This is a genomic window from Pontibacter brevis, from assembly GCF_054779655.1.
In genome coordinates this window covers 1-57,671 of the sequence record NZ_BAAGXV010000090.1, presented here as the reverse complement: position 1 = coordinate 57,671, position 57,671 = coordinate 1, and the positions used below count along the sequence as shown (strand labels likewise).

The following is a 57,671-nucleotide window of genomic DNA, read 5'->3' as shown; positions in this document are numbered from 1 at the left end:
AAAACTTCCTGTTTTTTTTGTGTCTGAAATTCAGTAGCTTACTCTGTAGTTAATGCCCTTTAACAGAAAAGACATGGGAAAAAAAATAGCCTGGGCGCCTGCCGCCTTTGCAGTGCTAGCCTTGGTCTCTGGCTGCCAGAAAAGCACTTCCAACGAAAACCAGACAATGGAGCCGGTGGTGAAAACCTATACCATTGAGCAGTTCATGAACACAACCTCCATTACCGGCAGCGATTTCTCTCCCGATAACACAAAGATACTTTATTCCAGCAACGAAACAGGCGTTTACAATGCTTTTGAAGTTCCCGTAGCAGGAGGTGAGCCGCGCCAGCTTACCAACTCAACGGATAACTCGGTGTTTGTAATATCATACTTCCCTAAAGATGAGCGTATTTTATACTCCAGCGACAAGGGGGGCGATGAAATTACGCACCTGTTCGTCCGTTATCCCGATGGCTCCTCGAAAGACCTGACACCAGAGGCCAGGGCCAAAGCTTCTTTTGCAGGCTGGAGCCACGATGAGAACAGCTTTTTCTTTCTCTCCAACAAGCGCGACCCCAGGTACTTCGACCTGTATGAGATGGACCTGCAGAGCCTTACCCCCAGGCTGGTGATGCAAAATGAGCAGGGTTTCAATGTTTCGGCTATATCCCGCGATAAAAAGCATGTGGCGCTCACCAAGAGCATCAACACCAACAGCAGCGACATGTACCTCTACAACACGGCTACAAAGCAGCTGAAGAAGCTGACGGACCATGCCAGCGCTATCAAATACAGCCCGCAGGCCTTTACGCCCGATAACAGCAGGCTTTATTACCTGACGGATGAGGAAGGGGAATTTATGGCGCTTAAAAGCTATGACCTGGCCAGTGGAAAAACAGAGGCTGTGGAGAATGCAAACTGGGATATTATGTACAGCTATTTCTCCCGCGATGGCAGGTACCGTGTGACTGGCATAAATAACGATGCCCGCACCGAGGTAAAGATTTACGATACTACCACCAACCAACTGGTGCAGCTGCCGGAGGTGCCCGCCGGTGATATAACAGGAGTAGATATTTCAGACAACAGTGAGCTGATGGCGTTTTACGTAAACAGCCCCACCTCACCAAGCAACCTCTACGTGCATAGCTTTGCTAATGACAAAAGCACGCAGCTTACCAACACCATGAACCCGGAGGTTAACCAGGCTGACCTGGTAAATGCGGAAGTAATCCGGTACAAATCTTATGATGGACTCGAAATTCCGGCCCTGCTCATGAAGCCCCATGACGCAGGGCCGGATAACAAGGTGCCGGCTCTGCTTTGGATACATGGTGGCCCCGGCGGCCAGACGCGCCTTAACTACAGCCCACTAATGCAGTACCTCGTTAACCATGGCTACGCCATATTGGCTGTGAATAACCGTGGCAGTTCCGGCTACGGCAAAACCTTTTATGCTGCCGACGATCTGAAGCATGGTGACGTGGACCTGAGAGACTGCATTGAGGCGAAGAAGTATCTGGCAGCCACTGGCTACGTGGCCGAAGATAAAATAGGCATTATGGGCGGTAGCTACGGGGGCTACATGGTGCTGGCAGGCCTGGCCTTTACGCCGGACGAGTTTGCCGTGGGCGTGAACCTTTTTGGTGTAGCCAACTGGCTGCGTACCCTGCAAAGCATTCCGCCCTATTGGGAGGCCATGCGAGAGTCACTTTATAAAGAGCTGGGGAACCCTGCTACGGATTCTGTTGCGCTCTACAACAAATCACCGTTGTTCTTTGCGCACCAGATAGAGAAACCGCTGATAGTGCTGCAGGGTGCAAACGATCCCCGCGTGCTGAAAGTAGAGTCTGACGAGATAGTAGCAGCGGTAAAGGCTAACAATGTGCCGGTAGAGTATGTAGTGTTTGACGATGAAGGCCACGGTTTTGTGAAAAAGGAAAACCAGATAAAAGGTTACAGCGCCATCCTGAACTTTCTGAATACTTACCTGAAGGGAAGCGGCAAGGCTACAGGTGGCGGTGCCAGCAGCAAAAAGTAAAACAGGCGGGGCGGCTGTTACTGAAAGTTGCCCTACTTGGCCTCTGCAACAACATTTTACTTATAAATACCACCGCCATGCAAGAATTAGATGAACTCACACAGACCCTGTATCAGAGCATTAGCTTTAAAAAGGGATACCGGCCAGACCTGCACAGGCTGCCAGGGTTGTTTTATGAAGGAGGCCGGTTGGTGAATAACAATGATGAACTGCCGCAGGAATTTACGGTGCAGCAGTTTATTGAGGCTGTGGAAAGACAGGTGGAGGCTGGTCGTTTAACAGCCTTTCTGGAGCAGGAAATCGTGTCGCGAACCGAGGTGTTCGGTAAAATTGCCCACCGCTTCAGCACCTATAAGGCTTTTCTGAATGAGGATGATTCGGAACCCTTCTCCATAGGTATCAACAGCATTCAGTTTATACAGGTGAAGGATAAATGGTACGTGTACTCCATCGTCTGGAATGATCAGAAACAGGACAGGCTGATACCTGCCAAGTATTTTGAGTACTAATAGTCGCTCCGGAAACTGCGGTTAGATTTTTTGTCAGCCTGCCGTTTTTTGCCCTCAAGTCGCTTTCTGACACTGGCCCGGCTGGGCTTGGTGGCTTTTCGTTTTTTCTGTTTTGTAAGGGCCTGCCGCAGCAGTTCGTAGAACCGGTTAATGCAGGTTTCCTTGTTCTTCAGCTGGGTGCGCTCAGTCTGGCACACCACCTGCAGGTAGCCTTCGTTGTTAATGCGGTTTGCCAGCTTTTCCTGCACCAGCGCTTTTTCCTCCTCCGTCAGTAGCTCGGAATGCTGCACATCAAAACGCAGCTCTACCTTAGTGGCTACTTTGTTCACGTTCTGCCCGCCGGCTCCCCCGCTTCGGGATGCCTGGAACTGCAGCTCTTTTTCAAAATCCCTTTCCTGTAAATCCATCATAATATAAGAATACCGAAAAAAGCTTTATCCTGATGCGTCTTTACGGGTACAGTTTCGTCTATAGGAAAATATCACCAAATTACATCAAATTATTACATCCCGTGACATATGAAAAAGCCTTTCCTTACCTTGCTGTTTCTGGCGCTGCTATGTTTGCCAATGGTCTCACAAGCCGTGCAAAAGTCTTTTTTCTTCACCACTTCCGATAGTGTGCAGCTCTACGTGCGCATAGCCGGAGAGGGCAAGCCCTGCCTCTTTATACATGGAGGGCCCGGCTCCTGGACCAAATACTTCTACGCCCTCGGTGGCGATGTGGTGGAGCAGGACATGACCATGATTTACGTAGACCAGCGCGGCTGCGGCCGCTCCTCCAGCCCAAAGAGCAACGATTACTCCTTGGCCCGTATGGTACAGGACTTTGAAGAGCTGCGGGAGCACTTAGGGTACAAGAAATGGCTCCTGATGCCGCACTCTTTTGGGGGCACCATGGCTACAGAGTATGCCTTCCAGCATCCGAAGCAGGTGCAGGGCGTTATTTATGTGAACAGTACACTCAACCTCAGCAGCTCGCTGGAAAGCTACATAAAAGAGGGTGCCCGCTTCCTGCAGGTGCCTGCCTCGGATCTGCGGCAGCCTGGAGCGCCCGTTGGGCAGGCGCTGGGAGGGGTGGTGCAGAAACTAAATGAGAAAGACCTGATGTACAAAATGATGTACCGCGACAAGAGCATGTTCCAGGCAATGGCTGCTGTTATGGACACCACCCTTAACTGGCACTTCGGCAGTAATGTCTGGAATTACCCGGAGTATGAACAGGACTTTACGCAAAAGACGGCTGCTATCAACGTGCCAGTGCTGGTTTTTGCCGGCAAGTACGACTATTCCATTGGCCCAGAGCACCACAAAACGTTCAAATTCCCGAAAGCCACCTATCACCACCTGAAGACCGGCCATTGCCCCTACCAGGAGCAGCCGGAACAGTTCCGGAAGCACATCAAAGGCTTTCTGGCGAAGCTGAATTAGATATATAAATACCGTATGTAAAAAAGGCCCATTAACCGCAAAGTTTCCGGGCCTTTTGCTTTTAGTATCTTTTTAAAGGTGGCCGTAGTATGAGATACATACTGAATTATGTTATGTACACGCACAATTACAACCTTACACTATGAACAACAAATCTATAGGTCACAAAGTATGGGCTATTGCAGAGGGGTATATCCCCTCCTACGGTAACGGGCCTGAGCCGGAATTCACCAGCCACGAAACCGCCTGTGTCCTGAACACAGGCGATCAGGACGCCCATGTTAAGATATGGATCTACTTCAGCGACCGTGATCCGATAGGACCCTACGAAGAAATCGTGCCCGCCCGGCGAACAAAGCATATTCGCTTCAACGACCTCAAAGACCCGGAGCCGGTACCGAGGGGCACCGACTATGCCAGCGTAATAGAGTCGGATGTGCCGGTAGTGGTACAGCATACCCGCCTCGACTCGCGACAGGCAGAGAATGCGCTGCTTAGCACGATGGCCTTTCCCGTAAACGCTTAAGGCCCTTGTCATGAGAGAGAAAGATTTATGGTATAAGGCAGGCACATGGTACGCGCTCGATGTAGAGACATTCCAGGATTCAGACGGGGATGGAATCGGGGATTTTCAGGGTCTCATCAGCCGCCTGGACTATCTGGCGACGCTGGGCATTACGTGTATCTGGCTTTTGCCCTTCTACCCGAGCCCCGGCAGAGACAATGGCTACGACGTGATGGACTACTATAATGTGGACAAGCGGCTTGGTTCTTTAGGTGATTTTACTGCTTTTGTCCGGGAGGCGAAGGAGCGCGGGATGCGGGTGGTGGTGGACCTGGTGGTGAACCACACCTCAGAGCAGCACCCCTGGTTCCAGGAGGCAAGGAGGGACAAAAGCTCCAAATACTACAACTACTACATCTGGCGAAAAGAAAAGCCCGAGAAATCGCACGCAGAGCCTATGTTTGGCGGCGAGGAGGAGGATATCTGGTCTTACGACGAAGTGGCAGGGGAATATTACCTGCACCGGTTTTATAGTCATCAGCCAGACCTGAAGATTGTGAACCCGGAGGTGCACAAAGAGATTTTTAATATCATGGGTTTCTGGCTGGCATTGGGAGTGGCCGGTTTCAGGGTAGACGCTGCCCATATCCTGGTGCAAACAGACAGTGAGGAAGACACAGAGCACTTCTATGAGTTACTGGATGATATGCGCGCTTATATCAATACGCACAGCGAGAATGCCATATTGCTTGCCGAAGCGACAGGACCACCTGAGATGATCGGCAATTTTTTTCAGGGCGATAACCGCATGCACATGGCCTTTAACTTCCTGATGAACCAGCACATCTTTCATGCCATGGCCCTGCAGCAGGCAGGGCCGCTCCTAAAGGGGCTGGATTTATTGCCTCCTAAACCTGATTCATGTACCTGGCTGAACTTTCTGAGGCACCACGACGAGCTGACACTGGTAGACCTGGAGAAGGAGGAGATACAGGAGACGCTTGCTGCTTTTGCGCCGGAAAAAGATATGCAGATTTTCGGGCACGGAATCCGCCGCAGGCTGGCCCCTATGTTCGATAACGACAGGAGGCGCATAGAGCTTTGCTATAGCCTGATGTTCAGCTTGCCCGGCACCCCGCTGATACAGTATGGTGCTGAAATAGGCATGGGCGATGACCTGTCACTGCCCGGCCGCACAAGTGTGCGCACCGCCATGCAGTGGTCTTCCACCTCTGCAAATGGGGGCTTCTCCACTGCTCCCCCCGAGAAGCTTGTACGGCCTGTCATCAGCGAAGGGGACTATGGCTATAAGCAGGTGTCAGTGCTGGAGCAGCAACGAGACTCTTTTTCATTGCTTAACTGGATGGAGCGCATCATTAGGGTCCGCAGGCAGTGCCATGCCATCGGCAAAGGGGAGTGGCGGGTGATAGAAACAGAAAATAATTCAGTTTTTGCGCATAGTTGCACCCTTGCTGCTGTTTCCTCCATTATGGTCTTCCACAACCTGAGCAGCGAGCCAACCTCAGTTCCTGTTCCGGATGTTTTCTGGCAAGCAACAGACCTGGCAGAACTTCTAAGTGACCAGGCTTATGGCTACCCCGTCCCTGACCATAAGCGACTGGAGCTGGGGTCTTACGGCTACCGCTGGTTCAGGCTATTGCCGGGCTCATAAAGTGACTAAAGTTTAAAGTGGCAGCATACAAACATGGCCCAAAGCTAAACCAGATTGCAACGTTACAGGTAATGTAAGAACCGGCCTGAAGAGGCCTCATAATTAAAAGGTAATTAACGAGAAGACCCCAAACATGATAAAGATAGGATACCAGGCATCGCACGAGCAGTTTAAGCCCAGTGCTTTGCTAAAATATGCCCGGTTGGCTGAACAGGCAGGCTTTCAGAGTTGCAACTCCTCCGACCACTTTCACCCCTGGAGCCATGAGCAAGGCGAAAGCGGCTTTGCGTGGTCGTGGCTGGGTGCTGCGCTGCAGGCTACAAACTTAACTTTCAGTGTAGTGAATGCCCCTGGGCAGCGCTACCACCCCGCTATTATTGCGCAGGCAGCAGCCACACTGGCCGAGATGTTCCCTAACCGGTTTGATATTGCGCTGGGCAGCGGGCAGTACCTGAACGAGCATATTACAGGCACCGTGTGGCCTGTAAAACAAGACCGGAATGCGCGCCTGAAAGAGTGCGTCGATATTATCCGGGCGCTCTGGGCTGGTGAAACTGTAACGCACCACGGCCATGTTGTTGTAGAGGATGCCACGCTTTTTACACGCCCTGCCACGCCTCCTAACATTTTAGGGGCAGCCATCACACCGGAAACAGCTGAGTGGGTAGGCGGCTGGGCCGATGCCCTGCTGACCACCGCCCGCCCGCCAGAAGAATTGAAGAAGATGGTGGATGCTTTTCGCAGAGGTGGTGGCGAAGGAAAACCAATGAACCTGAAAGTAGAGGTCTCCTTTGCTGACTCAGAAGAAGCGGCTTTGCAGGGGGCTTATGACCAGTGGCGGTCTAATATCTTTACCAGCAGCGTGCTAACGGAGCTGCGCACAGCTAAGCAGCTGCAGGAGGCGGCACAAGTAGTTAAGAAAGAGATAATGCGGGAGCATGTGCTCATCTCAACAGACCTTGGGCAGTACCAGGAGTGGTTCCAGCAATACATCGACCTTGGTTTTACGCAGCTTATCCTGCACAACGTAAACCTGGAGCAGGAGCGTTTTATCAGTGTGTTTGGTGAGAAGGTGCTGCCTCAGCTGGCTCGCTAGCCAACCATTCAAAAGAGGGTAAAAAACAGGATTTATGAAATGGTCGCTTAAAATTGGTCGGGTTGCAGGCATAAAGATACTGGTGCACTGGACTTTTGCGTTGCTGCTGGGTTGGGTGGCTTTTACAGAATCCCAACGCGGCAGTGACCTTCCCACCACGCTGCTGGCGCTGGGTTTTATCATTGCTGTTTTTTTCTGTGTGGTGCTGCACGAACTAGGGCACGCGCTCACAGCACAGCGTTTCGGTATCAACACCAAAATGATTACGCTACTGCCCATTGGCGGTGTGGCCAGCCTGGAACGTATGCCGGAGAGCCCAAAGAAGGAACTGCTTATTGCCGTGGCCGGCCCTGCTGTGAATGTGGTGATTGCGTTTGTCCTGTGGCTGGTGCTTCCTTCTCTGGGTAACTCTTTTTCAGAAGAATTCTTTTTGCGCATTACGCCCGCAAACTTCTTTTACCTGCTGCTCTTCGTAAATGTGGTGCTGGTGGTGTTTAATGCCATCCCCGCCTTTCCGATGGACGGGGGAAGGGTACTAAGGGCGCTGCTTGCCTTTAAACTGGGCCGGGTACGGGCTACCCAGATTGCGGCTAACTTAGGGCAGCTTCTGGCCATCGGCTTTGTATTTATTGGCTTCTTTTATAACCCTTTTCTTATCCTGATCGGTGCTTTCGTTTTCTTCGGGGCCTATTCGGAGAACATCCTGGTGCAGCACCTCGATTACCTGCGCGGCCACAGTGTGCGAGAAGGCATGATGACAAACTTTGTAACCCTGGCCCCAAGCGAGACAGTGCGGGAAGCCCTGAACAAGTTGCTGATGGGCTCTGAGCATGAGTTTGTAGTGGAGGAAGAAGGGGTCGTGGTAGGCACGCTCACCCGTTCACAGCTCATACAGGCCGTAAAAGAGGAGCAGATGCACACACCAGTTGTGGAGATAATGTCTGCTGATGTGAGAACATTTAACGTGCACGACAAACTTTCCGAAGCCTACACAGAGCTTCAGAAAACCCGTGTGCCGCTCTACCCTGTACTGGAAAATGGCCGCCTCGCCGGGGTCATCAACACCGACAACATCAACGAGTTCATCATGATAAAATCAGCATTGACACATTAGGCCGCATGTTGGTTATTTGCTGGTTGGTTATTGTGTATTTGTAATGGATATTTCGTCCCAGTACCGCGCAGGGCTTTCCGCTGCTGTTTCAGGGTCCATACCTGGTAAAAGCTGCTGTAAACACGCTACTGTTTTCATGCTTTGATTCAGGAGCAGCCAACTCACTGTCTTTCATTAGTTTCCCTTTCGCTATCCTCCCCTTCCCTATCAAATTTGGTGCTTTTACTTTTAAGTACGAAAATAATCGTATATGCTCTTTCTTTTACGAAATTATTCGTATATACTTGTAATGCAACGTTCGCGAAACTTAATCATCTGTAAGCTATGGCATTAGAGAAAACACCTAAACCCACAGAGTCTGAACTGGAGATACTGCAGGTGCTCTGGCAGCATGGACCAAGTACGGTACGCCTGGTGCATGAGGAGCTGAGTAAGTCCAAAGAAGTAGGCTATACCACCACCTTAAAGCTGATGCAGATTATGGCGGAGAAGGGAATGCTGGAAGCCGACAAAACAAGCCGTTCCCACGTCTACCGCCCCTTGCTGGAAGAAGATCAGACGCAACAGCAGCTGCTGGACCGCTTTATGGACGCGGCTTTCAGAGGGTCGGCAAGTAAGCTGGTGATGCAGGCGCTGGGCAACCGCAACACATCCAAAGAAGAACTCGACGAAATCAGAAACCTGCTAGATAAACTGGAAGGAGGCCAAAAATGAATCAGATTGCAAGCTTTTTCTCAGAAACACTTATAAGCGCCGTCGGCTGGACGCTGCTGCACTCGCTGTGGCAAGGAGCTTTTATAGCGTTATTGCTGGCCCTGCTGTTAGTGTTGCTGCACAGGCAGAGTGCCAGGGTGCGGTATGCTGTATCTGGTGGCGCCCTAATGGCACAGTCGCTGTTGGCTTCGGGTACATTTCTCTACTATTACAACCAGCCACTGGAAGCGGGTTTGTCTAACACAGCCTCACTCCGGCATGTCGCAGCGGTTTCCGCTTCGGAGCCTGCGGTTGTCGCTGTCCAATCCTCCTTCTGGATTGAGCCGTTTGCAGTGGCGCAGCTCTACTTTGAGCAGCATATGCCCCTGCTCGTCACACTGTGGCTGTTGGGCCTGATGGTGATGGCCATTCGCTTTATAGGCGGTGTTGCCTACACCCAACGCCTGTGCCATTACAGAACGATGCCGCTTGGGGCTGCCTGGCAGCAGCGGATGGGTTCAATTTGTGAGGCTATGGGTGTGAAGAGAACTGTGCGGCTAATGGAAAGTGCGATGGTTCAAGTACCTGTGGCCATTGGAGTGGTCAAGCCGGTTATACTCATGCCGCTGGGAGCTGTATCAGGCCTGACACAGGCGCAGGTAGAAGCCATACTGGCCCATGAACTGGCGCACATCCTGCGCAAAGACTACCTGGTAAACCTGTTGCAGTCGGTGGTAGACATGCTGTTCTTCTACCATCCGGCAATATGGTGGATGTCGGGGGTGGTGCGGGCAGAGCGCGAGAACTGCTGCGATGACATGGCTGTGGCCTTCTGCGGCGATACCCTGACGTATGCCCGTGCCCTGGCAGAAGTTGAAGCTATGCGCCTACCGGCTGCTCCTGCCATGGCAACTGCTTTTTCTGGTAAGCGGGGTAGGCTAGTAGGGCGCATTAAGCGCCTGGTAGGGCAGCAATCGCTGAAGCCTACTTTTTCCGAGGGTTTTGCAGCGGCGTTGGTACTGGTAATGGGGCTGACTGTACTTTCTTTTGGTGCAGTAGCTGGCCTGAAGCCGCAGGCGGAGCAGGACACCGCTGTGCTTCTAAGCGAAGCCTTCTACGATGATCTGACCGATGTGACTGATAAGGCGAATGCTGCCGAGAAAGAGGCCACAGGTGCCTTTGTGTATACAGTGCAGGACTCAGCCGGAAGAGCGCGGGACATCGTCATCATCAAAAATAAAAAAGGAAAAGTGACGGAGCTGTATGTAGATGGCAAACGCATTCCGAACAGGTATATAGATGACTACAAAGCTCTGGTAGACCAGCAGTTGCAGACCATAGAAAGTGCTCCGAGGGCTAGCCGGCAGGAGGTGACGATGCGAATGGAGCAGGCGCGAGCCGCTGCCACTGAAGCGAGCCAAAGCAGCCGAAGCAGTTACCCCTTCCATTTCAACTACTCTAACAACGACAGCCTGCAGTTGCCACCACCACCGGCTCCGCCAGTGCCACCTCATCCCGCTCCGGCGCCGCCGCCCGCTCCGGCTGCCGTGCCTCCTGTGCCGCCTGTGGCTCCCTTCAGCGAGGATGAGGAAGCCTATAAAAAGTATGAGCAAGAACTAGAGGCTTATGAAGCAAAGGTGAAGACCTATGAGGAGGGGCTAAAGGCATACGAGCAGGAAATACGAGCCTACGAAGAGGAGCTTCGTGCCAATGGCAGGCTAAACGGGCAGCACTACACCGAGCAGGTTGAAAAGCAGCGGGAGATGGCGCAGTTGCAGACAGCACGTAACCGGGAAATGGCTGCGCAACAGAGGGAGACAGCCAGGCAGCATGCAGCAATAGCCAGGCAACATCAGAAGGTGGCACAAAAGCACCAGGAACAGATGCAAAAGCTAAAGGAGGAACTGGTAAAGGATGGTATCATCCAAAAAGGAGATGATAACCTTAACATCCAGTTTAACAATGAAGGACTACACATCAACGGTAAAAAGCAGCCGCAGGAAGTTTATGAAAAGTATAAGAAACTGATGAACGTAGAAACGAAAGGCTCTTCCAGCTTCAACTTTCAGTACAAGGGCAACTAACAGGCAGCCCGATAACGTACATTATGCCCGTCAGCTTTTCTTGTTGGCGGGCATTTTTTAATTTAGCCTCTTAAGAAGTCTGTTTCTATATTGAAAACTTCATATCCCTATATGAAGTTTTTTCCGTAAGTATTAATCGCTGAACTTTTTACCGAACAAAAAAGCTGGTTTTTTGTCATATAGAATGAACTCTACCTGTTTCCATGGATAAAATTTACGGACTATCTGCTGCTGCACCACGCACCAATCTATTGCTGCTGCTCTTCGCTCTGCTCCTCCTTTCCTTCCGCACCTTGGCCTCTGACAGCCGGCATATGCTGCCGATATCGCTGGAGGAGCGTATCAAGGAAGCAGAAATGGTTGTGGAGGGAGAAGTTATATCACAGCAGTCGTTCTGGGATGCACGCCAGAAAAAGATCTATACCTCCAACATCATACGGGTATACAAAGCCTTCAAAGGGAAAGTAGAAAGTCAGCAGGTAGAGCTGATAACAGAGGGAGGCACTATTGGCCTGAAAAAGCATGTGTTGTCTTCGGCCCTGCAGCTAAGAACGGGGCAGCAAGGCGTCTTCTTTTTAAAGCGGCAACAGCAACTGCCACGTTCTCCCGGTAACCAGTACGTCAGCACCATCGCTTATGGCAGTCAGCAGGGGTATGTGAAATATGACCTGGCCAGGAAAAGGGCCGTCGGTTCATTTGAAAGCTACAACAGCGTAGAGGAACTTTACCAGAGCATCACGCAGCGGACAGGCCAAAGCTTCCGGAGCATCTTGAAAAACCAGGCCCTGGAAGAGACACCTGCCACAGAGCAGCGGCAGCAACAAGCTCAGGCAGCCAAACTGGCCCCTGTTATCACCTCTTTTCAACCCACTACACTTAGTGCAGGTACGGGAGCTATCCTGACAATAAACGGTTCCGGCTTTGGGGCTACCCGGGGCAATGGTGCTGTGGAATTCAAAAACGCAGATGATGGAGGCCAGACGTATGTGCGACCATTGGAGACGGAGTACATCTTTTGGTCCGATACTCAGATCAGGTTATACGTTCCCTCTACCTCACAGGACAGAGACACTCCCGGCTCCGGCACTATACGTGTAGTGGCCAACGACGGCAGTACCTTTACCAGTGTCACACCCCTTATTATCGAGTTTGCTTACTCTAACCTGGAGTTCGATGAAAAGTCATTCAGGCCCAAGTTGGTGAATAGAGACGGTTCAGGTGGATATACCATCCGGTTTGCACCCAGCATGCTCAACCGGCAACCTGCACAGGAGGGCTTCCGGCGCGCCATGACAACCTGGATTTGCGTGTCTGGCGTGAACTGGAAAATTGGAGAACCTACTACCATAGAAGAGGCCGAGGAAGATGATGAGGTTGTGGTTCAGTTTGCGTCATCCAGTACGGTGGGCGCAGGTGTACTGGCACGAACGTTCAGTTATTATGAAGGCTGTATTGTAGGAGGCCAGGACACGGTGTGGTATGTAACAGAGTTTGACATGGAGATAAACAGCAGCATCTCCTGGCAGTATGGTCCTGGTCCACCTGTGGGAGGGCAGTATGATTTTGAGACTGTGATGCTGCATGAGCTAGGCCACGCACATCAGCTAAGCCATGTTATCCTCCCTAGCGCTATCATGCACTATGCCATTGAGTTCCAGAGAATCATCCGGGACCTGAGTACTGCCGACATTACAGGAGCCAACCTGATAATGGCGAATAGCATTGGGACAAATGTGTGCAGGGAGCCACCTATGAGGAGAAGTACAGCAGCTGAATGTAATCTTGCCCCTGAGATTTACACCCTGCAGGCAGCCTTCACCTCCTCTAACACCGTTACGGTAAGCTGGACTACCCGGAATGAGGTGCAGGTAGCAAACTTTGTAGTGCAGCGCAGCGCCACCGGCAACGACTGGGAAGATGTCGGGGTTGTAAGTGCCAGAGGTTCCAGAGGAAACCAGGAGGACCTGAACTACACTTTTGCAGATACTAATCCCCTGCCAGGTATAGCCTACTATCGCCTGAGGGTTATGTATAACGATGGAACAGACAGCTTCTCGCCACGGGTGCGGGTGCTAAACCCTGCTTCTATCCGCAGGCTGAGTGTATTTCCTAACCCTATAAACGAAGAAACAAACACTATTACGCTTTTATACATTGTAGAGAGCACTGCAACGCTTCAGGCACAGCTCTATGACATGTCAGGCAGGCTGGTTCGTGACTTCGAAATCACTTTCAGGGATGTAAACCTGCCGGTAGAGCTGGATGTAGCCGAACTTGCCGCAGGTATTTATATTTTAAAGTGGCAGGAGCGTAACAGGGGCGGACAGGTGAAGATTCTGAAACGCTAGTTTCTGTTGCCCGGTACAGCAAGAGGCGGAGTCATACAACAGGGCTCCGCCTCTTGCTGTGTTACCAGGTGCCTGTTCCTCCTGTGGCGATCATAAAATGACGGGTGTGCCTGCCTTTGTAACATCAGCATGATAGCATAGTCGGCTGTTGGGTACTCCTTTTTTCTTAAGCGCAAGTCACAGGACTAAAACACAAAAGCAGGTAAAGAATCAACCGGGGAAGATGATTTTTTACCTGCCTATGAACAGAATTGCAAACCGGGCCTGTAACTGCACATGGAAACAGTTCAGGCTCCGCTGCAGGGGAAAGATTTTATGGAGCAGCTTGTTTTCTTTAGCTTGAAAAGGGTTAGCGTTTTGATTCAAAATTCAGTCTCTTTTGTTCGTAACACAAGGTATTGTTATGCCCTTTTGCAACATCGATTTGTGCTCCCCTGTTTAGCCCCTATAAGCGATAATTGGCTTTCTTAGTCTAATATAGTTCTTGATTTTTGCACGAAAAGCAGGATTTTGTAACACCGCATTTTTCGAATTTTATTGTTGGACCATCGGTTTTGCTCTTCTTGCGGCCATACGATATAGCTTTGGGTGGCAATGTTATCTATAAAAGCTATATTTGAGGATGTAGAACTTTCTTTTGCAAGGAGAGGCTATGGCAAAAGAAGATATAGGTTTGTATGATAAACTTAACAGAACCACCTCTTTCTTAAATCAACCTTATGCAGTATACCACCACCTGGGACAGGCTTATTTCCAAAAAGCGCTTTGAAACCACAGACCCTAAATATAGTACCGACGAATCAGTGCGGGGCGAGTTTCAACGCGACTATGATCGTATTGTGTTTTCTTCTGCCTTCAGAAGGCTGCAGAACAAGACACAGGTCATGCCGATGCCGGAAAGCGACTTCGTACATACGCGCCTGACGCATAGCCTGGAGGCTTCGGTGGTGGGGCGTTCATTGGGGCGCATCGTGGGCAAGAGCATATTAGAGCGCTATCCTGAACTGGCACAGGAAAAGCATATACAAGAGGCCGATTTTGGAGATGTGGTGGCGGCCGCATGCCTGGCCCACGATATTGGTAACCCCCCCTTCGGCCACTCCGGCGAGGATGCCATATCTGCTTTTTTTTTAAGCGAAGCCGCACAGCCTTACCTGGAAACTTTAACAGAAGAGGAGAAAGCCGACTTGCAGCGGTTTGAAGGCAACGCCGCCGGCTTCCGGATACTGACGTACACTTACCCGGCGCACTGTAACCTTCCGGGAGGCCTTAGTCTTACTTATACCACACTGGCTACTTTCACAAAATACCCGAAAGAGTCACTGCCCGTTATTTCAGGCACTAAAAACACCAGCGAGAAAAAGTATGGCTTCTTTCAGACGGAGAAAGCGTGGTTCAACACCATCGCGCAGGAGCTGGGTCTTCTGAAAAAAGGATCGGAAGGAGAAGTCTTCTTCCACCGTCACCCGCTGGCCTTTTTAGTAGAGGCCGCTGATGATATCTGCTACCGCATCATCGATTTTGAGGATGGCTTAAAGCTGGGACTCGTGCCGCAGGAACAAGGCATGGCGCTACTTCGCCAGATTCTTGGCGATGACCCAAACCGTAAATCCAGCCTCAGCTTTTACGACTGGCGGGAGGAAATAGGATACCTGCGCGCGCGCATTATCGGGAAGCTGATTGAGGAGACGACCAGAATATTTCTCGAACACGAACAGGATATTCTGCAGGGCACTTATGATACACCACTTATTAACGAACTTAGCTGCAAGCCAGTGTTGGATCAGATAAAAGACTTGTCCATCAGGCTGATTTACCAGAACCGCCCGGTACTGGAGATAGAGGCTGCTGGTTTTGAGGTGCTGGGTGGTTTGCTGGATGCCTGTGTGAAGGCTGTTTTCAGGCCAGAGTCGAAACACCACCGCAAACTGGCTGCGCTCATTCCGCCCCACTACCTCAACTTACCTGAGGGTGCCACAGCTTACCAGCGTATCATCCACATTACTGATTTCGTCGCCAGCCTCACAGACCAGGCAGCATTGGGCCTGTACCGAAAGATTAAAGGAATCGAGTTGCCCCGCATGTATTGATTCAGGTAAAGTTGTTGGTAAAACCAGGTCATCGTTTTGCAGATGTTGCGCTGCTGCTGTTGTACATAGCTGTTTGTGCGGTTATTCTGTTTCGCATAAATGTGGAGGCCACGGGTTATCTCAGCCCTGACTCTAAAGCATACCTTGTTTTGGCGCAGAACATCAACGATGGCCATGGACTTTATGTACTAGATGAAAATGGGAGTGGCAGGCACTATTTTTCTACCTGGCCTGTAGGCTACCCTATTCTCATCTCCCTCGTTTCAGGATTTACTCCACTAGGTGTTTTCTGGGCCTCCAAAGTGCTGAACTTCCTGCTGGTGGCTGTAGGCTTTCTGTTGCTGAGAAAAATGAACTGCAGGCATTCTTTTCTGCTTGCCTCTGTTTACTGCTCGTATACTTTACTGGAAATCTATAGCTTTACCTGGTCTGAGGCGCCGTTTATCTTGGGTGTATTGTACCTGTGTTACCTGTCAGACTTGATGCTGCGGCAGGAAGTCAGGAACCAGAGTATAATTTTATTATTGCTGACGTGTACTTTCCTCTTTCTGTTGCGGTACATAGGTGCCTTTTCGTTTAGCGTTCCCGCCTTACTGGCCTGTTACTTCTACCATAGGAAGAAGTGCAAAACAGCTGCGAAGCTTTTGCTTGCATCTTTTATTCCCGCGGCTGTAGCAGGTGTCTACCTTATTATGAACCAACATTTCAGTGGCTTTGCGACTGGTTTCAATCGTTTAGAGGCAGAAACAGAACCGAGGCATGATCTGGTGACCATGATAGCAGAAGGTATCTTAAATGAATTACTGATTATCCGAAAATTCCGAGTTGGGAATCAGCCTGATTACCTGCTCTTCTTTACAACGTTCCTGCAATTGGCAGCCGTGGTGTTTATCGTAATAAAGCTTAAAGGGCACTACCATCTGAGAGAGCAGTTTAAAAGGAACACCTTTACGCTTACATGCTTTGTAGTGGCGCTCCTTTACCTTGCTGTGGTTATAATTCTAAGAAGCCTATCGCACTTTGATGATTTGGATTATCGCTTACTCTCGCCTTTTAGCTTTTTGTTCTGGATTGGAATACTAAATACACTGGTGGTTCTGCCAGGTGATATAAAAGGGGCTGTGGAGGCTAAGAGTGCCGCTTTTGCATTCTTTATAATTTCTCTGTTGCTGAACCTCCCCAAGCTGTACATCCTCGAAAAAGTGATGCAACAGCTACCATAAAACGCCTGCCTCATCCGTCTATAAAAAGACCTGCTTCGTCTGCTTGCATACCACCTTAGCCGAATCTTCGGCAAGCTGGGAGGCTTAAACTGGCATCTCCCCTTTTTTAGAATTAATTTTATAAATTGTATGACAGGAGGTTTGCAATTAGCAAGCTTGTTGTATGCACCCTCACACAACCAAACAACATATGAAACACAAGTTCATTGCCTGCCTTTTGTGTTGTGCCACTGCTTTTGCTGCACTGGCCCAGTCCAAAGGCAACAAAATTGAGTTCACGGAATACGACCTCCCGAATGGTCTGCACGTGATCCTGCACCAGGACAATTCTACGCCTAACGTAGCGGTATCAGTGCTATACCATGTAGGGTCAAAAAACGAAGTGCCTGGCCGTTCAGGCTTTGCACACTTCTTTGAGCACCTGATGTTTGAAGGTACTGAAAACATTGGCCGTGGCGAGTACAGCTCTTTGGTGCAGAAAGCAGGCGGCGCCCTGAATGCCAACACCTCCTTCGACCGCACTTATTATTATGAACTGCTGCCATCCAACCAGGTGGCCCTGGGCTTGTGGCTGGAGGCGGAGCGTATGAAACACGCCAAAATAGACGAAGTGGGTGTGGAAACGCAGCGTAAGGTTGTGCAGGAAGAGAAGCGCGAGCGCATCGACAACCAACCTTATGGTTCGATAGGCGAGAATGTTTTCTCCTTGGCTTTCCAGGAGCACCCGTACAAATCGATGCCAATCGGTTCTTTTGAGGATTTGAATGCTGCCAGCATTGATGAGTTTCGCGACTTCTATAAAACCTTTTACGTGCCGAACAATGCCACCCTTTCTGTTGCGGGCGACATCAACATAGAAGAGACAAAGAAGCTGATTGAGCAGTATTTCGGTGACATTCCGAAAGGCACCAGAGAAATACCACGCCCTGACATAGTAGAGCCGAAGCAGACAGAAGAACGCCGTAAAACGGTGTACGACAACATCCAGCTTCCTGCTGTTATCCAGGCCTACCATGTTCCGGAGCAGGGCACAGAGGATTTCTATGCCCTGTCCATGCTGACAACGTTGCTTTCCGGGGGGGAGAGTGCCCGCCTGCCGAAGGCGCTGGTAGACAAACAGCAGAAAGCCGTTGCCGCTGCCTCTATTCCTTTCCCGACAGAGGATCCGGGCTTATTTCTGACATTCGCCATTGCCAATATGGGCGTGGAGGTGGACGACCTGGAGCAGGCGATGAACGCGGAGATTGAGCGCGTGAAAACTGAGCCGCTTACAGACCGCGAATTCCAGAAGCTGCGTAACCAGGTGGAAAGCAACTTTGTGCAGCAGAACAGTACGGTGGCTGGCCGTGCCGAGAGCCTCGCCAACTACGCCGTATACTTTGGCGACGCCAACCTGATCAACACCGAGTTGCAGCGTTACCTGAATGTCAAAAAAGAAGACATTCAGCGCGTGGCAAAGCAGTACCTGACCAAGAACAACCGGGTTGTGCTGCACTACCTTCCTAAATCAGCTCAACAGAACAACTAAGACTTCATCTGAATCATGATAAAAAGACTCTATAGTACCGTATTCCTGGCGCTGGCGCTGGTGTATGTAGCACCGGCACAGACTACGTCAACCCCTCCGCCTCCTGGGCCTGCGCCCAAAATAGAACTGGGCAAGTACGAGCATTTTACCCTGAAGAATGGCCTGAAAGTGTACGTGGTGGAAAACCACAGGCAACCTGTCGTGTCGATGTCGCTGGTATTAGACCGGGACCCGATTCTGGAAGGCGACAAAGCCGGCTACGTGCAGGCGGCCGGGCAAATGATGCGCACAGGCACCACTACCCGCACAAAAGACCAGTTTGATGAGCAGGTAGACTTTATAGGAGCAGACCTAGGCTTCTCCTCTACCGGCTTCAACGCTTCGGCGCTTAAAAAGCACCTGCCAGTGCTGCTCGACCTGACCACCGACGCCTTGCTGCATCCTAAGTTCACGCAGGAGGAACTGGATAAGGTGAAGAAGCAGATGAAAGCTGGCCTGGCTCAGTCTAAAGACAACCCGGATGCTATTGCCAGCAGAACCCGTAACATGGTGCTATATGGCAAAGACCACCCGTATGGTGAACTGATGACAGAGGAGACAGTAGATAACATTACCCTGCAGGACATCCAGAACTACTACAACACTTACTATAAGCCGAATATCGGCTACTTGGCTGTGGTAGGCGATGTGACACCGAAGGAGATGAAGAAACTCCTGAAGAAGTCGTTCAAGAAGTGGGAGAAAGGCAATGTGCAGCAGGCGGAGTACCCGCTGCCGCAGCAACCGGAGCAGACACAGGTGGTGATAGTGGACCGCCCGAGTGCGGTGCAGAGTTCCCTGGTGCTGACAAACCCGGCTGATTTGAAGCCCGGTGCTCCTGATGCGGTAGCGGCCACGCTGATGAACAACATCCTGGGCGGCGGCATGGACTCCCGCTTATTTCAGAACCTGCGCGAAACACACGGTTATACCTATGGGGCTTATTCGTCTATCAACAGCGATGAGATCCTGGGCCGTTTTAATGCCAATGCCAACGTGCGTAATGCTGTGACAGACAGTGCTGTAGCAGAGTTTATGAATGAGCTAAACAAAATCCGTAGCCAGCGCGTGAGCGATAAGGAACTGCGTGATGCCAAGGCTTACGTCATGGGCAGCTTCGGACGTGGGCTTGAAAACCCTGCCACGGTAGCGGTTTATGCTATCAATACCGCCCGTTATGGCCTGCCGGAAGACTATTATGCTAACTACCTGAAAAAAGTGGAGGCCGTAACAGCCGAAGAAGTGCAGCGCGTGGCGCAGAAGTATATTAATCCTGATAAAATGTACATTATAGAAGTTGGTAACGCCTCTGAGGTAGCTGAGAAACTGCAGAAGTTTGATAAGGACGACAACAGCATTGCCTACTATAGCGCCACCGGCGAAAAGGTAGACCGTGCGGCAATGGGTGTGCCTGCTGGTCTGACAGCCGAGCAGGTGCTGGCAGATTACATTAAAGCCATAGGAGGCCAGGCCGCTATCGATAAGCTGAAGGACATTACCGTTACCAGCAATGCCACCGTACAGGGTATGGCCCTTACTCTGGTGCAGCAGCAGAAGGGCAGCGATAAGTTTGCTACGCAGATTATGATGAATAATAGCCCGCTACAACGTGTAATCATTAACGGGGAGAAGGGCAAAATGGAGGTTCCGATGCAGGGTGTGAACAAAGAGTTTACAAAAGAGGAGCTTATCACGCAAAAGCTGGAAGTAAGCCAGTTCCCGGTGCTGCAGTATGCGAAGTTAGGAATAAAAACCAAACTAACGGGTGTGGAGAAGGTAGATGGGAAAGATGCTTATGCGGTAGAGGTAACGCTGCCAAATGGCCAAAAAGCTACCCACTACTTCGATAAAAACACAGGACTGCGCCTGAAAGAAGTGAATAACCTGCAGACGCCGCAAGGTGTGTTGACGCAGACCAAAAGTTACAGCAACTACAAAGAAGTAAACGGTGTGAAGTTTCCGCATGTGGTGGAGACAGTGGTAGGCCCGCAGGCCATCAAAGCAGAGGTACAAAACATTGAGGTAAACAAAAACCTGAGCGATGATACGTTTAAAATGTAAGACGCTGTAATAGCTTTCAAATTTTCAGTAGCAAAACAGGCTAACTAATAAGGTTAGCCTGTTTTTTGTGCTATCGGATATCCTTTTTTACTCGTGTGGTTTTACTCGCTGCAAGCCATCTCTATCATCAGAAGCAACTCTCTTAATGCTTCATCCTCAGGAACAAGACTCTGGCCTGATTTTTTGAACCGCAGGTTGCCTGCTGCATCAATCACAAGTTTAGTGGGTAAACTGTTGACCTGGTAGAGTTCCTTTGCCACAGCATCATCCTCATCCAGGAGCATTTGGTACGGAATCTTGTGCTTTGTTTTGTAATCGCGCACGGCCTTCTTTTTATCCTTCACTGTTTCTCTGGTGTTCACGAACAAGAATACGACATCATCGCCCTTGTGGTACTTTATGGCTTCGCCTATTGTCTGGAAGGAGCCAACACAGGAGGCGCACCAGGTTGCCCAGAAATCCACTACTACGGTTTTTCCTTTCAAGGAAGAAAGCTTTACAGGCTTGCCATTCAGGTCTTTTAGCTCAAAGTCCTTAGCCGCTTCATAAAGTAGTTCCTTTTGCAGGCGTTCCCGCGTTTTTACGTTGGCAGATGCAGCGGTGCTGGCTAACCAAAACGTTTCGAAACCGGCCGCACTTTTATTATCGTGCATATACAATGTCTTGTAAAAGTTTTTGTACTCCTCACCTTTCAAGCCTTCAGCTATCTTCTTCTCTACTAAAGCGCGTGCTGTGGCATAGTCACCTGTTTTTAACAGCACCTCCACATAAGGCTCCACTACCATGTTTTGCCGCCCCTGGGTTAGCTCATAAGCTTCTGCCAAGTAAGGCAGTGCCCGGTCATGCTCCCCTTTTTTCAGATGTAAGGTTCCATAACACGCTGCATTCAAACCCAAGGTGTTTTCCCTTTGTACAAGCCATTCCTTTTCTGAAAGAAACGCAGGCTTCTCCGAGGTAGGATTAGAAAGCTCTGCCAGGGCTTTTTGGTACGCATGGTGAATTAGCTCCTGTGCCACCTCCAAGTGTTCGTTACGCTCAATTAAAATGTTGGAGAAGCTTCTGTATACGTCGCCGTTCTTAGATTTTGGAAATGTAGAAATCATGGTTTTAAAGCCCACAATGCTGCCTGTCCTGGCATATTCTTCCGCCAGAGCAATATACTCTTCCTGCCAGTCATGCTCCGGAAAATCATTCGTAAGCTCACGCAGCAGCTCTTCTTTCCTCGTAGTGCCACGTTCTTTCCGGTAAATGGCTGTTCTTTCCTCCCGGATTACCTGCCCCTTCGGCCAGTGTTTGCGCAGCAGAAAATGATACGCGTCTGCTTTGTCAGCCTTTCCGTAGTTGCGGTAGGTCGTGTGCAGCACCAGCATTTCTTCTTCCGTCAGGTTTTGCTGTATGGCCAGCCAGTCCAGGGCAGCCAGAACCACTGTGGGTTCTTTCGCGCGTGCCTCGAGTAGTGCTTTGATATAAGGCAACATGTAGGGCCGTTTCAATGCAGGCTCTTTCTCAAACTCCTGGTTAAAAAGGATGAGCGCCAGCTCCGCATCGTACTTTATTTTCAGGTGATACTGTGTTTCCTGCAGCATGGCGGCCGTTACCAGCGTTGCGCCCGGCACCAGGTGGTTCCATTTGTTGTGCATCAGGATAGGATAACCTTTGCCGCCGTTTCTGTCAACTTTATTGTTGCTGTCCTCCCGGTGGCTGTTCTGAAACTTTAAGTATAGGCCCTGTGCTGCTCTGGATGGCTTTAGCGAGCCTCTCCAACCACCGGAGTTTTGCTTCTTGAGTAAGACATCATGCACGAATGTTTTCCCCTGCGCATACTCGTAAGCCACGGCTGTTATTTCCTGCTCGCCTTCCAGTTCTGTGCCGGCAGGCAGGTAGGTAAACATGATGGTTTCGCCTTGCCTGGGCTGGTCCCGGTCTAGGACTAAATGGCTTGTAGCCTCCTGGCTCCAAGCTACGCTAGACCACAAAAGTGCAGTAAGAAAGAGTATATGATTATGTAGCATAGCTTCACATTAACTAGCATGGCTATGGCAGGACCTGACCTGCAAGTATGCTTAACAACGGGTAAAAGCAATTCATAAATGAATAGTACGATTTCCTGGTTGTTATGGCTATGAAATCAGCTACTACTGCAATCTTCCGTTAGCCTCACCTAGAAGCAGGTTAGGCTTGAAAGCGCATGGTAAGAAACAATGGTTTATCAAAACAGCTCCCCCTGCACCGGCTGTACATACTTCTTTGGAGGCTTAAGGCTAAAGCCGCATACTTTGTTCAGTTGCTGGATGAGGTAAGTGGCCAGTTCCGGTGCCAGCACGTTGTCTGGTTCATGTACAAAAAAATAGAGTTGTCGCAGGCCACTGTCAAACCATTGCTGCAGGCGTTCCACCCAGGCGTCAATGCGGGTGTAGTCTGTCGGGTGCAGGCCGTTGCCTACAAACCGGACCATGGCCGAAGGTGTCGTGAGGCGCATGTGGAGCACATCGCGGCGGCCAGCCACATCGGTTAACACCGTGCCTGCCTTATACTTTTCCAGCACCTCAAACAGTTCCAGCGAGGCGACATTGTCTGTAAACCAGCCGGGGTGACGCAACTCCACTGTTAGCGGAATGCTTTCCGGTATAAACTGGAGGAATGCCTCTAAATCAGGTAGCTGGCGTGGACTAAAGGTAGGCGGCAGCTGCAGAAAGGCATCTCCTAATTTGTCCTCCAGGCCTGCAATAGCAGAGCAGAAAGCGGCGGTTATGTCGTGGGTGCTGCGTAAGGCGGCTTCATGGCTGATGAGTTGCGGAAACTTAGGGCAGAAAGTAAAGCCATGTGGTACTGTTTGCCGCCAGCGGTCGATGGTGTCGGGGCTCGGGATGTGGTAATGCGTGCTGTTGAGCTCGATGGTGCTGAACTGCTTTCCGTACCACAGCAAAGCGTCTTTGTCGGGCATGCTGCTGGGGTAGATAGCGCCCTTCCAGGCTTTGTTCACCCACACCGGCAGCCCAATGTGCACAACAGGCTTAACGTAGGAGCCTGAGCGCTGTAGCAGGGGCAGTGTATCGGGGTGGTTAGGGGGCAGCGTAAAGTCTACGTTGCTGATGTCTTGTAGCTTCCCAAAGTCCATAATTTCGGGTTTGTTTTTCCTGTACGTTTGCAGCTGAGTGAAGGCGGAAAGAGGAGCTTTCGCCCAACCACTTCTTTTCCTGAAACAAGTAAAATGGGCCTTTTTTTTCGGCTGGTTTAGTTTTTATTTTAAATTTTTTTTCATTATTTTTTAACACATGAAAAAATGGCCATACGTGCTGTAAACGTACATTTTGCTAAATCATGACCTATAGCATCCGCAGCAACTGAGGCTGTATCCCTCCACATCAAACCGCTCAAAGCGCCGTATAAGGCTCGGTTTAAGAAATTTTATCTACCTTTACGGCTTCACCAACTATTAAGCGATATGATTTATAATAGAAAGTGCTACATTTTAACAGTAATCATTTTTCTATTCATTGGCATCAGCCAATCCATTCTCGCCCAAAACAACGACACACAAAAGGGTGAGGCCTCATGGTACGGAAGCCAGTACCATGGCAAGCCAACCAGCAGCGGAGAACTTTACAATAAGAACAAAATGACCGCCGCGCATAAAACACTTCCCTTTGGCACGAAGGTAAAAGTGACCAACCTTGAGAACAATGAATCTGTGATTGTTCGCATCAACGACAGAGGGCCATTTGTGGGGGACCGCATCATTGATGTGTCAGAGATGGCAGCCCGCAAGCTTGAGTTCCACGCCGATGGTATCGGGAATGTGAAAGTAGAAGTGCTGGAGCTTCCAATGGACTATAATCCTGCAAACGCCGGTATCTTCACCATCCAGACAGGCACCTACACCAGCATTAAGAATGCAGAGCGCCTGAGCCAGAAACTGAAAGCGTTTGACAAGCACCTGGATGTGGAGCTGACAAACGAGCATTTCAGGGGCAAAAAAATACACCGTATCAGAGCAGGCCGTTTCGAGAGCCGCCAGCAAGCTGAAGCCTTCAACGAACTGTTAAAGGAAGAAGGGCTGTCTGGCCTTGTAAAAGAAGGATAAGTAGCATCTCTTTTCTCCTTGAAAGCAGAAAGCGCAGGAAACCAATTCCTGCGCTTTCTGCTTTTTGTTTTTATGGGGCACTTGTCTATGCCCCTCTTTTAGAGGGGCTGTGCACCGCATTAGTCCAGGAAATCTGGCTTTTTAGCTTATAACCGGTGGCACAACTTTGAAAAGCAAGGGCATTTAATTATACTTAGCTATCCAAACGAATGCACTAACCTGTAACTAACAAACATTACCTTGAAAAGACGAAACTTCCTTGAATTATCGGCACTGGGTTTTGGAGGCTTAATGCTGCCTTCTATCCCTGTGTTCGGCGATGTAATCTCGCCAGAGCGCATGCTGGAGCAGGTAGACCCTGCCCTGAAAAAGCGCCTGGCTGATGTCGCTTTGAACACTGCTAAATCAAAAGGTGCCAATTACGCTGATGTGCGCATTGGCCGTTACCTGCAGCAGTACATTTTTACCCGTGAAAAGCAGGTGCAGAACATCGTGAATGCCGAGTCATTTGGTGTGGGCGTGCGCGTGCTGGCCAATGGCACCTGGGGTTTTGCCGCCACCTCCGATGTATCCGATAAAGGCGTAGCCAAAGCTGCCGAGCAGGCCGTGGCCATTGCCAAGGCCAATGCAAAGCTGCAGAAAGAGCCGGTGCAGCTGGCTCCGGTGCCTGGCTATGGCGAAGTAAGCTGGAAAACTCCTATTGAGAAGAATGCTTTTGAAGTACCTGTAGCTGAGAAAGCTGATTTGCTGCTGGCTGCCAACGCGAAGGCAATGGAAAACGGTGCCAACTTCGTGAACTCCGCTCTGTTCCAGGTGAACGAGCAGAAGTACTTTGCCTCCACCGAAGGCTCCTACATCGACCAGGACATCCACCGCATCTGGCCAAACTTTACAGTAACGGCTGTAGACAAGGCCTCAGGCAAGTTTAAAACCCGCGAGGCACTGAGTGCGCCAATGGGCATGGGCTATGAGTACATGAACCCAAAGGCATCAGAGAAAATCAAAGGCCCGGCCGGTACTGGCCTGGTAGGCTACCGCTACGCTTACGACATGCTGGAGGACGCTGCGCTGGCTGCCAAGCAGGCACGCGAGAAGCTGACGGCTAAGTCGGTGATGGCTGGCAAGTATGACCTGGTGCTTGACCCGAACCACCTCGGCCTCACCATCCACGAATCTGTAGGGCACCCGCTGGAACTTGACCGTGTATTAGGCTATGAAGCAAACTATGCCGGTACTTCTTTTGCTACGCTGGATAAGTGGAAGGGGAAAAACTTTAAGTACGGCTCTGATAAAGTCAACATCTTTGCAGATAAATTACAGCCGGGCTCATTGGGCTATGTAGGCTGGGATGACGAAGGTGTGAAGACGAAGAAGTGGGATTTGATTAAGAATGGTACGCTGGTAAACTATCAGGCCATCCGTGACCAGGCGCACATCATCGGTGAAAAGGAATCGCACGGTTGCTGCTACGCCGATAGTTGGAGCTCTGTGCAGTTCCAGCGCATGCCAAACGTGTCACTGGCTCCGGGCAAGGAGAAGAAGAACGTAGACCAGCTGATTGCAGGTGTAGACAAAGGTATTTATATCGCAGGCCGTGGCTCTTACTCCATCGACCAGCAGCGCTACAACTTCCAGTTCGGTGGTACTACTTTCCACGAAATTAAAGGAGGTAAAATTGTAGGTCCGCTGGAGGATGTGGCGTACCAGAGCAATACCCAGGAATTCTGGAACTCCTGCGCCGACATGTGCGACGAAAGCGATTACCGCCTGTTCGGCTCATTCTTCGACGGAAAGGGGCAGCCGAGCCAAATCAGTGCAGTGTCACATGGCTCTGCTCACACCCGCTTTAATGGTGTGAACGTGATCAATACGGCGCGTAAGATTTAGTCTTTTACCTTCAAAATTAGCATTAACTACAATGGCAATATTAACACAGGAAGAAGCACAGGCCATACTGAAAAAGGCGCTGGCTTTCTCAAGGGCTGATGAGTGTGAAATAACACTCACCGGCACATCAGGCGGTAACATCCGCTATGCCAGAAATGAGGTATCTACGAGCGGCTCGGAAGAGAATATTTCGATGTCGGTAGAGTCCCGTTTTGGGAAGCGCTCTGGTGTAGCCACCATCAACGAGTTCGACGACAAATCTTTAGAAAAGGTCATCAGGCGTTCCGAGGATACAGCGAAGCTGGCCCCGGAGAGCCCGGAATATATTGAGCTGCTCGGGCCACAGAAATATGCGGTTACAAAAGAGTTTTTCGGCAGCACCCACAACGTAGACCCGGCATACCGTGCCGAGGCTGCCGCCAAAAGCATTGAAGCTGCTTCTGCCAAAGGCTTAACAGCGGCGGGTTTCCTGGAGCACTACAGCAACTTCACAGCCAAGATGAACTCGAAGGGTCTGTTTGCCTATCATCCGTCTACAGTGGTGGATTTCTCAGTAACGATGCGCACAGAAGACGGTACCGGATCCGGCTACGTGACCCAGGATTACAGCGATATCAGCAAACTGGACACAGGCAAGGCTTCCCAGATAGCCGCTGAAAAGGCAGCCAACTCCCGTAACGCCCGGGCATTGGAGCCAGGAAAGTATACTGTCATTCTGGAGCCTGCTGCCTCTATTGATCTGCTCCGCAACATGTTCAGCAACATGGACCAGCGTGCCGCAGAAGAAGGCCGAAGCTTCCTGAGCAAATCAGGTGGCAAAACAAAACTGGGAGAAAAACTGGTAGATGAGCGCATTACAGTATATTCTGACCCATCTCATCCGGAAGTGCCTTCCGCTCCGTTTGCAGGCGATGGCCGCCCACAGCAGAAAGTAACCTGGATAGACAAGGGCGTGGTAAAGAACCTGTATAACACCCGTTACTGGGCCTCTAACAAAGGCGCTGCTTCTATTCCACCTCCGGGGAACACCATCATGGAAGGTGGCAACCAGTCGCTGGAGGACATGATCAAGAGCACGCAGCGTGGCATTCTGGTAACACGCCTGTGGTACATCCGTGCCGTAGACCCGCAAACGCTGCTTTATACTGGCCTTACCCGCGACGGTACTTTCTATATCGAGAACGGCAGAATCATGTATCCGGTGAAAAACTTCCGCTTTAACGAAAGCCCTGTTATCATGCTGAACAACCTCGAAGCGCTCGGAAGGCCGCAGCGTATCAACGGCAGCCTGGTTCCACCGATGAAGATTCGTGACTTTACGTTCACCAGCTTATCAGATGCGGTATAAGCACTGCTGAAAGTTCGAATGCCGCATGCAGCATATCTGTGTGCGGCATTCTTTTTTATACTTTATTTCAACTAACTTACCACCTGTGCAACCCTTCACCTTCGTGCGCCTGCAGTACCGCTCCGGCAACTGGGATACGGACCCGCGTATGCCGAGTAACCTGCTGCACTCGCTTATCCAGTACACGACGGTAAAGGTAGAGGAGCAGGAGAAGGTGGTGTCGCTGGAAAGCGCAGAGCTGTTCAATTACCCGTTCAGTTACCTGAGCGGCCATAAGTTGGTGCAGTTTAACCAGAAGGAGCGGCAGAACTTCGAGACCTATGTGCGCAACGGCGGCTTTGTGTTTGTAGACGATTGCAACCACGACATCGACGGCCTCTTTGCACGCTCTTTTGAAGAGCAAATGCGGCAGATATTCGGGCAGAATGCCCTGAAGAAAATCCCAAACAACCATAAGCTGTATAAATCCTTCTTCACCTTTGAGGAGGGCCCACCCACGACTTCTTTCGAACTGAATGGCTGGGGCGATGACCTCGTGCACGATTACCTGAAGGCGATTGAAGTAAACGGGCGAATAGCAGTGCTCTACAGCAACAAAGACTACGGCTGCGAATGGGACTACGACTTCCGGAATAAGCGCTGGCTGGCCGAGGACAACACCAAGTTCGGCGTTAACATCATCATGTATGCACTGACGAGTTGAAGTGCGGAACAACCATGTTTGACCTCGCAGCGTGCGCAGCTCCTGCGAGTGTCTGTGCTAAGCAACATTTATAAATGACAGAACAAGACATACATCACCTGCTCAACAAGCTGCCTAAGCTAAAGCAGGAGATACAGAAAGTAATTGTGGGGCAGGAGGAGGTGCTGGACGAAGTGCTTATTACCCTGCTGGCTGGCGGGCACTGCCTGCTGGAAGGCGTGCCGGGGCTGGCCAAGACCTTACTGGTGCGCACCTTAGCCAATGCCATGGACCTTGGCTTCCGGCGTATACAGTTCACCCCGGATTTAATGCCGACCGACATACTGGGAACCGAGGTGCTGGAAGAGGACCATGTGACCGGCAAGCGCTTTTTCAAATTCAACGAGGGGCCAATTTTCTCTAACATCGTGCTGGCAGACGAAATTAACCGAACCCCGCCCAAAACCCAGGCGGCCCTGCTGGAGGCAATGCAGGAGTACGAGGTGACCTATGCCGGCAAAACATACCCGTTGCCGCGGCCGTTCTTCCTGCTGGCTACCCAAAACCCGATAGAGCAGGCGGGAACCTATCCACTGCCGGAAGCGCAGTTAGACCGCTTCCTGCTTTATATCAAAATAAAGTACCCGACAGAGCAGGAAGAACTGAACATTCTGGCGAATACCACCGGCACCAGGCAGGCGCAGGTGCAGTCCAGCCTGGCTGGGGAGGAGGTGCTGCAGTTACGGCAGCTTGTGCGTGAAGTAAGTATCAGCGAAGAGCTGCTGCAATACGTAAACCACATCGTACGTGCCACCCGCCCCGATACCACCACAGCAGACTTTGTGAAAACCTACTGCCGCTGGGGGGCCGGGCCGAGAGCCGGGCAGGCGCTCATACTCACAGCCAAGGCGCGTGCGCTGCTGCACAACCGCTTTGCTGTAACGGCTGCCGACATACAAACGATGGCATACCCTGTGCTCCGCCACCGGGTGCTCGTTAACTTTACAGCAGAGGCAGAGCGCATCACCCCTGACCGGGTAGTAGAGGAGTTGCTGCTGCACATTAAGTTACCAAAGGCCGTATTGCTATAGCATCTGAAACCTATCAAAGACAGCGCATATGCAGGAAGAAGTAGACATTGTTAAGATACCGGATGACCAGTTAAGGATTCTGAGAAACGTGCTGGGGGAAAGAATATACTTTTTCTACTCTGATAAACTACAGGTAGAGCGTGTCGCGGATAGCTATGTGTTTTGGTCAAATGGCTTCGCACTGGCACTTTCTACCATCACCCAGGCACCTGACAAACTCCGAACCTACATCAACATAAGTGCTGACTACAGAACGTGCTCGAAAGAGGCAAGTACATACTATGAGTTTGAGATAAATGTGAGTAATGCGCCTTTGTGGCAGGAAGGCTCCCTTCAGTTTGGGAAACTCTCCAGCCTAAAGATATTCTCTGACCCGGTTCTGATGATAGAGATTTACCAGAACTGTAACAAGCCCGGAGAGAAAGTCCGGCTGCATGACTGCGCCATGGTGTTCTACTCTCAGACAAACAAATATATGCTGCAGGCAAGGCAGGAACTGGTAGGAGGCGTGAACATTATGCTGCACGATGCGCTGATTGAAGCAAAAATCAAAGACTTGAAACTGCGGCATACCCTTGTCTAAAGAAAGATTCATAGATCCGAAGGTACTGGCTATCATCAAAGATTTGCCCCTGTTGGCCCGCACGGTGGTAGAAGGCTTTCTTGCGGGGCAGAACCAGAGCCTGCGGCGTGGAGCCGGATTGGAGTTCAGCCAGTACAGGAGCTACCAGCCCGGCGACGACCTACGGCAGCTCGACTGGAAAATATTTGCCCGCTCCGACCGCTACTATATCCGGGAGTCGGAGGTAGATACGAACATTACGGTGCGGTTTGTAGTAGACGGCAGCGCCTCGATGGCGCATGAAGATGAGAACGGGCTGCGGAAGATGGACTATACCCGCTTCCTGGTCGCCTCACTGGCGTACCTGGCTACCCTGCAGGGCGATGCCGTGGGCCTGTATGTGCTGCACGAGGAGCAACTAATTAACCTCACGCCCCGCTCCGACAACATGCACCTGCAGCGCTTCTGGCACCAGTTGAGCGAAGTGGAGCCGCAGGGCAAATTTCCTGATGCGCAGGCAGCGAACAACCTGCTCGCCGACAGGCGGCAGAAAGAACTGACAGTGTTCCTGACAGACCTGTACGAGCAGGAAAATGAGATATCAGATTTGCTTGATAAGGTAGGTGCCCAGCGCCACGAATTACTGCTGTTTCACCTGATGGCCCGGAACGAGCTGGACTTCAGCTTCAGTGGCACCCTTACTTTCGAGGACCTTGAAACAGGACAGACAATGCAGGTAAGTACTGCCGAACAGCGCAAGGCGTATCTTGCACGGCTGCAGGACTGGCTGCAGCAAACAGAGCATGACATGCGCAACCGCCAGATTGCTTATGACCGGTTTGTAACGGATGAGCCCCTCGATAAAGCCCTCCGCACCTTCCTGCAGAAGCGGTTAGTCTATGGGTAAGGGTTAATTGCTAAATTGTTGTTTTTCGTCATTCCCATGCATTCTCTATCTTATGCCGAGGCACTGATGTATAGCCAGTGCATTCAGCATCCGGATAAAATTGATTCAGTCATTCAAAATTCAGTTATTCAAAATTGATAATTCTCGCTCCACATTGGCTTTTTGCAGCGTTTGCCATACTTGTTCCCATCGCTATCCACCTCTGGAACAAGCGGCAGGGAAAGACGGTGAAGATGGGCAGCTTACGCTGGCTGGAAGCATCGGCCAGTAACCGCTGGAGCAGCATCAGGCTGAACAATGTCTGGCTGCTCGTGCTGCGCTGCCTTATCCTGCTTCTGCTGGCCGTAGCCCTGGCGCAGCCAGTGCTCGTGCGGCCGCCCAAAGCACCGGAAAGCCGAAAGGCAGTATATGTGGGGCAGGAGCTACTGTATGCCTCTGCCGCACGGCAACAGCTTCAGCCTTCCATCGATTCGCTGCTGCAGCGTGGCTACCGCTTGCATACCTATACACCAGACTTTGCCGGTATCTCACAGGAGCAATGGCAAAGGCTAAGCAGCAGTGCTACAGACTCAGCTATTTCAGGCAACGCCAATTATTGGGCCCTACTACCTGTTTTAGAAGAGCGACACCCGCGGCCACAGGATAGCGTCTGGATCTTTACCTCAGACCAGCAGCGATATTATGCAGGCACCCGTCCTGCTGCTGTTTCAGAAAATATCCGCTGGATTCCGGTTGCCTCCGAAGCTACTGCTACCTGGCTGCAGACGGCGGTTCAGACCCCTTCTGATTCCTTGTTGCTGTTTATCGGGAATGGCACGCGCGAAGGCATTACCTACAGCCGTCATTTTGTTCCTGCCACTGCGCAAAGCATAACAGTAAATAACAAGCAGGTGCAGCTACAAAGGCAGGACGATACACTGCAGGCTACACTTCCGGGCAAAAATATCAGCCAGGTGCGGGTACAGACGGAGCCGCTTTCTGTAGCTGTGTTTGCCGACGAAGCGCAGCAGCCGGAACTGCGTTACCTGCAGGCTGCGCTTGGTGCTATCAGTAGCTATACAGAGTTGCCCATTGCTATCACCACAGCACAGGATACCACGGCTGACTGGGTATTCTGGCTACAAGGAGGGCAGGTGCCGGCGCAACTGCAGCAGCAGGTAGCCGAACAGGGCCTGAAACTGTGGATGCAATCTCCTGCTGAGCCCAGGACCATCAAAGCAAGTTTAACTACAAACGGAGAAGAGGTAGCGGTAAATCAAGTCAGCGAGACTGCAGCGGAGGATGCCCAACAAACCATTTGGGCAACACACAGCGGTGAGGCACTGCTGACGGTGCAGCAAAGCGGCAAGGGGCTCATTTATCATTTCCGAAGCGGGTTTAGCCCGGCGTGGAGTGGCTTAGGGCAGAGTGCGCAGCTGCCGGAGTTGCTCCTGCCCTTGCTGTTCCCAACCCAGGAAGCAGGCAAATATGATGTAAGGGCACTGGACGAGCAGCAGTTAAAGCCTGTCCGGGAGCTGGCTGTAACCACGGTGGCGGAACCCGAGGCGCAGCGTGTCTCCCTGTTGCCATGGGTGGTGTTAGCTGCTTTTGTGTTATTTTTGATTGAAAGGTTTATTGCCGGAAGGCGTGCAACAGTACAGTAATGGTTTCAGACAACAGCATTCAGATTCTCCACCGTATTCGCCGGCAGTATGTGCAGGCGAAGGGGCTGCTGTATGCCCTGCAGGCGCTGGCTATCATGGCTGTGGGCGTTGCGGTTCTCTACAAGTGGCGGCTTGAAGTACCTGTGCTTGCTGCCACGTCTATCGCCATCCTGCTGGCGGGAGTAATCTATTTTTTGATGCGTTGGAGTAGCATCCGGAAAACCAATGTAGAGCAGGTGGCGCGGCACCTCAACCGGCAGTACCCGCAACTGGAAGACAGCACAGAACTGCTCCTCCGCGATTCCGGCAACCTCAACCTGCTGGAAAGGCTGCAGCAGCAGATAGTGGCTGCCACACTTGAGAAGCTTCATCCGGAGAAAGAGAAAACCTTCAGCCTGCGCAGCACCGCTACCTATGTGGCGTTAGGCCTGGCCCTTGTATTATCAGCGGGTATTCTGTACTTACCAGCGGCTCCGCTTACAGCAAGCGATGCACCAGAAGATATACAGGTGCACTTTCCGGGTGCACCTCCCACGGCTACAGACACGGCAACTGTTATAGAGGGCATCGACATTACGATTACGCCTCCGGCTTATACCGGCAAAAGCGCCTATCCAGCTGAAAGTCCGAACATACGGGTGGAAGAAGGTGCTACCGTTAGGTGGCGCGTCCGCACAAATAAACCGGCCGGAACCTTGCAACTGGTACTGAACGAGGCGGATGCGGCTGATTTAGCAGCTGGGGAAGATGCCTACGTTTTGGCGCGCAGCTTTACAGTGCCTGCCGTTTACCACCTCAACCTCAACGGGCAGAAGTCCGCTTTTTATACCATAGAGATTATCCCGGACGAGGCGCCTGCTATTCAGGTGCAGCAGCCGAAGCAGTACACCGAAATCCTGTTTGGCGAGCCGCAGCGGGTGAGCCTGCAGGCACAACTCTCCGATGACTACGGCATACGGGAGGCCAACATGATTGCGACCGTAGCCAAGGGTACAGGAGAGGCGGTGAAGTTCCGGGAGGAGAAAATCAGCCTGGGCCTGAGCGGTACCCGCCGCAGCTTTACCGTGAACAAAACGTTGGACCTGCAGCAACTGGGTATGACGTATGGCGATGAGCTATACTTCTACGTGCAGGCCTGGGACAACCACCGCGGCTACACCCGCTCCGAAACCTACTTTGTAGAGATAGAAGACACCACCATTGTAGAAGCTGCCTTCGATATGTCGATGGGAGTAAACCCGGTGCCGGAGTATTTCCGGAGCCAGCGCCAGATTATTATTGATACTGAAAAACTACTGGCGGAGCAAAAAAGTATCTTCCGCACCGCTTTTGAGGAGCGCTCCAACAACATAGGAGTAGACCAGAAACTGCTGCGCCTGCGCTATGGCAAATTTTTAGGAGAAGAATCAGAGTCGGGCATCGGGCCGGGTGGAGGTATACCGGAAGGTGCCGAAGGGCATGAGGAGGCGGAGCATTCCGCCGGCGACGGCCACGACCACCCGGAGTTCGAGAACCAAAACGACCCGCAGGCGCTGCTCGACCCCTATATGCACAAGCACGACCAGGAAGGGGAGGCTACCATTTTTGAACCTGCCGTGAAAGCCAAACTGAAAGGGGCACTGGCGCAGATGTGGGAAGCAGAGCTGCGGCTTCGCACGCACAAACCCAAAGAGGCGCTGCCCTTCGAGTATAAGGCGCTGCGCATGTTAAAGGAGGTGCAGCAGTCGCAACGGGCTTATGTGGCTAAAACGGGCTTTGAGGCGCCACCCCTGAAAGAACCGGAATTACGCCTGTCGGGGGAACTGGATAAGATTACGCCGCTATCTGAAAGGCAGTCTATAAAAGCGGAGACAAAACTGCCCCATACCCGTGCTGCTTTGGACTGGCTGGAGCGCTATAAAAGGCAAGGCAAATACAGATTACAGGATGTGCAGGTGTTAGAGCAGGCGGGGCAGGAGCTGGCACAGCAGGCATTGAACAGGCCGGGGAGTTTTCTGCGTGCCTTGCAGGACCTGCGTACGCTCATCTCCGACATGAACAGTGGGGAAACGCTCTGCCAATCCTGCCTTGCCACTGTGGAGCGGGCGTGGGTGGCCTTGTTGCCACCTGCAGAAATGACACCGCAGCAGGAAACCGTTCGCCGAAGTCCGCTTTCCCGGCAATACCTGAAACAGCTAAACGCTAACTAACTTGCTACAGAATTTTCCTCCATATATCATTTGGATAGTTGCTGCCTTGGTTACACTCCTCCTGCTGTGGCTCGCCTGGAGACGCCCCAACCGGCAGCGGCTGGTGTGGCGGCTATTGGCTAGTGTGGTGACAGGCATCAGCCTGTTGTTGCTGGTCTTCCCGCCCACCACGCAGCAGGCCATCAACCCCAGCACCGCTATTCTGTTAACCGAAGGCTATAACAGCGATACACTACAACAACTGCTCCGGCAAGCAGCCGCTGAACCCCGGCTCTATAGCTATAAAACAGCTGCAGGTGATGCGACGCCTGTAGAGAGTGTGTACCTCCTGCGGCAGGAGCAGCCCGGGCTTAATAAAGTGCACCTGCTGGGGTATGGACTGCAGGCAGAAGAACTACAGGCGCTGGAAGGGGTACAGGTGCAACCGTATCTCTCTGCCAAACCTGCTGGCATGGCTGCTGTACATTGGCCTGAGAAAGTAAAGTTAGGAGAAGCAGTAGCGGTAAGCGGGCGATACACTCCGGGAGGTGAGGCAAGTACCTGGCTTTATCTTCAGGCGGCGGGAACGGTGCGGGACTCTGTGGAAGTGACAGCGGGTACTACAGCTGGCTTTGAACTTCGCTACACTCCCAGGCAGGCAGGGCAGTTTGTGTATAGTGTGGTGGAAAAGTCAGGGGAGAAAGCCGATACGTTAGGACAAGTGCCGATAGAGGTGCAACCAGTGCAGGAACTGGGTGTGCTGTTGTTGGCATCTTCGCCGCTGTTCGAGTTCCGTTTCCTGAAGAATCACCTGGCGGAGCAGCAGCACCGGGTGGCCTTGCGTACAACTATCAGCAAGGGCATGAGCCAGAGCGAATGGCTCAATATGCCGCGAACAAACTTAAACCGCCTTACACCGAGGCTCCTGCAGCAGTTTGATGTAGTCATCACTGAAGCGCAGGCACTGCAGGACTTAAGCGCCGGAGAGCGGGCTGTTTTAGAACGTGCCGTAGCAGAAGAGGGCTTGGGCGTGCTAACAATTACGAATGCACCCGTTAACAGCCGCAACACGAGCTTTTTTACATCTTTCCAGACACGAAGGCTCTCGCAGCAGGACACCCGCAGCACCCGTGCCTCCTGGGCCGACAATACCTCGGCCACCGCTGCCGCAGCTCCTTACACCTTGGTGAACACAACGGCCGTAGCAGGTCTGGTAGCAGAGCAAAATGGCCAGCTTTTGGCAGGTGCAAAGCAGGCAGGGTGGGGAAAAGTAGCCATGAGCCTGGTGCCGCAGACCTTCCCGTGGCAATTGGAGGGGAAAGAAGGGATATACGCCAGTTATTGGTCAAACTTACTGTCGGCAGTGGCAAAGCAGGAGGTGCAGGAACGGTTCTGGCAACTTTCCTTGCCGCAGGTGCCCAGGCCAAACCAGCCACTTACGCTTACCTTCACTGATAATGCTGCTGCTGGCGCTGATGTGCCTTCCGCTACCGTGACTTATATGGCAGATTCATCCAGCGTGAACCTGCCCCTGGCGCAGGACCCTGTGCAGCCTACGCAGTTCAGCGGGACCTTCTGGCCCCGCCGCAGTGGTTGGCACCAGGTCCAAATACCTGATGCGCCGCCCTATCTTATCTATGTACAGGGGGCTGCAGACTGGTCTTTTACAACCATACAGGAAAAGCAGCAGGCAACCCAGGCCTTTGTCGCACAACAAAACGCTGCTCCTGTTACGGACGCAGCCGTTGCTTACAAAGAAGAGCCGGTGCCGCTCTTCTGGTTCTTTCTGCTGTTTGTGTTGAGCAGCGGATTCCTGTGGCTTGAGGAGAAATTTTAAAGCAGAAAACCTCCCAGGAGCTGCGCATCGCGTTTTATGGGACTATCTAAAGCAGGAGGGGCTGCAGGCAAGTTACCTGCAACCCCTCCTGCTTTTAGTGAATGCTTAAAACTACTTTAGAATCTTGAACTCGGTGCGGCGGTTTTCCTGGTGCTCTGTTTCAGAGCACGATACACCGTCTGCACAGCGGTTGATAAGCTTAGTTTCGCCGTAACCTTTTGCTTTCAGCCTGTCTCTGTTAATGCCCCTGGAGATGATATAATCCACGGCGGCCTGAGCCCTTAGCTGCGATAGCATGTCATTATAGCGGTTAGACTGGCGGCTATCGGTATGAGAGCTTAGTTCAATGCGGATGGTAGGGTTATCGTTTAGTGTACGTACCAGCTTATCCAGTTCTTTGGCAGCGTCCGGCCGGATGTCATGCTTGTCCAGGTCATAAAAGATGTTGTCGAGCACAATAGGTTTATCAGGAATGCTGCGGTTAAAAATCATCTCTACTTTTACTGAATCGGTGTTGTAGCGGCAGTCCGGTGTAATGTTCAGTGTCTGTGTCAGGTAGCCTGGTTTGGAGCCTTTGATGGTATAGTTGGTACCTGCCTTTACCGGGAACATGAAGCCCCCGTTTTTGTCGGAGTACACCTCCAGTGGTGTGGCGCTTCCTTCTTCAGTCAATTGCAGCAGCACTTGCTCTACTGGCTCTTCTGCCTTTCGGGAAGTGCCGGCAATGGCAAAGCGTTCGATTGTTTTGCCAATCAGGGTGCACGGTACTTTAAAGGACTCAAAAGTAAAAATGTCGTCGGAACCGTTCTGTGCCAGACGACCCGAGGAAAGCATGCCTTTGCTGCCGGTGCTGTCCGCTAATATACCAAAATCATCATGCGCAGTGTTGAGCGGGTATTTCAGGTTCTGAACTTTCTTCCAGGCCTTGTGCGACCCTGCTGCTTTAAAAAGATCCAGGCCACCCATGCCAAGGTGACCGTCCGAAGAGAAGTACAGGCTGCCATCTTCCCCCAGGCTTACAAAACTCTCACGGCCGCTGGTGTTGATGTTGCTGCCTGCATTTACGGGCTTCCCCCAGGAGCCATCGCCCTGGCGCTCGCTGTAATAAATGTCTGTTTCGCCGAAGCCTCCCGGCATATCTGATACAAAGTACAATACCTGCCCGTCTGGCGTTATAGCCGGGTGCCCGATAGAGAATTCATTTGTGTTGTTGAACTTGAAAGGCTTTACATTTCCCCATTTATCCCCTTTGCGCTCTGCCGTGTAAATGCCATGGCGGTTGGTGTGGGTGCGGTTGTCTGTGCCTTTAAACCAACTGGTCGGGTCGGGGTTCGTATGGCCGGCGCTGCGCTTTACCACATGTGTGCGGGTAAAGTACAGGGTGTTTTCTTTTTCCAGGAAAACAGCGGGACCATTGTGATACGCCGTGTTCACAGACGGCGGCAGCGGTACAGGTGCGGCATAGGTGCTGTCCGAGGTAGCCTTTGCCAGGTACAGCTGTATGTAACCGTTGCCTGTCCAGTTGTTGCGTTCTGTCTGCTGCTTTTTGTCTACCAGCAACCTGTCGGAGGCAAATAGCAGGCCATCTGTTATTTTTACCGGGCTGAAATCTGCTCCCTCACCGTTAACCCCTGCGTGCTTCTGTACATTAAATGACTCCGGCCTTTGCATCCATTGCAAGGCTGTGTCGCAGGAGGCGGCCATTCGCAGTGCCAAAGCCGCCTGCCCCGGCACTTTATGGCCGTAGTCCAGGAACAGCTTTTTTGCCTTGGCATAGTTTGCGTTGCGTTTCGCAGACTCGGCATAGAGGTAGATGTTCGAAGGGTCTGCCTCGGGAAAAGCAATGGCCTGCGCATACCAGAACTCGGCTTCGCGGCTGTTGTTCAGAATGCGGTAGCTGTCGGCAATGCGCTGCACCACGGTCAGGTTTGGCTCTCCTTTGTCCAGTATGGCTTTGTAAGCTTCGAGGGCAAGGCTAAACTCATAGTTGTGGAAATACTTATCTGCCTGCTTCATGTCCTGGGCTTTCATGGCCACAGGTCCTCCAATAATCAGCCACAGCAGTAGCAGCAGGGTAAACTTTGTTCTCATGTGGGTAATCTGTAAATATTATAGGTTTCGGGGCGTCAGGATGCGGCCATACTTCTTTTGCAGGAAGGTGTAGCCGAGTGATACCTCATGGCTCCCGTAATTTCTTATTGCGCTCAGGCTGATATCATAGGAGTAGCCCACCCGGAACTTTGGCGTGGCATATACCTGCGCCATCAGGGCTACAGCGTTTCGTTTGTCCAGCTGCTTCATTGCCTGCTTGGTGAACATGGGCAGAGCAGTGCGGTAAGAGGCACCCAACCAGAGGCGGCTGTAGAGGAGCAGGAAAGAGTTCAGGTCAACGCTGGTCGGGCTTCGGAAATCTTCCTTTATCAGGATGCTGGGCTTCAGGCGAATGTTGCGGTCCAAATCAAACAGGTAACCTGTCGACAGGAAGTAATGGCGGCGTGGCGTGGCAATCTCAGTACTGCTGTCTTTGAAAGGAATGAGACTGGCTGCAGACAGACCCGCATAGTAGCGCTCGGTGTTAAAGAACACTCCTACTTTCAGGTCAGGCAGCACCTGCGACACACGCCCTTGTGGTATGGCAACATCCGGTACTTCACTCATGGAGCCAGGGTCCAGCCTGGTGCCGTCCAGCACGTACTGCGAGGCGCCGGCGGCCACACCAAGGGAAAGGGTGGAGAACCTGTCCAGTTCGATGCGGGTAGAGGCGTTGGCATATACCGCTGTCTGGCGCTGTACGCCTATTTCATCGTTCAGCAGGTGCAGGCCCCAACCTAGGCTTTTGGTGTTCGTGGGACCGTCGATACTCACTGTTTGTGTAGTGGGCGCGCCTTCAAAGCCTGTCCACTGGTTACGGTAAGTGGTGTTGATGTTCAGGATCTGCTTGCTGCCCGCATAGGCCGGGTTTATCACCAACTCGTTAAAAATGTACTGGCTGTACTGCGGTGCCTGCTGCGCAAAGGCAGCCGGAGCAGCTGCCAGCAACAGAAGCCCCAGTACTATTCGGATTGTTTTAACATGCTTTGCCATCTCCTTGCTATCTTACTATCGTCACAAATCCTTTGAAAGTCTTGTCGCTGCCGTCGCACATTTTCAGGCGCGCTACATAGAAGTAAGTGCCCTCACTCAGGTTGTCGCCGGTCCAGTTGTTTTTGTATGACTTGGCCTTGTATACCTCATTGCCCCAGCGGTTCAGGATAATCAGCTCATTCTGCGGGTAGTTCTGTATGTTGCGGATAGTCCAGGTGTCGTTGTTGCCATCGTTGTTTGGCGAGAACACATTCGGGAATGACACATCCGGTTTTGCCAGCTCTATGTTGGGTGTGATGCTGATAGGGTCGCTGCTGCAAATGCCGTTACTGGCTGTCACAGTTACCAGGCCAATGCTTTCTCCTGGTGTTACCGTGATTCTTGGGGTGCCCTGGCCCGACATAATGGTCCAGCCGGTCGGTACGCTCCAGGTATAAGTGGTGGCCCCGGCAACGGCTTCTACTTCCGCTTCATATACCAGTCCTCCGCAAGGGGTGCTGCGGTCTATAATGGTAGTTGGTGCGGCCATAGGTACAGCGTTTACCTGCAGGGTCGGGCCCTCGGTGCTGCCACAGCTGCTGCTGGCGGCTACTGCTACCGTGCCTGCTCCGCTTCCGGCCACTACTGTGATTTCTCCCGTGCCCTGGCCAGCCGTGATGATCCAGCCAGCTGGTACGCTCCAGGTATAAGAAGCGGAGCTGTTGGTAGCTGGTATGCTGTACACCACCGAACGGCCTGAGCAAACATTGGCTGGGCCTTCAATAGCGCCGGGCGCGGCCGGTAGCCCGTCTGATGGCACTACTTCTGTTTCTGCCGGCTCGCTGCTGCCGCAGCTGTTTCTGGCTGTCACTTTCACCTTACCTGCAGCGCTGCTTGCCTTTACTTCGATGGTGGCTGTGCCCTGGCCTGACAGGATGGTCCAGCCGGTTGGCACGTCCCATTCATAAGTATCTATTCCTTCTGTGGCTGTAACGCTGTAGGTGGTGGCTACACCCACACATGGGTTCTGCGGGCCTGCTGTTATTTGCGGCGTAGCAGGTGTTGACTGTGGTGCTACATCTATCGTTTTCGTGCTGCCGGAGCCGCAGGCGTTTGCAGCTGTTACTTTAACCTGGCCTACCGCAGTGCCTGCTGTAACAGTAATGCTGGTAGTGCCCTGGCCTGAGATAATGGCCCAGCCTGCTGGCACCTCCCATGTATAGGACATCGCATCAGGTAAGGCGGTGACACTGTAAGTGAGGTTGGTGGTGCCCTGGCAGAAACCGTTTTGCGGCGCCTGAATGGCCGCAATGGCTGCAGGCACACCTGTGGCTGGCGTTACGGCTAGTATCGAACGGTGGCTGCTTTCCCCGCAACCGTTTACTGCCGCAACCGTGACATCGCCTGCTACAGTACCTGCCCTTACCTCGATGGCAGTGGTGCCCTGGCCGGAAATAATAGCCCAGCCGGAAGGAACAGACCAGCTATAAGAAACCGCTCCGCTAACTGCGTTGATTCTGTATTGCTGTGAGCTGTTGCCGCAAACAGCCTGGCTGCCGGTAATAGCGCCCGGCACGGCCGGGGGCTGTGTGGAAACCGTTACGTTCTTCTCCATCTTCGTCTCTCCGCAACCGTTGCCCGCAATCAGGCTGATAACACCGGCAGTGTTTCCTGCTTTCACCGTTACCTGCGCTGTTCCCTGGCCGGATACAATTGTCCAGCCAGCAGGCACTTCCCAGAAGAATGTGCCGATGTTGGCAGTGCTTATCACCTCAAAACTAACGGTAGCGCCTGCACAAACATCGTTGTTGCTTTGTGACAGCTGCACATTTAGCGGAGCAGTAGACACAGGTGCTACAGACAGAGACGACTCAGGACTCGTACCGCAGGCACTTACGGCTTTTACCGTAATGCTGCCACTGCCAGTGCCCACCGTTACCTGGATACTTGTGCTTCCCTGGCCGGAGGTGATGCTCCACCCGTTCGGCACCGTCCAGACATAAGAAGTGGCTCCGCTCACAGCGGCAATGCTGTATATGGTGTTGGTGCTGTTGATACAGCTGAAGGGTGTCCCGGTAATGGCCCCTGGTGTAGCAGGTGCGTTCTGCGTGGTTTGTACGGTGATGGTGCTTCTGGCGCCGGCACCGCAGTCATTTACAGCCGCTACTGAAATCTCTCCGCCATTGCTGCTGGCATTTACGGTTACCCTGTTAGTGCCCTGCCCTGCTGTAATCACCCAGCCTGAAGGAAACTTCCAGTCATAGTTCAAGGCCGTGGCAACCGCATCAACTGAATAGACAAGGCCCTGCTCCACAGTACAGGTGGCTTGTGCGCCCGTAATGGGGCCAAGCGCAACAGGAGTTGTTGAAACTGGCTCCACAGGTAAGGTGGTGGCAGGGCTGGTGCCACAGGGGTTCTCTACCTGCACCGAAACTTCGCCTGCGCTGGTACCCACCCTTACGTTTATTCTGTTTGTGCCCTGGCCAGACACAATAGTCCAGCCGGTTGGTACGCTCCACTTATAGCCGTCTGTGCCTGCCCCTGCCACAGGGCTTACCTCGTAGGTTGCAGTGCTGCCTGCACAACCTTGTGTGGTACCCCGTATAGCGTCCGGTGCAGCCGGTGCCTCACTGTAGATTTGTACATTCAGTGTCTGGGCCTCGCCAGCGCCGCAGGGGTTTTCAGGCTGCACACGCACCTGGCCACCGTTACTTGTGGCGGCCACCGTGATGGATGTGGTACCCTGGCCCGTTACAATCGTCCAGCCAGTTGGTACTGTCCAGGTGTAGCTGGAGGTGTTTGCCAGTTCCGCAATGCTGTAGGTAAGCGTTTCGCCGCTACTGCAGAGGCTTACAGGTCCGGTTATAGGGCCTGGCTTAGCCGGAGGGTTACTCATAGGGATTATTTCAAAAGCCCTGGCCGGGCCCTCGCCGCAGGTGTTGCTGGCTGTAACTTTGATGAAGCCAGCATTCGAGCCAGTCCTTACCCTGATGCTGGTGTTGTTGAGCATGGTATAGCTCCAGCCTGAAGGTACACTCCAGGAGTAGCGCGTGGCACCCTCCACAGGTGCGATGCTGTAGACGTAGCTTTCATTTGCGCATACTTCGGCAGGGCCTGTTATCTCACCTGTTTCAGAAAGGAGCACGCAAAAACTGAGGTTGGCGGTGTTGTTGCTTCTTGCTTCATCGATTCCGTATCCATACACCAGGGCCCTCAGGTAGCCGGAGCCAGCTACGTTCAATCTGGCGGTAATAGTTAAAGTAGCTTCCTCTTTATAGTTCAGGTTGCCTACTGTCCAGGTGCTGCCGTTGAAAGAAGTGTTCGGGATAGAAGAGGTGTAACCCAGCAGCTCTCCTGTATACTGGATACCGCTCACAACCACCCCATTCTCGTTTACCGGGCCATTGTTCCTGATTTTGATGGTGTAGGTAATGATTTCCCCGAAGTCGTAGGTATCCACCCCTTTAGAGCCAGGTGTTTTGCTCAGGCTGATTTCCAAATCAGCAGGGAAGTTAAGCACGTTGTTTGTCAGCCTCACTTCACCCTGAGGAGCTATCAGGCGCCCCTGCAGCTGGACGCCTTCGTTTAAAATAATGTTGCTCCCGGAGAAGATGTTTCCGATGGCAGAGGTGCCTCTGCTTATTGTCACTTCATCCTCTATTACCCAGTAAATATTAATGCTGCTCGCGCCGTTGAGCATTTCATATTCTGCCCGTTGAATATGGAGTCGGTTTGAAACCTGGATGATGAACACGGCATTTTCCCGGCCCTGCCCGTTAAAGGTCAGCTTCCCGTTAAGGTTGGCATTTCCTGTTACACGATGTACACCAGGGGTAATGGTTTTGCCTCCCAGGTTTCCGTCGTTCAGCGTGGAAGTCGGAAGCAGGTTAGCCAGGGCAGCCTGTATGGTACGAGCCTCCGCTATGGCCAGCTTTGCATAAAGATTCTGCTCGTGTCTCTCTCCTTTGATTTCTCCTGGAGGGAAACCTTCTATAGGTCCGTCTGAGGTACCCACGCTTGCATGTACAACAGTGCTGCTCTCACTGACAACTTTTTGTGATGCAAGCGCACTGAATTCATAAACAGCACCAAGCGATGGAGCGGTTTGAGCAAAAGAAACAAGTGAGAACATACAAAAGCCAATCAGCAAGAATATGACTTTTTCTAAAAGGTGTCTCATTAAGTCTTACCGTAAATGTTTTGCTAATTAATATTCTCCTTTATAATGTCTGGCACTGTTTAGCTTTTACATTTTGTATAATATCAACTACTTGCAAATATGATATTTGAAGTACCTGAGTTATTTACACAATTTTTTTATGAAATATCTTCATAAAAAAGCAGTTTAAGTCCTGTAATGGCTGTTGTGTTCCTTCGTGCTGCTAAATATCTGAAAACAAGAGTGCAATACAAACAGGATTCTTGAATTTTACTTTTTTAGGTGCTTAAAAGCTATGCAATTATAGCGATAAATAAATATACTTGCTTGATATTATTTAATAAGACGACAAAATAAGTTACGGATTCAAACAGTGGAATAGGACTCAGGTAATACTGCCTTTGTGGATAAGCAGGAAAGAGCCAACTAGACTGCTGGACTTTGTTTAACCACAGATAAGATAACTCATAAAAAAGCCGCTCCGGCATCTCAAACCTGAGATGCCGGAGCGGCTTTTTTATATAATAAATTATTAGTACGCTGTTTACCAAACCCACTGCGGGCAGATAATACGGCGGTTATTCAGTAGTTTAAATCCGATAACCACCTCATGCGTGCCAGCGCTCACCCTGTTCAGGGTAGAGGTGGTGGCATCGTAAGAGTAGGAGATGTCCAGCAAAGGACTTACGTAAACGCCCAGCATGCCCACCAATGCATCATTGTGGCGGTAAGAGGCTCCTACCCAGAAGCGCTCGTCGTACATCACGCGCAGGCTGGCATCAACTGAAAGTGGGCTGGGATCTGCCAGTTTCAGCATCACCGACGGAATTACATCAATGCGCTCCATTGGTTCGAAGCGGTAACTACCTGTTAAAAAGTAATGCCGCTGTAGTGCCAGGGCCGGATTCTGGCTGCCTTCTGGCTGAAAGGTACCGGTATTCTCCAGCAACTGAGCCCCTGATACGCCCACAGAGAAGTTCCGGGAGTATACCCAAAGACCGAGGTTCAAATCAAAAACGTTGTTGTTAATATCCCCGCCACCAATCAGGGGGTCATTCGGGTTAGTAAACTGCAGCTCGCCAGAGTTTATAGAATTCCGGATTAAGCCTGCCGCTGCACCCGCCGACACGTTGATAGAAGTGGTAATAGGCAGGTGGTACGCATAAGAAAAATTAACGCCAGTCCGGCGGAGTGGCCCTGTCTTGTCTGTGTGCATGGATACCCCTACTCCGTGGTGTGCCAGGGCCCGGTGGTACCTGTTACCGGAAGCTCCTTTATTAAGAGGAGTGTGCGCCGTCACATAATAGGTGGTGGGAGCGCCGTCTATGCCAATCCACTGCCGTCTGTTGCTGATCCTGATATCGGCGTAATCCTCAATGCCTGTAATAGCAGGATTCAGCAGGAAATTGTTGAGCATGTATTGGCTGTACTGCGGGCGCTGCTGTGCCATGCCCTGCATGGCCAGCGCTGCCACAAAAACAAGTATAAGTAGAAGCTGCTTCTTCATGTTTAGCGGATAATGGTCACATTTCCGGAAATAGGTTTCTCGGAGCTGTTGAGGTAAATGATGTAGTAGTAGGTCGCGACTGGCAGTGGCTCACCGTTATGGGTGCCATCCCACGGCTCATTGTAGCCACCGGAAGTGCTGAATATAATATTACCCCAACGGTTGAAGACCTCCACCCGCATGTTAGGGTACTCTTCGTGGTTTTCAATCTCCCAGACTTCGTTTACGTTGTCGTTGTTCGGAGTGAAGGCATTCGGTACTGTAATGGCTGGAATCACTGTTACAGTTACTTCATCGGTAGCAGTACAGCCCTCCGCAGTGGTAACAGTAACAGTATAGGTTGTGGTCTCTGTTGGCGTGGCGATTGGGCGCGCTATGTTCGGGTTGTTCAGGCTCCCGGCCGGCTCCCACACATAAGACACTCCTCCAGAACCACGCAGCTCCGCTGTTCTGCCCTGGATGATGGTTACATCCGGGCCGGCATCAGCTACAGGCGGTACAATGGTAACGGTTACCTCGGTGCGGGCGGCACTGACACAGTTGTTGGCGTTCACGGCCTGCACATAGTAGGTGGTATTCTGCTGCAGGTTTGGTGTTGTGAAGGTTGCCCCCACAAATACAGGTGAGCCTCCTGCAGGAGCAGTATACCACTCAATTGTGTTGCCGTTTGCGTTACCTACCTCTAAAGTGGCAGAACCGTTCGGGCAGGCCCTGGCGTTCTGCACCGTCAGCACCGGGTTGGCAGGCAGCGGCGTAACCGTGATTTCAACTGGCTCAGATGATCTGGTGCAACCTTCTGAGCTAACCGTGCGCCTGAACCACGTAGTCTGTGTGAGTGTAGGCGAGGTGTAGTTTATGCCGTTGTTGTTGCCTGGCGCAGGATTGAAGCCAATGTCCGGGCCGCTTGTGCTGCTCTCCCACAGGTACGTATAAGTGCCTGTGCCCCCTGTAGGTGTGCTGCCCCGGAACTCTACTGTTGTCTGCCCGGCGCACACTGTTGGCTGCGTAGCGGTGATAGTGTTGTTAAGGATACCTTCGTTTACCTCTATCGTTACCACATCGCTTATGTTCGGCGTACAATCCCCGGCTGTTACCACACGCCTGTAGTAGGTGGTTCTGGAGATGTTGCCTGGTGTATAGCTCTGGCCTGTATTAGTGCCTGCCGCAGGAGAAAATCCACTGGTAGGGCTCGTGGTGCTGCTTTCCCACAGATAAGTGTACCTGCCATTGCCACCTGCCGGGGCGGAGCCTGTCAGTACCTGGGGCGCAGTGCCTGTACAAACCTCCTGGTCCTCCCCAATGGTGTTGTTCGTGATGGCGGGGAAAACAGTGATGGTGACAGGTTCTGAATAAGCTGTACAGCCACCCGAGGTAACAGCCCGCCTGATCCAGGTCTCTCTTTGGGTCAGTGCACCTGCCGGAATGGTGTAATTTTCCCCGTTGTTCGTGCCCGGAGCGCTTACGAATCCTTCGGTTGGGCCGTCGGTGCTGATTTCCCACAGGTAAATGTAAGGGGCACCTCCGCCGCCCGTAGGACGTGAGCCAACTAAAGGAGCTGGTGTATCGCCTTCGCAGATTTCCTGCGCAGGGCCGATGGTGTTGGCACTGGCTGGTACCGGCTCAACGGCAATAATAGCTACCACATTACTGGTGTCGGCGGTACAGCTGCCGGAGGATACGAGGCGCCTGAACCAGGTGTTGGTGTTAACAGGCGCTGTGGGCGAGTAGTTAACGTTGTTGTTTACGCCGGGTGCCGCTGTAAAGCCCGATGATGGTCCGGTGGTGCTTAGTTCCCAGGTATAGCTGTACGGCACACTGGCGTCGCCGCCTGTTGGGGTGCTGCCGGTCAGTTCAGCGGGTACATCGCCTATACAGAGGTTTTGAATTTCCTCCTCGTCAATGGCAATGGTATTGTTGGTAACACCAGGCTCCACATTGATAGCGACAGGTGCTGTCGGTCCCACACACTGTATTCCATTGGCTGTGTCTACAGCGGCCACATAATACGTGATATCTGCAGTAAGCGATGGGGTTGTGAAAGACGGCCCTATTGCAATAGGGGCAGCTCCCGCAGCATCAGACTCGAACCAGGCATAAATAGGCCCTGGCCCTGATGGCGTTAACCTGACGGTGTCGCCAATACAGGCAGTACCCGGCGCCTGTATGGTAGGCCTTGCCGGCTGCTGCAGTATCACTACTTCCTGCGTTGGCGCAGGCTGCCCCTGGTAAATCTGGTTGGAACTGCCGCATTCGTTTACTGCTTCCACCGAAACAGTGTAAGTCCCCGGTGTGGTAAAGTCGTACTGGAAGTCAAATGTGTCGGAGTTAAACGTGCGGGTGGTACTGGTCGGGCCGGTAATCCGGATGGTAACCGTTACTTCCTCGCCCAGGTTCTTGTCCACAAACAGGCCGCCACCGCCGGCGCCACCTCCACCTCCAGGGCCACTGCTGCTGTAATCTATGGTGGTAGGGCCGCAGGAAGTAACACTGGAAGGAACCTGCACCTGCGGCCAGCCCACTACAATGCTCTGGGAGGTGGTGTCTGTGCCGCAACCGTTTTCTACTATCAATTCAATCTGGTAAACACCGGATACATCGAATATAAAGACAGGATCAGGAGAGGTGAGCGTGCCTGACTCCAGGGTATAGCCCTGGTCCGGCTGCACAGACCAGGTATAAGACAGGTTGCCACCTGAAGAACTGTCGGTTGGGGTAACCCTGACAGGTACACAAGGCGGCACCTGCGATTCTTCTACCCGTTCTTTGTTATCCAGCGTAAAGTCCGCTTTCGGCTCCTGGCTCAGGTTGAACTCCTGTGTAAACACAGCCTGGCAGCCGTTGTTGTTCACGGCGCGTATGCTGATGGGATAAGTGCCTATGGTGTCGTAAGGGTTCGGGTTCTTGAGCGGGAATGGGTTTTGCTGGGCCAGGTACTCCACCTCGCCTTCTCCGTCACCCCAGTCTACGTAGTAGCGGACAATGTCTCCCAGGTAGGGTGCCTGGGTCGTGTTTGTGATCGTCGCAAAAATAGAAGTATCGCCGGGCTCTACGGAGTCAGGCAAACAAACCTGGAAATCGTTTTCCTCTGTAAAAGAAATCTCCGGCGCCTGCCTCACATTGATGGATTGGGTGAGGGTATCGGAGGAGCAACCTTGTGGGTTCACGCCGTATACCTGCACATCAAAAGACTCGGTACCTGTTCCGACAGACTCATAGGTCTGTGTGGCAGGTGCAGCACCTCTGGTAGAGACGGTATTGCCATTCCCAAAGTCCCAGACATAAATTACGTCTTCGGTTGGGTTGGTTATGCTAAAGGTCAGTTCAGTGCCGGAGCAGATTGCACCTGACGGTGATATATTGAAGGTTGGCCGTGCGGGTGTTGGGTCTACTGTAACCTCAAACTCTCCGGACGTAACAGTGCCCTGGCAGCTTGCGCCTGTAACTTCTACCATATACCTGCCGCCAATATTAGATTCATAGGTCTGACCTATGGCGTTCGTAATTGCCTGTCCGTCGCGGTACCACTGGTAGCCCGTGGGCGTAAAGTTATTTCCTGCTCTTGCCCTTAGTTCGATGTTCTCGCCCTGGCATATGTTTGAAGACTGATCCGTTACAATAGACACGGTGCAGGTAACGGTGGTTTGGGCATAAGAATGCCCCACAAACAGAAAGCACAGCAGCAGCCAACAGATGTAAAAGTGCTTTTGTAAAAGAAAGTGCATTAGATCGGAGTTAAGGGTGAACTATAGGCTTAGTTTGTTTTAGAGTATGTATTACGATATCAATATATTGCTAGGTTCATGAATGAGTAGCTTAGCTCCAGTTATGAACCAGGTGATAGGGGCCAAGGTAAAGGGATAAAAAGCCCGGCCTGCAGAAATAGAACCGACGGTAAAGGGCAAAACCACCCAATACCTCTATTGCTAAAAGCTTAAAAAGGTTACATAGTAGTTTATTATTTTATCAACAAATATCTAACGTGCTAAGGGCTTGTAAATTGCATTAGATTCTGGCATAAAAATAAGCCTATGCTACCGCCTTAATTACAGCCTGGCCCTCCTGTCGCAACTTATTGCACTGTTTAGGATCTGTCCGCAGCAGGGAATTGCCAACGCAAGAACTTGTAGATGCCTTGCTTAGGTCGTTGGCTTGATACATTCCGGTTAAGGCGACTGCATTAAATAAAAGTGGGGCAGCGGCGTGAGAATGCAAGAGGAAGATCATGATAGCCTGTCTTACAAGTTCATGGATGCCTGCATGACCGGATTTGGAGGAGAATCTTCTGCCGTTCTGTACGTTTTTTATTGTCAACACACTCGTGGAGTGTAGCGAGGGCAAGTATTGTGTGAAACCGCTGTGGTAGGAACCGCTTTATGCACTGAGCTGCCAAAGGTACAGTGCCTGAAGTGGGACAAATACTTAGAAATTTGGTGAAACTACTTATATTTTGTTTGAACAGCATGAGTGGCTGCAGGAACAATACGTAAAAGTGGTTTGATTTTAATTCAAAAAGTATCCTATGATTACCACACAAGTGCAGTACCATGCAGTTGCCTCACGTATAGAACAGTTGAAAGATGCAATGCCAGGGTCTGAAGCTTCAAAAGAGCTGAAAGTTTTAACAAAGATGCTAGTGGATTTTGAAAGCAAGGCGCAGCAACCTGTCTGGAATAATCTGACAGCCCTCAAGCCCAGGTCTTTCCGTATTTAGGATGTGCGGCTCTGCAACCGCAGGAGGCATGATGTAAGGGACAGGCGGGGAGTTACAAACAAACCTTAAACTGCTTGCAGCAGGGGGCGAGCGCTGTTTTAAATAACATTACCACCCGTTAACCATCTTACCGCGGCAGCTTTGCTGGTAAAGTTCTGGAACATTCCTGTTGGCTTTACTTCTGCATAAACCGTCCTTACATAGTTTTCTACCCTCCTTTCTCTGGCGGTGTCTTTGGTGGCAATGCGGGCCAGCATCTGCAGGCGCGTGGTAACCAGGCCCCTGCCAAGGTGTTGCATTACGCTGCTGTGATTCTCATCTCCTACATTCATTTTTGTCTTACTGGTATCAAGTATGCATTTTTTAATGTCATAATTGATCACAGTTTCTATGATGATGTTGAAAGCCTGTTGAATTTGCAGCAGATCATATTCGTGCACGTCCGGGCACTGTACATACAAAATGTCGGTGGAAGGGTTGTAGTCTAGCTTAAGAAAGCCATTGTCGTACAGAATCATCCTAGGCATGTTTTTAGTGAAATGCTTTGAATTAAGTGTCTTTTGGGCGCAGTAAGACTGCGCAAATCTATCAAAGTTAACAGGATTATGTTGTTTAATCAATAAGTACAAATCCTGGCTGGCAGTTCGTTTTCCCAGCGTAGCGAGATAACTACTGATTGCAGACGTGAGGCTCCTTTATAAAGGAGCGGGAAATGCCTTTGCTCTGTAATGCAGGTAAGCAGGTTTAGGAAAACTTTCGGTGGAAGCGGGTAACCCTCATGAGGAGAGATGGTTAGAAAACCTAGTATATTAGCGAAACCACTAAAAATTTAGTGTGAATGGCCTTAACAATTTAAAGGGAATGTGTAAATTGTGCTTAGCCAAGGTAAATTATAATATGATAACGACACATGCCCAATATCATGCTGTTGCTTCACGCATCCAGCAGATAAAAGACGTACCTGAAAGTTCGGAAGCGTCAAAAGAGTTGAAGGTTTTAAGAGGCTTGCTGGGTGAATTTGAAAGTTCGCCAAAAGCAAAGTCATGGTGCAGTACTCAAAGTACCGCGTGGCCCTATAAGCACGCTGCGGTAGAAGGGCAGCAGCCAGCGTAAAATTGTTGAAGTATGGACCTTTAGATACGTCTAAAGTGGCGGTATCAACGCGTCTTGGTAGGACGCTGTTTATGTTCTTGTCCGTTTAGCGTGAAGAAGGCTGTTTTCAGGAATCTATAATGAGGGCATGCAGCCATGTTTCAGTTTCCTCTGTTGATACCCCCAAATCCTGTGCCCGTTTGAAAAAGCAACAAAAGCTTACAGGTTTTTACTTGCAAGCTTTTGTGTGAGGTAGAGCAAGCCCTCATCATCGAATAAAGCATTCGTAGATTAAGGTCGCGCTTGCCTTCTATCAGTCCTGGAAAATCAAGACGTTTTATGTGCAGAGGAACCGTAGCTTGTTGACGGTAGCCTCTCTTTGCTGAAACAGTTCTGGCTGATAAGCTCTGTTTTAACTGTGACGTAGATTAGTTCAATCGTTCACCCCGTTAGTTACTTCTGTCTTTCACACATCTGAACCCAAGGTTGCTGGAGCCGCTGGTGACTTCTCCTTTCCCCCGGCTGCCTGCCCTGTAGCGGGTGCAGTACTGATCGCTGCATAGGAAAGAGCCTCCCCGCTGCACGCGCTTGACTGCCCCTGGCTCTTCCGGATCATAACTGCTGCCTGGCCCTTTCGGGTTTACGTTGGTGCTGTGCTGATAGTAGTCTGGGCGGTAGTAATCGCTGCACCACTCCCAGACATTGCCGTCCATGTCATAGAGCCCATAGGGGTTGTGGAGGGTAGGATTTAACCGGGGCCGCACCAACAAAGCCGTCGGCTCCCGTGTTCTGGTCAGGGAAGTGTCCCTGATAGATGTTGGCAAGCCATGTACCTCCTGGTTTCAATTCATCTCCCCAGTAATAGTGCTGCCCTGTCTTACCGCCCCTGGCGGCATATTCCCATTCTGCCTCTGTTGGCAGGCGCTTTCCTGCCCATGTGGCGTAGGCAAGCGCGTCTTCGTAAGAAACATGCACAACAGGATGGTTCGGCTGTGCTTTAGCAGCACTATTTTGCCCCAGAGGCTGCTTCCAGCTGGCACCGGGTGCGTACTGCCACCACTGAAGCGGGTTATCCAGGGAGACTGGCTGCGCCGTTGCCGCAAACACACCTGAGCCCGGCACTAGTTTATCGGCAGGCACTCCGGGGTAATCTGCTGGGTTTAGGGGGCGCTCGGCCACCGTAATATACCCAGTGGCCTGCACAAATTCAGCAAACTCCGCATTCGTCACCTCATGCTCATCCATCAGAAACCACTCAGGGTTACGTTATGAACCGGTGCTGCATCAGGAAATACAGCATCATCTGCCCCCATGGCAAAGGTGCCGCCTTCAATCCAAACCATCCTGGATGGAATGGTGTCTGCTGTGCTTCCTGCATTGCTCATCTCCTTGTTCTCCTTTTCTGCCTGCTTATGAAGAGAAGCATTCTGCTGCCCGGTTTGTGGCGCACACATGGCTATCGCCGCCCCTCCTTCGCTGGCCTTCGCCAAAACGGCTTCTGCCGCCTTCTTGTCTCCAGGCTGGCAGCCAGATAAAACAACCAGGAAAAGACAACAAGAAATTACAGTGGCATTATGGAAGAATACTTTCATTCTAACTTGATACTTGAGTTTATAAGGTGAAGGGCGCTCCGTTGATTTCTGTTCAAGGGGTGAGGCCTGTCCTTGACTACAATACAGCCTTTTACTGTAAAATGGCAGGTTTGCAAACATTCTCGCCCACCCGGTCAGGGCATCACCCAAATCCCTACGCGCCTCTTCCGCAAGTGCCATTATTTTCGCTACCACCTCCGGGTACAGTTCCTGCACGTCATAGGCTTCGGCAGGGGGCATGCAATAAACATAAGTTCTTGATTAGTCCCCTTTTTTAGTAGCTGCTTTTTCTAAAAGAGCAGCTACAAGTTTGCTTATCAAGGCAATTACATCTTATAACCCAATATAAAATGTTTGCAGCACAATGAAAAATAAGTTATTGCCTGTCAAAGAAGGAGTGCCAGGAAACAGGCAGAAAGCGGACCAGGCTTGGGAGCACAGCAGACCCATATTCAATACTTCCATTGTCAGGAGGAGTCCTCTGGGGGAAGGCAATGGGTGGTAAGGCTTCACCTGCGGGCATTTCGCTTTAAAAGCAAAAAGGCTTGCAAGTTTCTCACCTGTAAGCCTTTTTGTTAATCTGAAGTAGAGGGGACAACACTCTCAGTAAAGCACTTCTACCGCCCTTCAAGCAGACTATTATTGCTTAGCTGTTACACTTGAGTTGTTGAACTCTACAACGTCAGCTGTAACTGTGCATGTTACAGTTCTGTATAGCAATCCTAAGTAAAATGACGACTTATAGCTTACGGTTAAGTTAGCTAAAGCTTGGTTAGCACTTAATGGGTTAGAAGCAAGCATTTGCTGCTTTGCGTTCGCTACCAAAGACTCTTTTGCCATGCCGCCAATTCCAAACACATAAGTAGCAGTTGACTCGCCTTTAATGTTTTGCTTAGCATATGCAAAATTTGCTGAATTTAAAGAAGCCGAACTTGCCATATCGCCGCCATGAAAAGCTGCACAGCTGGAAAGTAAGCAAGTAATAATTAATGCGCTCAAAGATTTTGTAAAAAGTTTGTTCATTTGATTCTTTTATATTTTAGCTTAACAATGAGTCAAAGTTAAAACATTATTATATATTAAATATATTTAATATATATTTTATACTGATTAAAGTTGCCCACTACACGCTATAAGAATTTAGATATTACATCGCTTTCTTATCTTAAGTGAGGAGAGGTGCTAATGCTCCCTGCACCTTCAGCCTCCGTACTTTTTAGAATGGAAGAGCAAAGAAATTAGTGGGAGTACCTGCTACTCGCTATCATCACAATTCCTTTAAGCATTGCCTTGGTTGTTGGCATGTACAAGCAGATGAAGTAGGCGTTACGGCAGGAAGAGAAATAGGAGGCGGTGGTAAACGTGTGGCTGATAGTTTTTCTGAAGCGGCAAAGAAGCTGAAGCTTTTATAAGGTTAATAGTGGAATATGAGGTGAAAAGGCTCGCAGCCACTCCAGAGCAAACCAGCCTGACATGAGCCAGAACTGCGCCGTTGGCAGCTTACCTTGGCAGCATAAGGTAGTAGTCGTCCTGATTGAAAAGGAAAGTACCGTTTCTGGCCGCTTCCACGTCCGCACAAAGGTTGTGGTGCAGGTGGCGGATGACACAGGAGCTTACGCTAAGCTGGTAAAGGTATGAGCACAGCTCTTCAAGTCTTTGCAAATAGTTTTCGTCGTTGTCTGTCTCTGGTAATGTCACGTCCAAAAGCTCTTCAATGGCGGACAATTGCGGAAAAGCGTCCTTGTACTTGGCTACCGTAGCCTGAAGTTTGGCTATGATGGTATTACATTTTGCCTTTACGTCTCTGTTATCAGACGTGTACACTGCCTTAAGCGCCATAATACTGAAGTTGCATTAATTCAAAGCGCACAAGTACAAGCTGGTACAGGTAGGCCTGGAATTAATAGGTGAACTCGTCTTGTCTGTGGTAAAATAGCTATAGGCAGGGCGGATGTGTCAAATATACATACATTATCTGAATAAAATGTTAAATATCAGGCATTTAATTAAAGGGTAAGCCATACCGCATTTAACCATGTTTTTTGAGCGGTCAGGCAGGAGCACGTTTACTATGATTTCTTAAATAATTTAGTTTGTTTAAATGCCTGCCTAATGCCTTGAAAATTGCAACAAAAGCGCCTTTGAGGTGCATTTTACCCTAGTCAACACATGTCAATTTATTCATGTCAAACTGACAACGCCTTGTCTAAATTCACCTTTAAATGGCGCTGTTAATGCGGCTCTAGAGCAAGTTGTCCAGCCTATCCATATCTTGTACGGGCGTACATCAAAACGTCTGCCTGTGACTTTGAAATGGCGTTGTGAAGGCATGCTGCCTTGCCGGAATTGCCTCACTGTCAACTTAAATTTTACTTTGACTTTCTCTGAAGAAAGGCTACATTTCAGAAGTTACTTGCAGAAGGAAAAAGGGAGCTGGTCACCTTTTTGGTCACCTAAAAAGCAATAAGGGCTTGCAAGTCATTCACTTACAAGGCCTTATCTTAATAAGAGGTAGGCCAAAGCCTTCCATTATCGAACAATCTCTCCGATGATTTAACTGCCATCGCTGATTTTTGCCATGTTCATAAGTGACTGAGGAGTTAGCAGAGAGGGAGCTATAGTTTAATTGTCTGTAGCTCCCTCTCTACTAATTTAGCCTAGGTTGATAAGTAAGCTTATGTTAAATAAAGAGGCTGCTGAAAATCTTAGTGCCCCTGCCCTTTATCTTTTCAGTAACTTAAAAACGAGAGCTGCTACAGATGTACTTTGAGGGAGGATGCTCTGTAGTGGTGCAGGTTGCGGCATGTTATGTGTGGGCCGCAAACAACAGCCAGATAAAAAACAGGAGAGCCCTCCTGCCCAAGAGCTCTTTTATATTTGCATCAGTTACGCCATTCCAAGTCAGTTAGGGCAACAGAATAACTCCCCTTCATTGCTTTTTGCTTTATTGTGTAGGACTTGGGGTAGTAGCTGGGTTCTTCATGCTTTAGTAGAGAAGGAATAGGTGTCTCTACTGATTCATTTGCTTCCATGCCCCTTAGATAGGCAAGAGTAATCATTGGCCCAAAGATGTGCACTCTCTCACCGTTAGGACCGTAGATAAATGCCTTACTAAACCCAGCGGGAGAAAACTCCGGTGAGATTATGTCCACCCAGTGCACACCCATATTCGGAACAGCAAACGGCTCAGGACCAGCGTATAAATAGAAGGAAAGGTTCCCCTTTCAACCAGTTTGTACGCTCTTCATCAAAGCCTGCCCCTCCCGGCTAATATAGAACCGTTGATTCTGAAAATACACTTTGTGCGGCGTTAACGTTAGCTGCTGTCAGTTTAGCCTAGCGTAGTTGAATGCTGCCACAAAAGTGGCATCATCCTTTGCCAAGTATCCTGCCACGTTCTCAAATTCCACGGCCTGTGGCGTGCCGTAGTTGAATATAAGCCTGGCTAAGCCATCACCACTGCGCTCTGTCTGGAAGAAGGTGTAGATGTTCAGCACCAGAAGCATCTCGGGGACATCATTGAACCCGATAGTCCAGTTCCTGCCGTCGTTTTCTATCATAGCGAAGTTATACGGCCTCTTCTGCCTTGCCCTGTTTTGATGCTCAAAGCACCTATCCAGGAAAACAACCAGCGCTTCAGGACGTGTATGCCCTTTATCAACTAACACCATAACTCAAGACTTGCTTTAAGTATTACACATTGGCAATATCAAATAGACTGAAGAAGTTCCAGCATCGGCAGGAATACCATATTCAGTAGGAATAACAGGAGCAGGACACACAGCCGTCAAAGCCCCTTCTCTGGGGACGCTGGAATGGTTTGGCATGCCTGTCCCGCTGTATACTGAATGCATGCCGAGCTAACCGTGCTACTCTGGCAACTCTACAGTGCCCAAATCCTTGATCTGGTTTTGCGTAATGCTCACATTATCTATTGTTTCGTTATGGGCGTCGTCTTCCGTATAAAACTTAACAGTATAGGTTCCTGCCGGTACGCCTTTGATGAGGAAGTCGCCGTTTTCGTTGGCAAAGCCACCGATGGTGTCACTGGCTGCTGATATCATATAAATTCCCGGTTTGTATTCGGCGGGTGTCACTCTGCCTCTGATACCTCCTGCAATTGCCTGGGTGATGGTGCGCACCACAGGCTTCAGGTTATAGGCTCCGTTACCTCTTGCCACTACCGACTTGGCCGCATCAAAGTCCAGCAGCAGGACATATGTCACATCGCTCTCAAGGTTGGCGTTTATTTCCAGCTTCACTCCTGACTGCTGCCCGCTCGGAGTCACAAGTGGTGTAATAGTGCCATCTTTCAGCTTCAGAGAGTTGTTCTGGCCCAGGATGAGTCTGATTTGTGAAATCTTGCCGGCTGGCAGCGTGGAGCTGGCCAGGAGCGTGTCTTTGCCGTTTGCGAAGTCGAGCAGGTTGTAAATGCCTGGGTTTATCTCGTCTAGTGTGATCCAGCCAGAGTCATCTCCTTCAGCCTCTTTGTGTACCTGTACCGACTGCACATCTACGTTGACTTCCTGATAGTCTCCTGGTGAGTCTGTCATACGAACTTCCATTCTTGCAGAACCCGTGTTTTCACTGTCGCAGGCACTGAACCATATAAGGCAGCTCAGCATAAGGGGAATAAAATGCTTTCTTTTCATAATAGTTGAACGTTTAAGTTATAGGTCAAATATCTGCCAGGAAGATGAAGACAAGATGAAGAATCAGGAAAAAGCTATATTTATTTAACAACATCTGTGCATCATTCTTCACAGGAGGCTTAAGGCAGATGAAGGAACAGGAGTGTTTAAGGATGACAGCATAATGCACTAGAAGCTATCTCAAAAATACCTAAGCATTATCTTCATGCACGCGAGCAGCAGGAATGCCAGGTAATTATCAGCCTTCTTTTCCTGTCTGACCAAGGTTCTT

At 50.9% G+C, this 57,671-nt stretch carries 40 protein-coding genes; 24 read left to right on the top strand and 16 right to left on the bottom strand.

Going from position 1 to position 57,671, the window contains the following annotated elements:
- Positions 1-73: 73 nt before the first annotated feature.
- Complete coding sequence (locus tag ACYVB1_RS21110) at positions 74-2,023, top strand: S9 family peptidase (protein ID WP_460925802.1); 1,950 nt, start codon at positions 74-76, stop codon at positions 2,021-2,023.
- A gap of 77 nt (positions 2,024-2,100) precedes the next feature.
- Positions 2,101-2,532, top strand: coding sequence for a hypothetical protein (locus ACYVB1_RS21105; RefSeq protein WP_460925801.1), 432 nt, complete (start codon positions 2,101-2,103; stop codon positions 2,530-2,532).
- On the opposite strand, the gene arfB is transcribed toward ACYVB1_RS21105, so the two are convergent.
- Positions 2,529-2,942, bottom strand: coding sequence for an alternative ribosome rescue aminoacyl-tRNA hydrolase ArfB (gene arfB, locus ACYVB1_RS21100; protein ID WP_460925800.1), 414 nt, complete (start codon positions 2,940-2,942; stop codon positions 2,529-2,531). The two genes, ACYVB1_RS21105 and arfB, sit on opposite strands and share 4 nt — an antisense overlap.
- A gap of 108 nt (positions 2,943-3,050) precedes the next feature.
- Here arfB and ACYVB1_RS21095 point away from each other — a divergent pair, with 108 nt between their 5' ends.
- The 12 genes from ACYVB1_RS21095 to ACYVB1_RS21040 all read left to right on the top strand — a co-directional run bounded on the left by ACYVB1_RS21095 (position 3,051) and on the right by ACYVB1_RS21040 (position 20,415).
- Positions 3,051-3,962: an alpha/beta fold hydrolase gene (locus ACYVB1_RS21095; RefSeq protein WP_460925799.1), complete on the top strand. Its 912-nt coding sequence runs from the start codon at positions 3,051-3,053 to the stop codon at positions 3,960-3,962.
- A gap of 142 nt (positions 3,963-4,104) precedes the next feature.
- On the top strand, positions 4,105-4,488 hold the full coding sequence (locus ACYVB1_RS21090) for a sensory rhodopsin transducer (protein WP_460925798.1): 384 nt from the start codon (positions 4,105-4,107) through the stop codon (positions 4,486-4,488).
- Between the two features lie 10 nt (positions 4,489-4,498).
- Positions 4,499-6,139, top strand: a complete 1,641-nt coding sequence (locus ACYVB1_RS21085; RefSeq protein WP_460925797.1) for an alpha-amylase family protein — start codon at positions 4,499-4,501, stop codon at positions 6,137-6,139.
- A gap of 133 nt (positions 6,140-6,272) precedes the next feature.
- Complete coding sequence (locus ACYVB1_RS21080) at positions 6,273-7,235, top strand: TIGR03885 family FMN-dependent LLM class oxidoreductase (protein WP_460925796.1); 963 nt, start codon at positions 6,273-6,275, stop codon at positions 7,233-7,235.
- A 34-nt stretch (positions 7,236-7,269) separates the two neighbouring features.
- Entirely contained in the window at positions 7,270-8,349 is a 1,080-nt protein-coding gene (locus ACYVB1_RS21075; protein ID WP_460925795.1) for a site-2 protease family protein, read from the top strand.
- Between the two features lie 324 nt (positions 8,350-8,673).
- A complete protein-coding gene (locus tag ACYVB1_RS21070) occupies positions 8,674-9,063 on the top strand; it encodes a BlaI/MecI/CopY family transcriptional regulator (RefSeq protein WP_460925794.1) in 390 nt (129 codons plus the stop codon).
- On the top strand, positions 9,060-11,126 hold the full coding sequence (locus ACYVB1_RS21065; RefSeq protein ID WP_460925793.1) for a M56 family metallopeptidase: 2,067 nt from the start codon (positions 9,060-9,062) through the stop codon (positions 11,124-11,126). The genes ACYVB1_RS21070 and ACYVB1_RS21065 overlap by 4 nt, the downstream gene beginning before the upstream one ends.
- 203 nt (positions 11,127-11,329) lie before the next feature.
- Positions 11,330-13,474 carry an IPT/TIG domain-containing protein gene (locus ACYVB1_RS21060; RefSeq protein WP_460925792.1) on the top strand — a complete coding sequence of 715 codons (2,145 nt, stop codon included), beginning with the start codon at positions 11,330-11,332 and terminating at the stop codon, positions 13,472-13,474.
- A 719-nt stretch (positions 13,475-14,193) separates the two neighbouring features.
- Positions 14,194-15,564, top strand: a complete 1,371-nt coding sequence (dgt, locus tag ACYVB1_RS21055) for a dGTP triphosphohydrolase (RefSeq protein ID WP_460925791.1) — start codon at positions 14,194-14,196, stop codon at positions 15,562-15,564.
- A 149-nt stretch (positions 15,565-15,713) separates the two neighbouring features.
- Entirely contained in the window at positions 15,714-16,787 is a 1,074-nt protein-coding gene (locus ACYVB1_RS21050; protein ID WP_460925790.1) for a hypothetical protein, read from the top strand.
- Between the two features lie 190 nt (positions 16,788-16,977).
- Entirely contained in the window at positions 16,978-18,315 is a 1,338-nt protein-coding gene (locus ACYVB1_RS21045) for a M16 family metallopeptidase (RefSeq protein ID WP_460925789.1), read from the top strand.
- Positions 18,316-18,330: 15 nt separating this feature from the next.
- The gene (locus ACYVB1_RS21040) at positions 18,331-20,415 is read left to right on the top strand and encodes an insulinase family protein (RefSeq protein WP_460925787.1); all 2,085 of its coding nucleotides are present in this window, start codon (positions 18,331-18,333) and stop codon (positions 20,413-20,415) included.
- A 101-nt stretch (positions 20,416-20,516) separates the two neighbouring features.
- Here the strand turns inward: ACYVB1_RS21040 and ACYVB1_RS21035 are convergent, their stop codons facing one another.
- Entirely contained in the window at positions 20,517-22,427 is a 1,911-nt protein-coding gene (locus tag ACYVB1_RS21035) for a peroxiredoxin family protein (protein WP_460925786.1), read from the bottom strand.
- A 197-nt stretch (positions 22,428-22,624) separates the two neighbouring features.
- Entirely contained in the window at positions 22,625-23,533 is a 909-nt protein-coding gene (locus ACYVB1_RS21030; protein WP_460925785.1) for a DUF72 domain-containing protein, read from the bottom strand.
- Positions 23,534-23,860: 327 nt separating this feature from the next.
- Between ACYVB1_RS21030 and ACYVB1_RS21025 the strand changes: the two genes are divergently transcribed.
- From ACYVB1_RS21025 to ACYVB1_RS20980, 10 genes are all read left to right on the top strand, one after another.
- Positions 23,861-24,499: a septal ring lytic transglycosylase RlpA family protein gene (locus ACYVB1_RS21025; protein WP_460925783.1), complete on the top strand. Its 639-nt coding sequence runs from the start codon at positions 23,861-23,863 to the stop codon at positions 24,497-24,499.
- Between the two features lie 240 nt (positions 24,500-24,739).
- Positions 24,740-26,386: a TldD/PmbA family protein gene (locus tag ACYVB1_RS21020; protein ID WP_460925782.1), complete on the top strand. Its 1,647-nt coding sequence runs from the start codon at positions 24,740-24,742 to the stop codon at positions 26,384-26,386.
- A 31-nt stretch (positions 26,387-26,417) separates the two neighbouring features.
- Entirely contained in the window at positions 26,418-27,734 is a 1,317-nt protein-coding gene (locus tag ACYVB1_RS21015) for a TldD/PmbA family protein (protein ID WP_460925781.1), read from the top strand.
- An 85-nt stretch (positions 27,735-27,819) separates the two neighbouring features.
- The gene (locus tag ACYVB1_RS21010; RefSeq protein WP_460925780.1) at positions 27,820-28,437 is read left to right on the top strand and encodes a DUF4159 domain-containing protein; all 618 of its coding nucleotides are present in this window, start codon (positions 27,820-27,822) and stop codon (positions 28,435-28,437) included.
- Between the two features lie 74 nt (positions 28,438-28,511).
- Positions 28,512-29,507 (top strand): AAA family ATPase, encoded by a 996-nt coding sequence (locus ACYVB1_RS21005; RefSeq protein ID WP_460925779.1) that lies wholly within the window; start codon positions 28,512-28,514, stop codon positions 29,505-29,507.
- Positions 29,508-29,535: 28 nt separating this feature from the next.
- Entirely contained in the window at positions 29,536-30,090 is a 555-nt protein-coding gene (locus ACYVB1_RS21000; RefSeq protein WP_460925778.1) for a hypothetical protein, read from the top strand.
- Positions 30,083-30,976, top strand: a complete 894-nt coding sequence (locus tag ACYVB1_RS20995) for a DUF58 domain-containing protein (RefSeq protein WP_460925777.1) — start codon at positions 30,083-30,085, stop codon at positions 30,974-30,976. The genes ACYVB1_RS21000 and ACYVB1_RS20995 overlap by 8 nt, the downstream gene beginning before the upstream one ends.
- 134 nt (positions 30,977-31,110) lie before the next feature.
- Complete coding sequence (locus ACYVB1_RS20990; protein ID WP_460925776.1) at positions 31,111-32,619, top strand: BatA domain-containing protein; 1,509 nt, start codon at positions 31,111-31,113, stop codon at positions 32,617-32,619.
- On the top strand, positions 32,619-34,808 hold the full coding sequence (locus ACYVB1_RS20985; protein WP_460925775.1) for a DUF4175 family protein: 2,190 nt from the start codon (positions 32,619-32,621) through the stop codon (positions 34,806-34,808). Before ACYVB1_RS20990 ends, ACYVB1_RS20985 begins: the two co-directional genes overlap by 1 nt.
- 46 nt (positions 34,809-34,854) lie before the next feature.
- Positions 34,855-36,624, top strand: a complete 1,770-nt coding sequence (locus ACYVB1_RS20980; protein WP_460925774.1) for a hypothetical protein — start codon at positions 34,855-34,857, stop codon at positions 36,622-36,624.
- Positions 36,625-36,735: 111 nt separating this feature from the next.
- Here the strand turns inward: ACYVB1_RS20980 and ACYVB1_RS20975 are convergent, their stop codons facing one another.
- From ACYVB1_RS20975 to ACYVB1_RS20915, 13 genes are all read right to left on the bottom strand, one after another.
- Positions 36,736-38,715 (bottom strand): OmpA family protein, encoded by a 1,980-nt coding sequence (locus tag ACYVB1_RS20975; protein ID WP_460925773.1) that lies wholly within the window; start codon positions 38,713-38,715, stop codon positions 36,736-36,738.
- A gap of 18 nt (positions 38,716-38,733) precedes the next feature.
- Entirely contained in the window at positions 38,734-39,708 is a 975-nt protein-coding gene (locus tag ACYVB1_RS20970; protein ID WP_460925772.1) for a PorP/SprF family type IX secretion system membrane protein, read from the bottom strand.
- A gap of 7 nt (positions 39,709-39,715) precedes the next feature.
- A complete protein-coding gene (locus ACYVB1_RS20965; protein WP_460925771.1) occupies positions 39,716-43,867 on the bottom strand; it encodes an ice-binding family protein in 4,152 nt (1,383 codons plus the stop codon).
- 523 nt (positions 43,868-44,390) lie between these two features.
- Positions 44,391-45,353, bottom strand: a complete 963-nt coding sequence (locus ACYVB1_RS20960) for a PorP/SprF family type IX secretion system membrane protein (protein WP_460925770.1) — start codon at positions 45,351-45,353, stop codon at positions 44,391-44,393.
- A 2-nt stretch (positions 45,354-45,355) separates the two neighbouring features.
- Complete coding sequence (locus ACYVB1_RS20955) at positions 45,356-49,075, bottom strand: Ig-like domain-containing protein (protein WP_460925769.1); 3,720 nt, start codon at positions 49,073-49,075, stop codon at positions 45,356-45,358.
- Between the two features lie 1,087 nt (positions 49,076-50,162).
- On the bottom strand, positions 50,163-50,591 hold the full coding sequence (locus ACYVB1_RS20950; protein ID WP_460925768.1) for a hypothetical protein: 429 nt from the start codon (positions 50,589-50,591) through the stop codon (positions 50,163-50,165).
- Between the two features lie 1,014 nt (positions 50,592-51,605).
- On the bottom strand, positions 51,606-51,869 hold the full coding sequence (locus tag ACYVB1_RS20945) for a formylglycine-generating enzyme family protein (protein WP_460925767.1): 264 nt from the start codon (positions 51,867-51,869) through the stop codon (positions 51,606-51,608).
- Position 51,870: 1 nt separating this feature from the next.
- Entirely contained in the window at positions 51,871-52,401 is a 531-nt protein-coding gene (locus tag ACYVB1_RS20940) for an SUMF1/EgtB/PvdO family nonheme iron enzyme (protein WP_460925766.1), read from the bottom strand.
- Complete coding sequence (locus tag ACYVB1_RS20935) at positions 52,401-52,988, bottom strand: hypothetical protein (protein WP_460925765.1); 588 nt, start codon at positions 52,986-52,988, stop codon at positions 52,401-52,403. The genes ACYVB1_RS20940 and ACYVB1_RS20935 overlap by 1 nt, the downstream gene beginning before the upstream one ends.
- 399 nt (positions 52,989-53,387) lie before the next feature.
- Entirely contained in the window at positions 53,388-53,771 is a 384-nt protein-coding gene (locus ACYVB1_RS20930; protein ID WP_460925764.1) for a DUF6567 family protein, read from the bottom strand.
- Positions 53,772-54,248: 477 nt separating this feature from the next.
- Positions 54,249-54,587 (bottom strand): hypothetical protein, encoded by a 339-nt coding sequence (locus ACYVB1_RS20925; RefSeq protein ID WP_460925763.1) that lies wholly within the window; start codon positions 54,585-54,587, stop codon positions 54,249-54,251.
- Between the two features lie 1,487 nt (positions 54,588-56,074).
- Positions 56,075-56,419 carry a hypothetical protein gene (locus ACYVB1_RS20920; RefSeq protein WP_460925762.1) on the bottom strand — a complete coding sequence of 115 codons (345 nt, stop codon included), beginning with the start codon at positions 56,417-56,419 and terminating at the stop codon, positions 56,075-56,077.
- Positions 56,420-56,617: 198 nt separating this feature from the next.
- Positions 56,618-57,400: a DUF4382 domain-containing protein gene (locus tag ACYVB1_RS20915; RefSeq protein WP_460925761.1), complete on the bottom strand. Its 783-nt coding sequence runs from the start codon at positions 57,398-57,400 to the stop codon at positions 56,618-56,620.
- Between the last annotated feature and the right edge of the window lie 271 nt (positions 57,401-57,671).

Bases quoted from the DNA above. Each gene is read 5' to 3' on its own strand.
- ACYVB1_RS21110 (WP_460925802.1), top strand. From the start codon at position 74: ATGGGAAAAAAAATAGCCTGGGCGCCTGCCGCCTTTGCAGTGCTAGCC.
- ACYVB1_RS21105 (WP_460925801.1), top strand. From the start codon at position 2,101: ATGCAAGAATTAGATGAACTCACACAGACCCTGTATCAGAGCATTAGC.
- arfB (WP_460925800.1), bottom strand. From the start codon at position 2,942: ATGATGGATTTACAGGAAAGGGATTTTGAAAAAGAGCTGCAGTTCCAG.
- ACYVB1_RS21095 (WP_460925799.1), top strand. From the start codon at position 3,051: ATGAAAAAGCCTTTCCTTACCTTGCTGTTTCTGGCGCTGCTATGTTTG.
- ACYVB1_RS21090 (WP_460925798.1), top strand. From the start codon at position 4,105: ATGAACAACAAATCTATAGGTCACAAAGTATGGGCTATTGCAGAGGGG.
- ACYVB1_RS21085 (WP_460925797.1), top strand. From the start codon at position 4,499: ATGAGAGAGAAAGATTTATGGTATAAGGCAGGCACATGGTACGCGCTC.
- ACYVB1_RS21080 (WP_460925796.1), top strand. From the start codon at position 6,273: ATGATAAAGATAGGATACCAGGCATCGCACGAGCAGTTTAAGCCCAGT.
- ACYVB1_RS21075 (WP_460925795.1), top strand. From the start codon at position 7,270: ATGAAATGGTCGCTTAAAATTGGTCGGGTTGCAGGCATAAAGATACTG.
- ACYVB1_RS21070 (WP_460925794.1), top strand. From the start codon at position 8,674: ATGGCATTAGAGAAAACACCTAAACCCACAGAGTCTGAACTGGAGATA.
- ACYVB1_RS21065 (WP_460925793.1), top strand. From the start codon at position 9,060: ATGAATCAGATTGCAAGCTTTTTCTCAGAAACACTTATAAGCGCCGTC.
- ACYVB1_RS21060 (WP_460925792.1), top strand. From the start codon at position 11,330: ATGGATAAAATTTACGGACTATCTGCTGCTGCACCACGCACCAATCTA.
- dgt (WP_460925791.1), top strand. From the start codon at position 14,194: ATGCAGTATACCACCACCTGGGACAGGCTTATTTCCAAAAAGCGCTTT.
- ACYVB1_RS21045 (WP_460925789.1), top strand. From the start codon at position 16,978: ATGAAACACAAGTTCATTGCCTGCCTTTTGTGTTGTGCCACTGCTTTT.
- ACYVB1_RS21040 (WP_460925787.1), top strand. From the start codon at position 18,331: ATGATAAAAAGACTCTATAGTACCGTATTCCTGGCGCTGGCGCTGGTG.
- ACYVB1_RS21035 (WP_460925786.1), bottom strand. From the start codon at position 22,427: ATGCTACATAATCATATACTCTTTCTTACTGCACTTTTGTGGTCTAGC.
- ACYVB1_RS21030 (WP_460925785.1), bottom strand. From the start codon at position 23,533: ATGGACTTTGGGAAGCTACAAGACATCAGCAACGTAGACTTTACGCTG.
- ACYVB1_RS21025 (WP_460925783.1), top strand. From the start codon at position 23,861: ATGATTTATAATAGAAAGTGCTACATTTTAACAGTAATCATTTTTCTA.
- ACYVB1_RS21015 (WP_460925781.1), top strand. From the start codon at position 26,418: ATGGCAATATTAACACAGGAAGAAGCACAGGCCATACTGAAAAAGGCG.
- ACYVB1_RS21005 (WP_460925779.1), top strand. From the start codon at position 28,512: ATGACAGAACAAGACATACATCACCTGCTCAACAAGCTGCCTAAGCTA.
- ACYVB1_RS21000 (WP_460925778.1), top strand. From the start codon at position 29,536: ATGCAGGAAGAAGTAGACATTGTTAAGATACCGGATGACCAGTTAAGG.
- ACYVB1_RS20985 (WP_460925775.1), top strand. From the start codon at position 32,619: ATGGTTTCAGACAACAGCATTCAGATTCTCCACCGTATTCGCCGGCAG.
- ACYVB1_RS20975 (WP_460925773.1), bottom strand. From the start codon at position 38,715: ATGAGAACAAAGTTTACCCTGCTGCTACTGCTGTGGCTGATTATTGGA.
- ACYVB1_RS20970 (WP_460925772.1), bottom strand. From the start codon at position 39,708: ATGGCAAAGCATGTTAAAACAATCCGAATAGTACTGGGGCTTCTGTTG.
- ACYVB1_RS20965 (WP_460925771.1), bottom strand. From the start codon at position 43,867: ATGAGACACCTTTTAGAAAAAGTCATATTCTTGCTGATTGGCTTTTGT.
- ACYVB1_RS20960 (WP_460925770.1), bottom strand. From the start codon at position 45,353: ATGAAGAAGCAGCTTCTACTTATACTTGTTTTTGTGGCAGCGCTGGCC.
- ACYVB1_RS20955 (WP_460925769.1), bottom strand. From the start codon at position 49,075: ATGCACTTTCTTTTACAAAAGCACTTTTACATCTGTTGGCTGCTGCTG.
- ACYVB1_RS20950 (WP_460925768.1), bottom strand. From the start codon at position 50,591: ATGCCTAGGATGATTCTGTACGACAATGGCTTTCTTAAGCTAGACTAC.
- ACYVB1_RS20945 (WP_460925767.1), bottom strand. From the start codon at position 51,869: ATGGACGGCAATGTCTGGGAGTGGTGCAGCGATTACTACCGCCCAGAC.
- ACYVB1_RS20940 (WP_460925766.1), bottom strand. From the start codon at position 52,401: ATGGATGAGCATGAGGTGACGAATGCGGAGTTTGCTGAATTTGTGCAG.
- ACYVB1_RS20935 (WP_460925765.1), bottom strand. From the start codon at position 52,988: ATGCCCCCTGCCGAAGCCTATGACGTGCAGGAACTGTACCCGGAGGTG.
- ACYVB1_RS20930 (WP_460925764.1), bottom strand. From the start codon at position 53,771: ATGAACAAACTTTTTACAAAATCTTTGAGCGCATTAATTATTACTTGC.
- ACYVB1_RS20925 (WP_460925763.1), bottom strand. From the start codon at position 54,587: ATGGCGCTTAAGGCAGTGTACACGTCTGATAACAGAGACGTAAAGGCA.
- ACYVB1_RS20920 (WP_460925762.1), bottom strand. From the start codon at position 56,419: ATGGTGTTAGTTGATAAAGGGCATACACGTCCTGAAGCGCTGGTTGTT.
- ACYVB1_RS20915 (WP_460925761.1), bottom strand. From the start codon at position 57,400: ATGAAAAGAAAGCATTTTATTCCCCTTATGCTGAGCTGCCTTATATGG.